This is a genomic window from Methylobacterium sp. Leaf94, from assembly GCF_001426045.1.
Taxonomy (GTDB): Bacteria; Pseudomonadota; Alphaproteobacteria; order Rhizobiales; family Beijerinckiaceae; genus Methylobacterium.
On sequence record NZ_LMRM01000004.1, the window covers coordinates 55442 to 110700 of the forward strand.

Annotated in this window: 54 protein-coding genes and 1 riboswitch (2 of these 55 running past the window's edge); of the genes, 19 read left to right on the top strand and 35 right to left on the bottom strand. The window is 72.1% G+C overall.

Annotated features, from left to right (window positions below; all coding sequences use genetic code 11):
* On the bottom strand, nucleotides 1–521 hold the 5' portion of the coding sequence (dusA, locus tag ASG63_RS03770; protein WP_082501535.1) for a tRNA dihydrouridine(20/20a) synthase DusA. The gene continues 508 nt to the left of window position 1, outside the view; only the first 521 of its 1029 coding nucleotides appear in the window; its start codon is at nucleotides 519–521; its stop codon lies off the left edge, out of view.
* Nucleotides 522–572: 51 nt separating this feature from the next.
* Entirely contained in the window at nucleotides 573–1229 is a 657-nt protein-coding gene (locus tag ASG63_RS03775) for an urease accessory protein UreE (protein WP_056212222.1), read from the bottom strand.
* 208 nt (nucleotides 1230–1437) lie between these two features.
* Here ASG63_RS03775 and ASG63_RS03780 point away from each other — a divergent pair, with 208 nt between their 5' ends.
* Nucleotides 1438–1707: a hypothetical protein gene (locus tag ASG63_RS03780; RefSeq protein WP_056212224.1), complete on the top strand. Its 270-nt coding sequence runs from the start codon at nucleotides 1438–1440 to the stop codon at nucleotides 1705–1707.
* Between the two features lie 89 nt (nucleotides 1708–1796).
* On the opposite strand, the gene ASG63_RS03785 is transcribed toward ASG63_RS03780, so the two are convergent.
* Nucleotides 1797–3044 carry a TIGR03862 family flavoprotein gene (locus tag ASG63_RS03785; RefSeq protein ID WP_056212227.1) on the bottom strand — a complete coding sequence of 416 codons (1248 nt, stop codon included), beginning with the start codon at nucleotides 3042–3044 and terminating at the stop codon, nucleotides 1797–1799.
* A gap of 188 nt (nucleotides 3045–3232) precedes the next feature.
* On the opposite strand from ASG63_RS03785, the gene ASG63_RS03790 reads away from it, so the two are divergent.
* Nucleotides 3233–4258, top strand: coding sequence for a TerC family protein (locus ASG63_RS03790; protein WP_056212355.1), 1026 nt, complete (start codon nucleotides 3233–3235; stop codon nucleotides 4256–4258).
* Between the two features lie 168 nt (nucleotides 4259–4426).
* Here ASG63_RS03790 and ASG63_RS03795 read toward each other — a convergent pair whose 3' ends face one another.
* The 3 genes from ASG63_RS03795 to ASG63_RS03805 all read right to left on the bottom strand — a co-directional run bounded on the left by ASG63_RS03795 (nucleotide 4427) and on the right by ASG63_RS03805 (nucleotide 6937).
* Nucleotides 4427–5182, bottom strand: a complete 756-nt coding sequence (locus ASG63_RS03795) for an N-acetylmuramoyl-L-alanine amidase (protein ID WP_056212229.1) — start codon at nucleotides 5180–5182, stop codon at nucleotides 4427–4429.
* Entirely contained in the window at nucleotides 5179–5904 is a 726-nt protein-coding gene (locus tag ASG63_RS03800; RefSeq protein WP_056212231.1) for a molecular chaperone DjiA, read from the bottom strand. The genes ASG63_RS03795 and ASG63_RS03800 overlap by 4 nt, the downstream gene beginning before the upstream one ends.
* 157 nt (nucleotides 5905–6061) lie before the next feature.
* Nucleotides 6062–6937 (bottom strand): collagen-like protein, encoded by an 876-nt coding sequence (locus ASG63_RS03805; protein ID WP_056212233.1) that lies wholly within the window; start codon nucleotides 6935–6937, stop codon nucleotides 6062–6064.
* A gap of 230 nt (nucleotides 6938–7167) precedes the next feature.
* On the opposite strand from ASG63_RS03805, the gene ASG63_RS03810 reads away from it, so the two are divergent.
* Together ASG63_RS03810 and ASG63_RS03815 are read left to right on the top strand one after the other, a co-directional pair.
* The gene (locus ASG63_RS03810) at nucleotides 7168–8010 is read left to right on the top strand and encodes an ImuA family protein (RefSeq protein WP_244479808.1); all 843 of its coding nucleotides are present in this window, start codon (nucleotides 7168–7170) and stop codon (nucleotides 8008–8010) included.
* On the top strand, nucleotides 7907–9487 hold the full coding sequence (locus ASG63_RS03815; protein WP_082559164.1) for a Y-family DNA polymerase: 1581 nt from the start codon (nucleotides 7907–7909) through the stop codon (nucleotides 9485–9487). The genes ASG63_RS03810 and ASG63_RS03815 overlap by 104 nt, the downstream gene beginning before the upstream one ends.
* A 695-nt stretch (nucleotides 9488–10182) precedes the next feature.
* Here the strand turns inward: ASG63_RS03815 and thiC are convergent.
* Entirely contained in the window at nucleotides 10183–12075 is a 1893-nt protein-coding gene (gene thiC / locus ASG63_RS03820; protein WP_056212238.1) for a phosphomethylpyrimidine synthase ThiC, read from the bottom strand.
* A gap of 80 nt (nucleotides 12076–12155) precedes the next feature.
* Nucleotides 12156–12264: riboswitch (TPP riboswitch) on the bottom strand.
* 149 nt (nucleotides 12265–12413) lie between these two features.
* Between thiC and ASG63_RS03825 the strand changes: the two genes are divergently transcribed.
* Nucleotides 12414–13148, top strand: a complete 735-nt coding sequence (locus ASG63_RS03825) for a BA14K family protein (protein ID WP_056212240.1) — start codon at nucleotides 12414–12416, stop codon at nucleotides 13146–13148.
* A gap of 108 nt (nucleotides 13149–13256) precedes the next feature.
* Here ASG63_RS03825 and ASG63_RS03830 read toward each other — a convergent pair whose 3' ends face one another.
* From ASG63_RS03830 to ASG63_RS03840, 3 genes are all read right to left on the bottom strand, one after another.
* Nucleotides 13257–13511, bottom strand: coding sequence for a hypothetical protein (locus ASG63_RS03830; protein ID WP_056212242.1), 255 nt, complete (start codon nucleotides 13509–13511; stop codon nucleotides 13257–13259).
* A gap of 125 nt (nucleotides 13512–13636) precedes the next feature.
* Nucleotides 13637–13858, bottom strand: coding sequence for a hypothetical protein (locus tag ASG63_RS03835; protein WP_056212244.1), 222 nt, complete (start codon nucleotides 13856–13858; stop codon nucleotides 13637–13639).
* A gap of 186 nt (nucleotides 13859–14044) precedes the next feature.
* The gene (locus ASG63_RS03840; protein WP_056212246.1) at nucleotides 14045–14842 is read right to left on the bottom strand and encodes a hypothetical protein; all 798 of its coding nucleotides are present in this window, start codon (nucleotides 14840–14842) and stop codon (nucleotides 14045–14047) included.
* Nucleotides 14843–15106: 264 nt separating this feature from the next.
* Between ASG63_RS03840 and ASG63_RS03845 the strand changes: the two genes are divergently transcribed.
* From ASG63_RS03845 to ASG63_RS03855, 3 genes are all read left to right on the top strand, one after another.
* Nucleotides 15107–15952: an alpha/beta hydrolase gene (locus tag ASG63_RS03845; protein ID WP_056212249.1), complete on the top strand. Its 846-nt coding sequence runs from the start codon at nucleotides 15107–15109 to the stop codon at nucleotides 15950–15952.
* A gap of 25 nt (nucleotides 15953–15977) precedes the next feature.
* On the top strand, nucleotides 15978–16352 hold the full coding sequence (locus tag ASG63_RS03850; protein ID WP_056212251.1) for a hypothetical protein: 375 nt from the start codon (nucleotides 15978–15980) through the stop codon (nucleotides 16350–16352).
* Nucleotides 16353–16560: 208 nt separating this feature from the next.
* Nucleotides 16561–17655 carry an acyltransferase family protein gene (locus ASG63_RS03855; RefSeq protein WP_056212360.1) on the top strand — a complete coding sequence of 365 codons (1095 nt, stop codon included), beginning with the start codon at nucleotides 16561–16563 and terminating at the stop codon, nucleotides 17653–17655.
* A 4-nt stretch (nucleotides 17656–17659) separates the two neighbouring features.
* Here ASG63_RS03855 and ASG63_RS03860 read toward each other — a convergent pair whose 3' ends face one another.
* Nucleotides 17660–18517: a glutamine amidotransferase-related protein gene (locus ASG63_RS03860; protein WP_056212254.1), complete on the bottom strand. Its 858-nt coding sequence runs from the start codon at nucleotides 18515–18517 to the stop codon at nucleotides 17660–17662.
* A gap of 145 nt (nucleotides 18518–18662) precedes the next feature.
* Between ASG63_RS03860 and ASG63_RS03865 the strand changes: the two genes are divergently transcribed.
* A complete protein-coding gene (locus tag ASG63_RS03865; protein WP_056212256.1) occupies nucleotides 18663–18956 on the top strand; it encodes a hypothetical protein in 294 nt (97 codons plus the stop codon).
* Between the two features lie 10 nt (nucleotides 18957–18966).
* Here ASG63_RS03865 and ASG63_RS03870 read toward each other — a convergent pair whose 3' ends face one another.
* Complete coding sequence (locus ASG63_RS03870) at nucleotides 18967–19176, bottom strand: hypothetical protein (RefSeq protein WP_056212257.1); 210 nt, start codon at nucleotides 19174–19176, stop codon at nucleotides 18967–18969.
* 180 nt (nucleotides 19177–19356) lie between these two features.
* Here ASG63_RS03870 and ASG63_RS03875 point away from each other — a divergent pair, with 180 nt between their 5' ends.
* The 3 genes from ASG63_RS03875 to ASG63_RS03885 all read left to right on the top strand — a co-directional run bounded on the left by ASG63_RS03875 (nucleotide 19357) and on the right by ASG63_RS03885 (nucleotide 22619).
* Nucleotides 19357–19680 (top strand): hypothetical protein, encoded by a 324-nt coding sequence (locus ASG63_RS03875; RefSeq protein WP_056212260.1) that lies wholly within the window; start codon nucleotides 19357–19359, stop codon nucleotides 19678–19680.
* A 60-nt stretch (nucleotides 19681–19740) separates the two neighbouring features.
* Complete coding sequence (locus ASG63_RS03880) at nucleotides 19741–20190, top strand: GNAT family N-acetyltransferase (protein ID WP_056212262.1); 450 nt, start codon at nucleotides 19741–19743, stop codon at nucleotides 20188–20190.
* Between the two features lie 227 nt (nucleotides 20191–20417).
* Nucleotides 20418–22619 (top strand): transglycosylase domain-containing protein, encoded by a 2202-nt coding sequence (locus ASG63_RS03885; RefSeq protein WP_056212264.1) that lies wholly within the window; start codon nucleotides 20418–20420, stop codon nucleotides 22617–22619.
* A 113-nt stretch (nucleotides 22620–22732) separates the two neighbouring features.
* On the opposite strand, the gene ASG63_RS03890 is transcribed toward ASG63_RS03885, so the two are convergent.
* The 3 genes from ASG63_RS03890 to ASG63_RS03900 all read right to left on the bottom strand — a co-directional run bounded on the left by ASG63_RS03890 (nucleotide 22733) and on the right by ASG63_RS03900 (nucleotide 26566).
* Entirely contained in the window at nucleotides 22733–24250 is a 1518-nt protein-coding gene (locus ASG63_RS03890; RefSeq protein WP_056212265.1) for an FAD-dependent monooxygenase, read from the bottom strand.
* A gap of 115 nt (nucleotides 24251–24365) precedes the next feature.
* Nucleotides 24366–25643: an OprO/OprP family phosphate-selective porin gene (locus ASG63_RS03895; RefSeq protein ID WP_082559165.1), complete on the bottom strand. Its 1278-nt coding sequence runs from the start codon at nucleotides 25641–25643 to the stop codon at nucleotides 24366–24368.
* Nucleotides 25644–25726: 83 nt separating this feature from the next.
* Nucleotides 25727–26566, bottom strand: a complete 840-nt coding sequence (locus tag ASG63_RS03900; protein WP_056212268.1) for an aldo/keto reductase — start codon at nucleotides 26564–26566, stop codon at nucleotides 25727–25729.
* Between the two features lie 273 nt (nucleotides 26567–26839).
* Here ASG63_RS03900 and ASG63_RS03905 point away from each other — a divergent pair, with 273 nt between their 5' ends.
* Nucleotides 26840–27907 carry an adenylate/guanylate cyclase domain-containing protein gene (locus ASG63_RS03905; protein WP_056212270.1) on the top strand — a complete coding sequence of 356 codons (1068 nt, stop codon included), beginning with the start codon at nucleotides 26840–26842 and terminating at the stop codon, nucleotides 27905–27907.
* Nucleotides 27904–28386 carry a YaiI/YqxD family protein gene (locus ASG63_RS03910; protein WP_056212272.1) on the top strand — a complete coding sequence of 161 codons (483 nt, stop codon included), beginning with the start codon at nucleotides 27904–27906 and terminating at the stop codon, nucleotides 28384–28386. Before ASG63_RS03905 ends, ASG63_RS03910 begins: the two co-directional genes overlap by 4 nt.
* 89 nt (nucleotides 28387–28475) lie before the next feature.
* On the opposite strand, the gene ASG63_RS03915 is transcribed toward ASG63_RS03910, so the two are convergent.
* The 9 genes from ASG63_RS03915 to ASG63_RS03955 all read right to left on the bottom strand — a co-directional run bounded on the left by ASG63_RS03915 (nucleotide 28476) and on the right by ASG63_RS03955 (nucleotide 37728).
* The gene (locus ASG63_RS03915) at nucleotides 28476–28751 is read right to left on the bottom strand and encodes a BrnA antitoxin family protein (protein WP_056212274.1); all 276 of its coding nucleotides are present in this window, start codon (nucleotides 28749–28751) and stop codon (nucleotides 28476–28478) included.
* Nucleotides 28752–28774: 23 nt separating this feature from the next.
* Nucleotides 28775–28999, bottom strand: a complete 225-nt coding sequence (locus ASG63_RS03920) for a hypothetical protein (protein WP_055956977.1) — start codon at nucleotides 28997–28999, stop codon at nucleotides 28775–28777.
* A 304-nt stretch (nucleotides 29000–29303) separates the two neighbouring features.
* Nucleotides 29304–30233: a DMT family transporter gene (locus ASG63_RS03925; RefSeq protein ID WP_056212277.1), complete on the bottom strand. Its 930-nt coding sequence runs from the start codon at nucleotides 30231–30233 to the stop codon at nucleotides 29304–29306.
* A gap of 57 nt (nucleotides 30234–30290) precedes the next feature.
* Nucleotides 30291–31559: an arsenic transporter gene (locus ASG63_RS03930; protein ID WP_056212278.1), complete on the bottom strand. Its 1269-nt coding sequence runs from the start codon at nucleotides 31557–31559 to the stop codon at nucleotides 30291–30293.
* 50 nt (nucleotides 31560–31609) lie between these two features.
* Complete coding sequence (locus tag ASG63_RS03935; protein ID WP_056212280.1) at nucleotides 31610–32725, bottom strand: metallophosphoesterase; 1116 nt, start codon at nucleotides 32723–32725, stop codon at nucleotides 31610–31612.
* A gap of 5 nt (nucleotides 32726–32730) precedes the next feature.
* A complete protein-coding gene (locus ASG63_RS03940) occupies nucleotides 32731–34056 on the bottom strand; it encodes an MFS transporter (RefSeq protein WP_056212282.1) in 1326 nt (441 codons plus the stop codon).
* A 158-nt stretch (nucleotides 34057–34214) separates the two neighbouring features.
* Nucleotides 34215–35756, bottom strand: a complete 1542-nt coding sequence (locus tag ASG63_RS03945) for a glucosamine inositolphosphorylceramide transferase family protein (protein WP_056212283.1) — start codon at nucleotides 35754–35756, stop codon at nucleotides 34215–34217.
* A gap of 67 nt (nucleotides 35757–35823) precedes the next feature.
* Nucleotides 35824–37131 carry an NAD(P)/FAD-dependent oxidoreductase gene (locus ASG63_RS03950; RefSeq protein ID WP_056212286.1) on the bottom strand — a complete coding sequence of 436 codons (1308 nt, stop codon included), beginning with the start codon at nucleotides 37129–37131 and terminating at the stop codon, nucleotides 35824–35826.
* Nucleotides 37132–37248: 117 nt separating this feature from the next.
* On the bottom strand, nucleotides 37249–37728 hold the full coding sequence (locus ASG63_RS03955; RefSeq protein WP_056212365.1) for a DUF2721 domain-containing protein: 480 nt from the start codon (nucleotides 37726–37728) through the stop codon (nucleotides 37249–37251).
* Nucleotides 37729–37936: 208 nt separating this feature from the next.
* Here ASG63_RS03955 and ASG63_RS03960 point away from each other — a divergent pair, with 208 nt between their 5' ends.
* Complete coding sequence (locus tag ASG63_RS03960; protein WP_056212289.1) at nucleotides 37937–38137, top strand: hypothetical protein; 201 nt, start codon at nucleotides 37937–37939, stop codon at nucleotides 38135–38137.
* Nucleotides 38138–38253: 116 nt separating this feature from the next.
* On the opposite strand, the gene ASG63_RS03965 is transcribed toward ASG63_RS03960, so the two are convergent.
* From ASG63_RS03965 to ASG63_RS24950, 3 genes are all read right to left on the bottom strand, one after another.
* Entirely contained in the window at nucleotides 38254–39483 is a 1230-nt protein-coding gene (locus tag ASG63_RS03965; RefSeq protein ID WP_056212291.1) for an adenylate/guanylate cyclase domain-containing protein, read from the bottom strand.
* Between the two features lie 141 nt (nucleotides 39484–39624).
* On the bottom strand, nucleotides 39625–40644 hold the full coding sequence (locus tag ASG63_RS26330; protein ID WP_056212293.1) for a helix-turn-helix domain-containing protein: 1020 nt from the start codon (nucleotides 40642–40644) through the stop codon (nucleotides 39625–39627).
* Nucleotides 40645–40755: 111 nt separating this feature from the next.
* Nucleotides 40756–41688, bottom strand: a complete 933-nt coding sequence (locus ASG63_RS24950; RefSeq protein ID WP_200957525.1) for a helix-turn-helix domain-containing protein — start codon at nucleotides 41686–41688, stop codon at nucleotides 40756–40758.
* A gap of 69 nt (nucleotides 41689–41757) precedes the next feature.
* Here ASG63_RS24950 and ASG63_RS03980 point away from each other — a divergent pair, with 69 nt between their 5' ends.
* The 4 genes from ASG63_RS03980 (at nucleotide 41758) to ASG63_RS03995 (ending at nucleotide 45537) form a co-directional block, all read left to right on the top strand.
* Nucleotides 41758–43311: a sensor histidine kinase gene (locus ASG63_RS03980; RefSeq protein ID WP_056212297.1), complete on the top strand. Its 1554-nt coding sequence runs from the start codon at nucleotides 41758–41760 to the stop codon at nucleotides 43309–43311.
* Nucleotides 43304–43726, top strand: a complete 423-nt coding sequence (locus tag ASG63_RS03985; RefSeq protein ID WP_056212298.1) for a response regulator — start codon at nucleotides 43304–43306, stop codon at nucleotides 43724–43726. The genes ASG63_RS03980 and ASG63_RS03985 overlap by 8 nt, the downstream gene beginning before the upstream one ends.
* 85 nt (nucleotides 43727–43811) lie before the next feature.
* The gene (locus ASG63_RS03990; RefSeq protein ID WP_056212301.1) at nucleotides 43812–44435 is read left to right on the top strand and encodes a response regulator transcription factor; all 624 of its coding nucleotides are present in this window, start codon (nucleotides 43812–43814) and stop codon (nucleotides 44433–44435) included.
* 163 nt (nucleotides 44436–44598) lie between these two features.
* Complete coding sequence (locus ASG63_RS03995) at nucleotides 44599–45537, top strand: pirin family protein (RefSeq protein WP_056212303.1); 939 nt, start codon at nucleotides 44599–44601, stop codon at nucleotides 45535–45537.
* 202 nt (nucleotides 45538–45739) lie between these two features.
* Here ASG63_RS03995 and ggt read toward each other — a convergent pair whose 3' ends face one another.
* From ggt to ASG63_RS04035, 8 genes are all read right to left on the bottom strand, one after another.
* Nucleotides 45740–47317 carry a gamma-glutamyltransferase gene (gene ggt, locus ASG63_RS04000; protein ID WP_056212304.1) on the bottom strand — a complete coding sequence of 526 codons (1578 nt, stop codon included), beginning with the start codon at nucleotides 47315–47317 and terminating at the stop codon, nucleotides 45740–45742.
* A 19-nt stretch (nucleotides 47318–47336) separates the two neighbouring features.
* Nucleotides 47337–48266, bottom strand: a complete 930-nt coding sequence (locus tag ASG63_RS04005; RefSeq protein WP_056212306.1) for an ABC transporter ATP-binding protein — start codon at nucleotides 48264–48266, stop codon at nucleotides 47337–47339.
* A complete protein-coding gene (locus ASG63_RS04010; protein ID WP_056212308.1) occupies nucleotides 48263–49294 on the bottom strand; it encodes an ABC transporter ATP-binding protein in 1032 nt (343 codons plus the stop codon). Before ASG63_RS04010 ends, ASG63_RS04005 begins: the two co-directional genes overlap by 4 nt.
* 2 nt (nucleotides 49295–49296) lie before the next feature.
* Nucleotides 49297–50205, bottom strand: a complete 909-nt coding sequence (locus ASG63_RS04015) for an ABC transporter permease (RefSeq protein ID WP_082559167.1) — start codon at nucleotides 50203–50205, stop codon at nucleotides 49297–49299.
* A 199-nt stretch (nucleotides 50206–50404) separates the two neighbouring features.
* Nucleotides 50405–51349: an ABC transporter permease gene (locus tag ASG63_RS04020; RefSeq protein ID WP_056212310.1), complete on the bottom strand. Its 945-nt coding sequence runs from the start codon at nucleotides 51347–51349 to the stop codon at nucleotides 50405–50407.
* 16 nt (nucleotides 51350–51365) lie between these two features.
* Nucleotides 51366–52871, bottom strand: coding sequence for an ABC transporter substrate-binding protein (locus ASG63_RS04025; protein ID WP_056212312.1), 1506 nt, complete (start codon nucleotides 52869–52871; stop codon nucleotides 51366–51368).
* A 135-nt stretch (nucleotides 52872–53006) separates the two neighbouring features.
* The gene (locus ASG63_RS04030; protein ID WP_056212314.1) at nucleotides 53007–54626 is read right to left on the bottom strand and encodes a gamma-glutamyltransferase family protein; all 1620 of its coding nucleotides are present in this window, start codon (nucleotides 54624–54626) and stop codon (nucleotides 53007–53009) included.
* Between the two features lie 95 nt (nucleotides 54627–54721).
* Nucleotides 54722–55259: the 3' portion of an SDR family oxidoreductase gene (locus ASG63_RS04035; RefSeq protein WP_056212316.1), read on the bottom strand. Its footprint extends 527 nt past the window's final position; 538 of the gene's 1065 nt are visible here — the last part of the coding sequence; its start codon lies beyond the right edge, outside the window; its stop codon occupies nucleotides 54722–54724.

Here is a 55259-nt window from a genome sequence, read left to right on the forward strand (position 1 = left end):
CCCTGGAGCCAAGCTTTGCGGGCATGCACCACGAGGCCGTCGACGCCGGCCGCGACCACGGCGTCCGCGAGGGCGTCGAGGGCCCGCTCTGGGTCCTGGTCGTCGACGCCGATGCGGCACTTCACCGTGATCGGCACCGACACGGCCGCCTTCATGGCGGCGACGCAGTCGGCCACCACGGCGGGCTCGCGCATCAGGCAGGCGCCGAAGCGCCCGTCCTGAACCCGGTCGGACGGGCAGCCGACGTTGAGGTTGACCTCGTCGTAGCCGAAATCCTCGGCGATGCGGGCGGCGTGCGCGAGGTCGGCCGGATCTGAGCCGCCGAGTTGCACCGCCACCGGGTGCTCCAGCGCGTCGAAGCCGAGCAGCCGGTCGCGCGGGCCGTGGATGACCGCCCCGGTGGTCACCATCTCGGTGTAGAGGCGGGCGTGCCGCGACAGGGTGCGGTGGAAGGCCCGACAGTAACGGTCGGTCCAGTCCATCATGGGGGCGACGGAGAAGCGGAGGTCGCGGGCGATCATCCGGCGGACATAACGGTCCGCGCCGCCGGCTTCAACGCGGGGCGGCTCCGCTCAGTGGTCGTGATTGCAGTCCGGCCCGTGCACGTGGCCGTGCGCGCCGTGCTCTTTGGCAGGGTCTTTGGCATGATCGTGCGCGTGGGCATGATCGTGCCCATGGGAATGGGTGTGCGCGTGATCATGGCCGTGATCATGGTCATGCCCCGCATGGGTATGGCCGTGGTCGTGATCCGCGTGGTCGTGCGCGTGGTGCCCGTGATCGTGATGATCGTGGCCGCACTGGCTGTGGTCGTGGGCGGCGCGCTCGGGCTTGAAGGCGCGGGTGACCGGCGTGGCGGCGCAGCCCTGGCCGCGCACCAACTCGGCGGCGCTGCGGGGCACGTAGAGCACCTCGGCGGCGATCTCGGCCGGCACGTGGCTGCCGCCGAGCTGCCAGGCGAGGCGCAGGAGCCGGGCCGGGTTCTCGGCGCGGACCTCGAGGAGCGGCTCGCCGGCGGCGCGGATCGCGACGAGGCGCCCATCCTCCAGGCGCAGGGCATCGCCGTCCTCGAAGGCCGCCGCCTTGGCGAGCGCGAGGGTCAGGCTCAGCCCGCCTTCCCCGGTCAGGCTGTCCGGGGGGGCCTGCCGGGCGGCATGGTCGAGCACGATCGTGTCGACGATCGCATCGGCGCGGACGGCGACCTTGCGGACGATGGCGGTGGCGCGCTGCATGGAGTCCTCGCGGCGGGATGGGCGGACGGCGCCGCCCGGATGGGCCCTGATCGGCGCATCACTAGAGGGTTTTTCGACGAAACGGAAAGGCGGGACGGAACCTGAGCCGTTTCGCGTGCATTTCTCGCGCGGAATGCTTAAGCTCGGGCGGCACGAACATCACGGCCGAAGGCCGGGTCACGACGACGCACAAGGGAGTCTCGGAACCATGAAGAAGCTCATTGCCGCCACCCTCGCGGGTGCTCTCGCCCTCTCGGTCGGCGCCTGCAACACGCCGCAGGACCGCGCCCTCGGCGGCGCCGGCCTCGGCGCCCTCGCGGGTGCCGCCATCGGCGGAGCCGCCACCGGTCGCGCCGGCGGCGCGCTCGCGGGTGCCGCCATCGGCGGTGCCGGCGGTGCCATCGTCGGCGCCTCCACCGCCCCGCGCTGCCCCTACGGCACCTACCGCGACGCCTACGGCGACGTGTACTGCCGCTGAGACCCGGCAGCGCGCGGCCCGGAACGGCCGCGCCGGACCATCAGGCTCCCTCTCCCCCGAGAGGGAGCCTTTTTCGTGAGACGGCGTAATCACGCGCCTCGGGCGGCCTCCCGCTCCATCCAGGCCAGCATGCCCGCCGCAGCCGCGCGGCCCGAGGCGAAGGCCCCCTGGAGGAGGTAGCCCCCCGTCGGGGCCTCCCAGTCCAGCATCTCGCCGGCCACGAAGGTGCCGGGCCGCCGGACGAGCATGAAGCCGGCATCGACGTCGCCGAAGCGGACCCCGCCCGCCGTGGAGATCGCCCGGTCGAGGCCGCGCGGCGCCAGGAGACGGAGCGGTACCGCCTTGATCAGGGCCGCCAGGGCCTCGGCGGCCACGGGCAGCGGGTGGGCCGCCTCGCGCAGGAGGCCAATCCCAACGGGCGTCAGTGCGGCGGCCTTGCGCAGGCGGTTGGCGAGGGAGAGCCCGGGTTTCGGATCGCGGAGCGCCCGTGCCAGCGTGGCCTCCTCCACGTCCGGCCGGAGATCGATCTCCAGCTGGGCCTCGCCGCGTTCGGTGGCGGCCCGGATTCGATGTGCGAGGGCGTAGATCGCCCCGCCCTCGATCCCGTCGGCGCTGATCACGGCCTCGCCGCGCACGCGGATCCCGTCGAGGCTGAGGGCGATCCGCTTCAGGGGCGTGCCGGCGAAGCGCGCGGCGAAGACCGGCGACCAGGCCACGGTGAACCCGACATTGGCGGGCTTGAGCGGCGCCACCGCGATGCCGTCCCGTTCGAGCAGGGGCACCCAGGCGCCATCGGAGCCGAGGCGGGGCCAGCTCGCGCCGCCGAGAGCCAGGAGGACCGGGCAATGCGCGGCCTCGACCCGTCCGTCCGGGGTCTCGAAGACCGGGCCGCCCGCGTCCGACCAGCCGGTGAAGCGGTGACGGGTGCGGATGCGGACGCCCAGCCCGTCGAGGCGCTGGAGCCAGGCCCGGAGCAGCGGCGAGGCCTTGAAGGCCTCGGGAAAGACGCGGCCGCTCGACCCGACGAAGGTCGGCTGGCCGAGGTCGTCGCACCAGGCGCGCAGGGCGCTCGGCGGAAACGCCGCGATCGCCCCGGCGAGGGCGTCCTCAGCCGGCTGGTAGCGCGCCAGGAAGGCCGGTAGCGGCTCGGAATGCGTGAGGTTGAGCCCGCCGCGTCCCGCGATGAGGAATTTTCGCCCCACGCTCGGCATCCGGTCGTAGAGGGTCACGGCGTGGCCGGCCTGCGCCAGCACCTCCGCCGCCGCGAGGCCGGCCGGGCCGCCCCCGATCACCGCGGGGCCGCGAGCCTCGCGGCCGTTGCGTTCGCTGTCAGTCATGCGCTTTGGGAAGCCGCCGGGGGCCGGCCCTGTCAAGCGTGACGGCCCGATGCCCTTGATTCGCCCGGTTCAGAGTCCCAACTGCGCCTCATCGGCTGCGGGCCCCTCTGGCGGGATGCTGCATGATGCGTTCCGTGATGTCGGAGCCGATGCTTTCTCTCCTCAAGAAGCATCGACGGTCCTGCGTCATGGTTGATTTTCTGTATTACGAGTGGCTCGGCAAGCCCGTGTGGATGTGGCTCGGGTTCCACGCCCTCGTGGCCGGGTTGCTGGCCTTCGATCTCGGACTCCTGCATCGCGACAAGAATCACGAGATCGGCGTGAAGGAGAGCCTGCTCCTCACGCTGTTCTACTTCACCCTGGGCATGATCTTCGGCGGCTGGGTCTGGTGGTATCTCGGGCCCCAGGCGGGCCAGGAATACGTCGCCGGCCTCGTGGTCGAGAAGTCGCTGTCGATGGACAACGTCTTCGTGATCGCCGTCATCCTCACGGCGCTCGGCATCCCCCGCGCCGCCCAGCACCGGGTCCTGGTCTGGGGCATCCTCGCGGCCGTCCTGCTGCGTGGGCTGATGATCGGCCTCGGCGCGGCCCTCGTGCACCAGGCCGCCTGGGTGCTGTCGATCTTCGCCGCCTTCCTGATCTTCGCCGGCCTCAAGATGCTGCTCTCGAAGGACGAGGAGCCGGGCGACATCCGCGAGAACCGGGCCGTCCGGTTCCTGCAGCGGGTCCTGCGCATCACGCCCGAGCTGCACGGGCAGCACTTCGTCGTGCGCAAGCCCGACCCGAAGACCGGCAAGACCGCCCTCTGGCTGACGCCCCTGGCCCTGGCGCTCATTCTCGTGAACGGCGCCGACGTGATCTTCGCCGTCGACAGCGTGCCGGCGATCTTCGCCATCACCACCGACACCTTCGTGGTCTACACCTCGAACATCTTCGCGATCCTCGGCCTGCGCGCGCTCTACTTCGCCCTGGCCGCGATGGTAGACCGCTTCGCCTATCTCAAGACGGCGCTGGCCTTCATCCTGATCTTCATCGGCGGCAAGATCGTGGTCGCCGACACCTTCGACCTCGTCCACGTGCCGCCGTGGGTCTCCCTCGCGGTCACCGTCGTGTTCCTCATCGCGGGCATCGCCTACAGCCTGTGGCGCACCCGCGGCTCGGTGACGGAAGAGGCGCACGGGCATGGCGGCGGGGCGGTACAGCACCGGGCCTGAGCCGGCTCCCAGAGGTGAGCCGGGATCTCCCGGCTTACCCGAGCGGGATCGCAGGCCGCACGCCCGCGAAGTGCCCGTCGGCCCTGGCGCAGGCGCCTTCCTCTCCCGGGGCTCCGCGCCCACCCTCTTCCGCAGGAGGACGCGAGCGGAAGCGCGCCCTCTCGTCCCCTACCGTCCCGGCAGCGCCGCGATCAGGTCCCGCAGGGTCGTGATCGTCGAGGCGTCGGCGACACCATCGATGCGGGCCGGACGGAAGTGGCGCTGGAACGCCGTCACCACCGCGCCCATGCGGGCATCGAAGGTGGCGCTCACCGGCAGGTCGTAGCCGTAGAGGGCGAACATCGCCTGCAGCGCCTCGATCGGCGGCCCGGCATCGCCCTGCGCGAAGAAGCGGCCGTCGCGGATCGGGGCCGGCGGCACCCAGTGGCCGATGCCGGCGCGGGCGAGGGTCTCCCAGGGGAAGTGCTCGCCCGGGTCCTCCTTGCGCTCGGGGGCGATGTCGGAATGGGCGAGGATCCGGTGCGGAGCGAGGCTCCAGCGCTTGGCGAGATCGCCGCACAGGGCGATCACGGCCTCGATCTGTGCCGGGGGGTAGGCCGGCAGGCCGCCCGCATGGCCACCATTGACGATCTCGACGCCGAGGGAGCGCGAATTCACGTCGCTGAGCCCGGCCCAGGAGCCCTGGCCCGCGTGCCAGGCCCGGCGCCCCTCGGGCACCATCTGCACCACGCGGCCGTCCTCCAGCACCACGTAATGGGCCGAGACCTCCGCCACGGGGTTGGCAAGGCGCTGCAGGGCGACGGCCGCGCTCTCCATGCCGGTGTAGTGCAGGATGAGGAGATCCACCGGGCCGGACCGCCGCTCGCCGTGATTTGGCGACGGGTGGACGCTGGTGGCGACGGCGCTCTCGGGCGTCGGTTTCACGTGAGGCCCCGTTCGGCGCTGATCCGGTCATAGGCGGCGTTGATGGCCGCGAGCCGGCGGGTGGCGATGGCCACCGCCTCCGGCGGCAGGCCGCGCGCGATGGCCCGGTCGGGATGGTTCTCCCGCACCAGGGCCCGGTGGGCGGCCTTCAGCCCGGCATCGTCGACGTCGTGGTCGAGGCCGAGGACGAGGTAGGGATCGTCGGAGAGCCGGACGTGGCGGGCGGCGATGCGGCGGAACGCGGCCTCGTCGTAGCCGAAGGTCTCCGCCACCGCCCGCAGGTAGCGCTCCTCCGCCTCGTGGATGGCGCCGTCGGCCTTGGCGATGTGGAACAGGCCGTCGAGGACGTCCTCCAGCAGGGCCGGCTCATCGTGGAAGGTGGTGGCCAATTGCCGGGCATAGGCCTCGAAGCCGTTCGCGGTGCCCTTGGCGAGGTCGAACAGGCGCTGCACGCCGGGCCGGGCGCGCTCGTCCACCTGCACCACCTTGGCGAAGGCCTCCACCTCGGCCTGCGTCACCACGCCGTCGGATTTGGCCATCTTGGCGGCCAGGGCCACGAGGCCGGTGGTGAAGACCACGTCGCGCGGCGTGGTGCCGAACAGCGCGCCCTCGCGGTCGACCAGGAAGTGCCCGGCCACCCCACCGACGAGGCCGCCGAGGGGACCGCCGATGGCGAGGCCGAGGCCGGCCCCGCCGAGCTTGCCCCAGATGCCCAGGGTCATCGGACGACCCCGCGGGTGCAGGGAACGGGGCTGGCAGGGGCAAGGAGCATGGACGGTATCGACACGGGTGGGATCGACTTCGGCGCGAAACGAAGCGCGTCCTTACACCGGACGGCTCCGTTTCGGCGAGGGGCGATCGCCCGGGTCGTTCGTCCCCTCAGCGCCGGGCGCAGAGGCCGACGAGGCCCTGGCTCTCAGTGGGGCAGGCCGCGCTCAAGGTTCCGTCGGCGCCCGCCGTCACGATGGCGCTGCCGCCCTTCAGGCAGAGGGCCGAGGCGAGGATCTCGGTGCCCTCGCAGGTGATCGCGCAGCCCGAGGCCGGGCAGGTGTCCTGGCGCACCACACGGAACGGGGATGCGGGTGCGGCGGCCGCCAGGGCGGCCTGACCGGGCTCGCCCTTCTGACCCGCCGGGCCGCGCTCGCCGGCCGGCCCCTTCGCGCCCGTCTCGCCCTTCGGTCCGGCGTCCCCCTTCGGACCCGTCTCTCCCTTGGGGCCGGGTTCCCCCTTCGGTCCGGCCTGGCCCTTGGCACCCGGCTCGCCCTTGGCACCCGGCTCGCCCTTGGGCCCCTGGGGACCGGGCAAGCCGGCGACGCCCTGCGGGCCGGCGGGGCCGGTCTCGCCCTTGTCACCCGTGTCGCCCTTCTGCCCCGTCTCGCCCTTCGGGCCGGGCTGGCCGGCGGGGCCGCAATTGGCGATGACCGCCTCGCGCTCGTCCTCGCCCGCCTTCAGGGTGGCGATGCAGTTGGTGGGCACGTAAGGCAGGCGGAAGACGAAGCGGCCCCGGCTGTCGGCGATGATCGAGATGTCCTCGTCGAGCACCACCACGGTGCCGGGCTTGCGCACGCTGCCGGAGATGCGCAGGTCCCCGTTCTCGAAGCGGGCATCGTAGACCTGGATCGGCTGCGACACGACCTGGGGCCGGCGCGCCTTGGCCTCGCCCCGGGGCTGGGCCGCCGTCTGCGCGGCGGCGGGGAGGCCGCCCGCGACGGTGATCAGGCCCGACAGGACCACGAGGGCACGAGCGAAACGCATGGAGTTCTCCCGGCTGATCCGCGTCTTGTGCGCGGCGGTGAGGAGTGCTGCCCTGCCCTCGCTATAGGGTCAAGCGCGGCGGATCGGCCGGCCCGGAAACCATCGTCCACAAGCGTCCACAGCCGTCCACAGGCCAAGTCCCTGTGGGCAGGCGAAATTCCGAATCCCCCCGGAAACCGATTGAGTGTGTTCCTGTTTTGTTCTTAGCGTAGCGGGATGGAGCGGAGCCGATGAGACAGAGCCCTGAAGACCCTCCCGATGCCGAGACCGAGACTTTGCCGGCGGATCCGCCAAATCCGGATGCCGCGAATCCGGGTGCGCCCCCGGATCTGGCGGCCCTGCGCGCCCTCGTGGCCGATCGCGGAGGCGCATCCGTCCTCAGGGGCGCCCTGCCCCTCGGCATCCACGACGTCGATACGCGCCTCGCACAGGGCGGCCTCGCCCTCGGTCAGTTGCACGAGATCGCCCCGGCGCAGGCGGGCGACGAGCCGGCGGCGCTGGGCTTCGCCCTTGCGCTGGTGGCGCGCCACCTCGCCCGGGTGCGCGGCGAGGCCCTGCTCGTGGCTGGCCGGGGGCATCCCCTCCCCTACGGGCACGGGCTGGCCGGGCTCGGCCTCGATCCCGGCCGCCTGCTGCTGTTCGAGGTGGCGAGCGACGGGGACGCCTACCGGGCCCTGGAGGAATCCCTGCGCGCGCAGGGGCTGGCGGCCGTGGCGGGCCTCATCGATGCCGCCCTGCCCCTCGCCCAGAGCCGCCGGCTCCACCTCGCGGCGGCCCGGACCGACCTGCTCCTCCTTGTCCTGAGGCCGCCGGAGGCGGAGAGCCCCAACGTGGCGGCGACACGCTGGCGGGTCGCCGCCGGCAAGGCCCTGCGCGACCGCTTCGGCTGCATCGAGCGGCCGTGCTGGCAGGTGACCCTCGACCGGAGCCGCAATGGGCGGACCGGACATTGGCTTCTGGAGTGGGATCATGCCGCGCATCGTTTCGGTCTGGCTGGAGCACTGGCCGGTCACGCGGCTGAGGCGGACGCAGGCGCCGTCCGTCCCGAGCGGCGCGCCCAGCGCTCGGGCTGACGGCGACCGCGACAGCGGCCCGATGGTCGTGGCCGCCATGGAGACCAACGGCCTGCGCCTGGTGGCGGTGGATTCCGCCGCCCGCGCCCTCGGCCTCGTGCCCGGTGAAACCCTGGCCCGGGCCCGCGCCCGGATCGGGACGCCGGTCGCCGTCCATCCGGCCGATCCGGAGGCCGACGCCGCCGCCTTGCACCGCCTCTGCCTGTGGGCCAAGCGCTACACGCCCGTCGTCGCTCCCTACGGCCCGGCGGAGGGCGGCGACGGGTTCTTCCTCGACATCGCGGGGGCGAGCCACCTGTTCGGCGGCGAGGCCGCGCTGCTGGAAGACCTCGCCCGGCGGCTGTCGACCCGCGACATGCCGGCCCGGATCGCCCTCGCCGACACGCCGGCCTGCGCCTACGCCCTGGCGCGCCACGGCGGGGGCGGCCTCGTGGCCCCGGGCTGCAACGCGGAGGCCCTGCACGCCCTGCCCGTCTCGGCCCTGCGCCTCGATGGGGCCACGGCGCAGGCCCTGGCCCGCCTCGGCCTGCACCGGATCGGCGACCTCGCCACGGCGCCCCGGGCGCCGCTGGCCCGGCGCTTCGGCGAAACCCTGCTGCTGCGCCTCGACCAGGCCCTCGGATACCGGCCCGAACCCCTGGTCACGGCCGAGGACCCGCGCGAATTCCAGGCGGCGCGCGGCTTCCTCGAACCGATCGGGCAGCCGGAAACCATCGTGGCCACCGCCATGGGTCTGATGGAGGGCATCGCCCCCCGGCTGGAAGCGGCCGGCCTCGGCGCCCGGGCCGTACGGCTGACCCTGACCCGCGTCGATGGGATCCTGCGCAGCCTCGACCTCGGCCTGAGCCTGCCGACCCGCTGCCCGGCCCAGATCGGACGCCTGCTCGCCCTGCGCCTCGACCGCCTCGGCCCGGCCCTCGATGCCGGCTTCGGCTTCGAGACGGTGGGCCTCGAGGTCACCGCCACGGGCCCGATCGCGGCACGCCAGACGGCCCTGATGGAGGCCCCCGGCGGGGGCGAAGGCACCGAGCATCTGGGCGATGCCCTGCGCCAGCGCCTCGGCCGGCGGATGATGCGCCTCGGGTTTCGCCAGACCCACCTGCCCGAGCGGGCCGAGGCCGTGGAGCCGTGGCGCGCGAGCCTCCCCGCCCAGGCGGGCCGACCCGATCCGGGAGCCCGCGCGCGCCTGCCGCCGCGCCCGCTGGTGCTGCTCAGCCGGGGCGAAGCGGCCGAGGACGTCATCGCGCTGGCCCCCGACGGGCCGCCGCACCGCTTCCGCTGGCGCCGGCGCCTGCACCACGTCGCCCATGCGGACGGACCCGAGCGCATCGCCGACGAGTGGTGGCGAGCGCCGGGTCCGCTGCGGGACTACTACGTGGTCGAAGACGAGGCCGGCCGCCGCCTCTGGGTCTATCGCGAGGGCTTCCCCACGATGGAGGCGCCCGCGCGCTGGTTCGTGCACGGGCTGTTCGCGTGACGCGACGGGGGAGAACCGCGCCGGGGCGATGCCGCGCCCCGCAACCTGTGATAGCACTCCGCGCGATCGGGCACGCCGGCCCGGGGCGGAAACGCAGGGCCATCGGAATGATCCCCACCGGACGGGCGTGGAATCGGGTGCGGCCGTTCGCGGCGGCGCTGCCGGGGATCGTCCACGTCCCGACCTCGGACGCCGCGTCGGACGCTCGCGGCCGCGCCGCCTTCGTCGCGGCTCATCGCTGCGAAGTGGTCGCGCGGCTGAGCAGCATCCACCTGCACGGCCCGCGCAGCACGTCCCGGGATCGGTTCCTCACCGTGAGCATCGTCCGGACGGATCAGCGCTACGTGCAGTGCATCTTCTTCGACGAGGATACGCGGATGGGCTGCGAAGCCGCGTCGGGCGGGTGTGCGCAGGGGCCGGAGGCGTCTGGCGATGTCCTGCCCGACTCCACGAAGGCGGCCCTTCACCGGCTGGGCTTCGTGCAGCTCCGGCGGAACGAGAACTATGAGCGGGAGATTTCGCTGGGCACGCCGCCCGACTTCGATGCCGCGGCCGATCTCATGATCGGCACGCTCTACGATGCCTACGACGCGCGCGCACACGCCTCTGGAATTCCACGCACCGCGGGCGGTCCTTCCCCGCGATGCCTGTCCCGGGCCGGTCAGCGAAAACCAGCCGGCCCGGGACGCGGGGGCCTACTCCGCCGCGTCGACGTAGAGCTTGCCACCCTCGGCCTGGAACTCGGCCGATTTCGCCGCCATGCCGGCCTCGCGCTCGGCCGCGCTCAAGGGCGCGGCCTCGCCCAGCACCTGGCCGGCCGCCTCCATCGCCAGCACCTCGGCGCGCAGGTCCTGCGTGATCTTCATCGAGCAGAACTTCGGGCCGCACATCGAGCAGAAATGGGCGACCTTGTGGGCGTCCTTCGGAAGGGTCTCGTCGTGGTAGGCGCGGGCGGTGTCGGGATCGAGGGAGAGGTTGAACTGGTCCTCCCAGCGGAAGTCGAACCGGGCCCGCGACAGGGCGTCGTCGCGCAGCTGCGCCGCCGGATGGCCCTTGGCGAGGTCGGCGGCATGGGCCGCGATCTTGTAGGTGATTACGCCTTCCTTGACGTCGTCGCGGTTGGGCAGGCCGAGATGCTCCTTCGGGGTGACGTAGCAGAGCATGGCGCAGCCGAACCAGCCGATCATGGCGGCGCCGATGCCCGACGTGATGTGGTCGTAGCCGGGGGCGATGTCGGTGGTCAGCGGGCCGAGGGTGTAGAACGGCGCCTCGCCGCACTCCACGAGCTGCTTCTCCATGTTCACCTTGATCTTGTGCATCGGCACGTGGCCGGGGCCCTCGATCATGGTCTGGCAGCCCTTGTCCCAGGCGATCTTGGTCAGTTCGCCCAGGGTCTCCAGCTCGGCGAACTGGGCCGCGTCGTTGGCATCGGCGATGGAGCCGGGGCGCAGGCCGTCGCCGAGCGAGAACGACACGTCGTAGGCCCGCATGATGTCGCAGATCTCGTCGAAGCGCTCGTAGAGGAACGATTCGCGGTGCCCGGCCAGGCACCAGCGCGCCATGATCGAACCGCCGCGGCTGACGATGCCGGTGACGCGGCGGGCGGTGAGCGGCACGTGGGCGAGGCGCACGCCGGCATGGATGGTGAAGTAGTCGATGCCCTGCTCGGCCTGCTCGATCAGGGTGTCCTTGAAGACCTCCCAGTCGAGCTTCAGCGGGTCGCCGCCGACCTTCTCCAGGGCCTGGTAGATCGGCACCGTGCCGATCGGCACGGGCGAGTTGCGCACGATCCACGAGCGGATGTTGTGGATGTTGCGGCCCGTCGAGAGGTCCATCACCGTGTCGGCGCCCCAGCGGGTCGCCCAGACCAGCTTCTCGACCTCCTCGGCGGCGGACGAGGTCACGGCCGAGTTGCCGATGTTGGCGTTGATCTTCACGAGGAAGTTGCGGCCGATCGCCATCGGCTCCACCTCGGGGTGGTTGATGTTGGCCGGGATGATGGCGCGGCCCCGGGCCACCTCGTCGCGCACGAATTCCGGCGTGATGAAGGCCGGCAGGGCGGCGCCGAAGCTGTTGCCGTCGGCCAGGGCCGCCTGGGCGCCCTCCAGCATCGTCTCGCGCGCCAGGTTCTCGCGGTGCGCGACGTAGATCATCTCCTCGGTGATGATCCCGGCGCGGGCGAACTCGTACTGCGTCACCATCTGGCCGGGCGCGGCCTTGCGGATCTCGCGGGTGGCCGGACACGGGGCCACGAGCTTGTCCTCGGGCACGAAGCCGTTGTCCTCGGGCTTGACCGCGCGCGGGGTCACGGTGGCGTAGCCGCGCCGGGCGATCCAGGGCTCGCGCACCAGCGGAAGGCCGGCCCCGAGGTCGATCCCCGCATCCGTCTCCGTGTAGGGACCCGACGGATCGTAGACCCGCACCGGCGCCTCCTTCGGATCGCTCAAGGTGATCTCGCGGAACGGTACCCGGATGTCGTCGTGCCCGGCCACCGCCGCGTAGACCTTGCGCGAGCCCATGATCGGGCCGGTGGTCACCGTGGGCGCCTGCCCCTGCGGCAGATCCTTCGGAAGAACGGGTGCATTCATCGGGTTCGCTCCTGGCGTGGGAGACGATCCGGACTCGCGAACGGCGGTGTCGGATGGGACGACGCCTGAACATGCGCGCCGCGTCTTGGAATTCCCGTCCCTCCGCCGGTACGAACCGGATCAGGTTCAAGGGTCAGGGCGTCGCGCCCAATCTCAGCCCCCGCACTCGGAGCTCCCCTCGGAATGCTTCCAGATTCGAGGTCTGCGGCCGTTTTGTCAATCGCCGGCCCGACGAACTGAGACGGAATAGGGCCTGAAACGAACTTTATCGTCAGGCCCCGCGTTCCTTTACCAGAAGTTCGATCCTCGGGATCGGCATGCGAACGACAGGTTCTCCCATGAAGCGCATACTCCTGGCATCGGCCGCCCTGGTCGGGGCCCTCTCGATGATTCCCGCCTCCGCGGACGCACGTCCGGGCGGCGGCGGTGGTTTCCGTGGCGGTGGCGGCGGCTTCCACGGCGGCGGCCTGGGTGGCGGCGGATTCCGCGGCGGCAACTTCGGCGGCGGTGGCTTCCGCGGTGGTCTCGCCCAGGGCGGCGGGTTCCGCGGCGGCAATCTTGGGGGCAACTTCGGCGGCGGCGGGTTCCGCGGCGGCCTCGCGCAGGGTGGCTTCAACCGCGGCGGGACCATCGGCGTGGGCGCCGGTGCCGTCGGTGCCGGGGCGGGCCTCGCTGCTGGCAACGGCTTCCGGGGTGATCGCGGCGGCTTCAACCGCGGTGGGTTCAACCGGGGTGGCGCCTATGCCGGGCGCGGCTACGGCTACCGTCGCGGCTATGGCGGCCTCGGCCTCGGGCTCGGCCTGGGTCTCGCCGGCGCCGGGATCGGATACGGCCTCGGCAGCGCCTATGGCGGCTACTACGGCGACGACTATTACGCCGGCGGCTATGCGCCGGCCTATTACGGCGGTTACGCGCCCTATGGTGGCGGCTATGCCGCGACGGGCTACGAGGCCACCCCGGAGGTCGCGACCAGCGGCGAGGACGTCGCTTACTGCGTCCAGCGCTTCCGGTCCTACGACCGCCGCACCGGGACCTATCTCGGCAATGACGGTCAGCGCCACGCCTGCCCGTAACGGCTGACAGGCTCCGGGACGATCAGAAGGGGCTCCGCCGCGCGGCGGGGCCCTTTCGCGTCCGCGGGGCACTTTGATCGGGGGTGCGGAGGCCGGACGCGTCGGGCCTCACGAGCCCTGCAGGCTCTCGGCGAAGTCGTCCGGCACCTCGCCGAAGCTGCCGAGGATCGTGGCACTCTCCAGTTCCCCCGTCTCGTCGTCGGCCACGACCTTGATCGCCGCCGTCCCGGGAAAGCGGGCGGCCATCGCCTCGGCCTTCTTCAGGGCCCCGCTCTCCGTCACCGCCACATCACGGTCGCCCGGCGAGAGCCGCTTGCGCTTGAGCACGAAGGTCTGCACCAGGAACGTCGTCTTGAGGGCCATCGCAGGGTCTCTCCACCGGGCCGCGCCGGATCGCGTCGGATCCGGATACCGAGCGCATCTAGCACGAAAGCCCGGTTCCCACGCGACCCGAACGCCGCGGACAGGACCGGGCCGCGCTCCTCCGCTCAGGCTATCGGTTCGTGTGGTGCCTCGAGCCGCTGGATCAGGCGCCCCCCGTCCCAGAGCTCGACCGAACGGCCGTCCATGAAGGCCCGTGCCCGCTCCAGCGCCTCCGCCTCGGTGCAGCCCGCGAGGGACTTGGTGTGAAGGACGCGGCCGGCATTGTTCAGCAGCAGCACGCGGTAGGCCGACGGCGGCGTCCCCTGCCCCGGCGCATCGTCCCGCATGCCCCCCTCCCGCCTCGACGATCGCGACGGGCCGGTGCGTCGCCCCGAATTCAAGACGAACCGCGCACCGGCTCCGCATGGGTCGCAAGAGTACGGCTCGGCTCGTTAACGTACACACCGCATCGGCAAATCATTCCACGATGGGTTCAAGTCTTCCGTTCGCGGTGGTCGCGCCGCACGAGCGGATCACCACAGGCGCACCAGCCGGAAACCTGCGATCACATCTGCGAGATCGATGCCGAGCAGGTCCGTCAACAGCAGGCTGGCGCGGAACAGCGGCCGGGTGAAGGCGGCGGAGACGAGGAAAAGACCCAGCAGCACCAGCCCCGAATGCCGGGCCATCCGGTCCGCGAAGGCCCAGGGCGGGGATGGCGGCGAAGCCGGCGGGCCGGAGAGCCAGGGTCGGACGATGCCGTAGCCGTCGAGCCCTGGGATCGGCATCAGACCGAGCACCAGGGCTGTGCCCTGGAACAGCACCGAGACGGCGAGCACCGCACGCAGCGTCTCGGCCCCCGGACTGGCCAGGGCATAGAGCAGCGCGAGAACGACGAGGAAGAGGACGCTCATCGCCGGGCCGGCGGCGGCCACCGCCGATTGCCGTCCCCGGCTCAACCCGGCCTCGGGCGGACCGCCGACGCGGCCTGGCAATCCCACGCCCCCCGGAAATCCCACGCCCCCCATGACGGTGAAGAGCGCCGGCAGCAGCATGGTCACCACGGGGTTGGGGGCCCGCAGGGGATCGAGGCTGAGCGCGCCGGTCGGGGGCAGGCCCCAGGACAGAGCGGCCCGGGCATGGCCGTATTCGTGCAGGCACAGGCCCAGCACCCAGCCGGACATCAGGAACACGAAGGCGGCGCCCGAGCCCGCGAGCGCCCCGGCGCCGATGCCCAAGCCAACCCCGCAGAAGATCAGCCCGATGAGGAGCGCGTTCGGGCTCAGGCCGGGACCGCCCATGCCCTCCGCGCGGCCGGACGCGTCCCTCATGCCGCGCCGCGCCGGACCGGTGCGGGCGAGGTGGACCGGTGACGCGTCGTCAGGAGGCGGCTTTGGGGCCGGAGGCCGCTTCGGGGAGGGACGGGCGCGGGAGCATTCACGCGACGCAACATCGCTGGTGACACGCCAAAGTCCAGCCCTACCTCTCGGGGACGCCCCAGTGTCCCCTCCATCCCCAGGGTCCGGCGCGGTTCGGCGCCCCGCCACGACGGTCCGGGGTCGTCGCTCGGTCGCGGCCTCCCCTTCATCGAGCGCATGCGCCTTCTCGCTTCCCTCGTGGCCACCGCCATCCTCGGTCTCTCCGTCCTGGCCGTGACCCTGCTGACCGTCTTCCAGCGGCACCTGATCTATCCGGGCGCCTTCCGCAGCCGAGCGCCCGCCCCCGCCCGGCCGGCGCCCCCGGGCACGGAGGCGATCAGCCTGCCCACGGCCGACGGCGAGCGGCTGTTCGGGTTCTGGCGCGCGCCGGAGCCGGGCTGTCCCGTGGTGCTCAGCTTCCACGGCAACGGCTCGCGGCCGGAGCCCGGAGCGGCGCGCTTTGCCGGCGCTCCCTGGCGCGGGGCGGGCTGGGGCGTCCTCGCCATCGCCTATCGCGGCTATCCCGGCTCGACCGGGAGTCCGAGCGAGGCGGGGCTGATCGCCGACGGACAGGCGGCCTACGCGATGGTCCAGGCGCGGGTCCCCGGAACCCCGGTGCTGCTACACGGCCACTCCCTCGGGGCCGCGGTGGCGGTGGCCCTGGCCGAGGCCCGGCCGCATCTCGGCCTCTATCTCGAGGCGCCCTTCGACTCCCTCTCCGCCATCGTCGCCGGGCGCTTCCCCTTCCTGCCGACCAGCCTGCTCCTTCGGGACACCTTCCGGTCCGATGCGCGCATCGCCGCCGAGGGCGGTCCGATCGTCATCGTCCACGGCCGGGACGACCCGGTGGTGCCCCTCGCGCATGCCGAGCGGCTGGCGGCGCAGGCCGGTCCGCGCACGCGCCTGACGGTCATCGCCGGCGACCACGTCTCCATTCTCGGGACCCAGGACCGCGAGGCCGCGGCCGTGTTCCAACCGAACGACCCCGCCCAGCGCCGGCCTGTTCCGGCAGCGGTCCACTGACGCACGCATCCGACGGGAGACACCCTTGGGACGACGAGCCCGACTCTGGCGCGACGACGACCCGGCGACGCACGGTCCGCAGGCCAAGCCTCCGGTGATCTGCCCGCTCTGCGAGCGGCCGATCCCGCCCCATGCCAAATCGAGCCTGCACCACCTGACCCCGAAGCTGAAGGGCGGGGCGCGGGCCGGCACCGTGCGCCTGCACCAGATCTGCCATTCGGCGATCCACGCCCGCTTCAGCGAGGCCGAGATCGCCCGGCGCCTCGCCGACGTCGATGCCCTGCGGGCGGCGCCCGAGATGGCGGAGTTCCTGGCCTGGGTCCGCACCAAGCCGGACGACTTTCACGCCGCGACCCGCATGACCCGCGACCGCCGGGGCGCCAAGCGCGACCCGCATTGAGGGCGGCGAGAGGTGGCCGCACGCGGGCAAGGCGTGGCCCAAACCGGAGCCGGTGACGGCCCGGCCTTTACCCTCCGTTCGGCATGATCCGCGGGCGGTCCTCGCCGTATCGCCATCCTTAAGACCTGGCGCCGAAGGATCGCGGTCCTGTGGGCAGGAGCGGATCATGGCGGCGGTCGCGGTGGGGCAAGGCACGGCGGAAGGAACGATGGACGGAACGGGGCAGCGCGCAGCGGGATCCCCGCGGGATGCCGCCCGGCTCGCCTGGGTGGATGTCGCCAAGGGCCTGTGCATCATCCTCGTGGTCATGATGCATGCGACGCTCGGCACCGGGATCGCGATGGAAGGCGAGGGCTTCCTGCACACCGTGGTGGCCTTCGCGCGCCCGTTCCGCATCCCGGACTTCTTCCTGCTGTCGGGCCTGTTCCTCGGCCGGGTCATCGACCGCGACTGGCGCCTGTTCCTCGACCGGCGCCTCGTGCACTTCGTCTACTTCTACGTCCTCTGGGTGCTGATCCAGTCAACCTTCAAGTACGGCCCGATCACCGACGGAGCCGGGCCGGGCGCCTTCGTCGCCCACCTCGCCCTGGCGGTGGTCGAACCCTACTCGACCCTGTGGTTCATCTACCTGCTGGCGGTGTTCTCGGTGCTGACCAAGGCGCTGCGGCCGGTGCCGACGGCCTGGCTCCTCGGCGGGGCGGCACTGCTGCAGGTCCTGCCGATCCATACCGGTTTCGAACTGATCGACGAGTTCTGCGACCGCTACGTCTGGTTCCTGGTCGGCTACCTCTTCGCCGCGCGCATCTTCACCTTCGCCGATCTCGTGCAACGCCACGCCCGCGCCGCGCTGCTCGGCCTGGCGCTCTGGGCCGTGGTCAACGCCGCGATGGTCTTCGTCCCCACGGGCTTCCCAGCCGTGCCGGTCCTGGCGAACCTCCCGGGCCTCGCCCTCGTCCTGAGCGGCGCCGGCGCCCTCGCGATCGTCGCCATCGGGGCCCTGATGTCACGGGCCGGCGGGCCGGTGACGGCGGCGCTGCGGGCCTGCGGCCAGCGCTCGATCGTGATCTACCTCGCGTTCTTCCTGCCGATGGCCCTCACCCGCACGCTGATCGTGCGGTCGGGGGCGATCACCGACATCGGTTGGGCGAGCCTCGTCGTCACGGTGGTGGCGATCCTGGTTCCGCTGGGCTTCGATCGGATGATCCGTCACACGCGCCTGTCGTTCCTGTTCGTGCGACCGCGGGCCTTCCACATCGTCGGCGCCCGCCCGCGGCCGGGCGCTCCCGCCCTGCGCGCGGTCTGAGCCCTCAGGCCGCGGCCTCGACCCGCGGCCGGACGAGACGGTCGAGGAAGTTCCCGATCTCCGCCCGCCGGCGGGCCGGCTCCAGCAGGTCGGGGCCGAGCCGGTGGCGGGCGATCCGGTCCCGGTGTCCCTCCGGGTCAGCATGGATGCGGCAGAGGTCCGCCGCATAGGCCTCCACCGCCGCGCGGTCGGGCAGCGCGCCCGCCTCCACCACGTCCTCGGCGCTGAGGCGCAGCATCGCGGCCAGGGCGTCGAGATCGAGTTCTGGGTGGTACTGCGTGCCCCAGAACACGCCGGCCCCGTGCCGGATCTCGATCGCCTGGACCGACAGGACCGCGTTGCCCGCCAGCACCGTGGCGTGGGCCGGCGGCGTGATGACGGCGTCGAGATGCATGGCGGGGGCATCGAAGCGCTCGCCCCGCCCGGCGAGGAGCGGGTGCGCCCGCCCGGCCTCGGTGCGCACGAGATCGCGCGAGAATCCGTATTCCGGACCCTTCGGGGCGCGGGCCGCATGGCCGCCGGCCACCACCGCGGCGACCTGGACGCCCCAGCACGAGCCGAAGACCGGAAGCCCGGCGCCGAGGGCTTCGCGCACGAGGTCGATCTGGCGCCGCACGGCGTCGGACGCGTCGCAGACGTGGAGCGTCGATCCCGTGAGGAAGAGGGCGTCGAAGCCGGCGAGCCGCGTCCCGGGGGACAAAGCCGCATCGGCGTCGGCCGGGGTGATCAGGGTGCAGTCGACCCCGGGTGAGATCTGGCGCAGGACCTCCGCATAGGCTTCCGCCGAGGTGACGCCGGTGGCTGAGACGTGATCGGCCCGTCCGGACCGGTCGTTCCCATCGGCCACGAGGAGGTGCAGCATGGATGCGGTCCCATCCGGCCCCGGGGGCCGGCCAAAGGGACGGGGAACGATCCCTGACTGCCCTCGTTCCCGTCAGGCCGGACGCCGGATCGCCGCATGGCGGTCGGCGGCGATTCGCACCGAGAGCCCACGATCGGAGGCTTCGATGGCCACGCCACGTCCCGCGACCGCCCCGCTCGGTCGCGCCCGCCCTCGGTGGGCATCCCTGGGTCTCGCCCTCGCCGGTCTGGTGCCCGGCCTCGCTCCGGCGCCCGCCGCGGCGCAGTACATGGCCCTGACCGCCCCCGCGCCGAAACCGGCCGCGCCCGAGCCGCCGAAGCCGGTTCCGCCGCCGACCCGCGCGGCGGAGCAGGCCTTCGACGGACACCTGCCGAACCAGCGCACGGGACACGGGCGCGAGCGCGTGGTGCGCGACATCTGCATCGGCTGCGACCGCTGACCCCGATCGATCAGGTGTCCGCGCGGGCGCCTCGCGTGATCGCCTCCACCATGCCCTGCGACAGCCGCACGAACTGGCCGGTGCCATGCCCGCGCGCATCGAGGAGTTCGGCGAAGACCGGCTTGGCCGGCTCGTAGGCCAGGGCGTCGCGGGACCGCGGCCTTCGGCGCTTCTCCCGGAGGCGGTCGGCAAGGGCGGCAGGAACGAACGGATCGCGCAAGTCCGGCAGGCTCCTCGTCATGGCCCGCGCGGGTGGGAACCCGCCGGGCGAGGCCCGGGCTTAGGTCCAGGGTGGTTGCGGGAAGCTTAAGGCCGGGCCGCCCGTCACGCTCAGAACCCGCGATCACGGAACCGTATTCCCGCGGCCGTGGTTGGGTCTGCCGAACAGGGAGAAAACTTGATGTCTGACAGCGTGTTGGCGACCGTGACCGTTCCGTCTCTCAGGGCCGCCCGCGTGGCACGGGATCGTCTGTCGCGCGCCGGCTTCGCCCGCAACAGCATCGAGATCGACCGCGTGGACGACGACGCCTTCGAAGTGTCGATCGCGACCCGGCCGGAGAACCATGCCCGGGCCGAGCGCATCCTCAGCGGCTCGCCCCTGGGCAACGACCTGCGGGCCGCAGGACAGGCCGCGGCGAGCCGGTTCCAGGACAATCGCGGTCTCGCCCTCGGTCTCGCGGCCCTGGCGGGCTTCGCCCTGTTCGGCCTGATGCGCCGGGACTAGAACCACCCGCAAGACCCTCGCTCCGCCGGCTCCGGCCGGGGGAGCCGACCGGAGCGATGCGTGGCGAGCCGTTACGGGCTGGAGATCCGGGCGGCGAACGGCAGCGACGCGGCGGGCCTCGCCGAACTCCTGCGCGGCTCCGGCCACCCCGCCGCGAGCGAGACCCTGGCCGAGCGGATCGAGGCCCTGCGGCACGGCTCGGGCGCGGCCCTCGTCGCGGTCGACTGGGGTCCGCCGAGCGGCCTCGTCGTCCTGCACTGGTATCCCTCCCTCACGGCCAGCCTGCCCACGGCGCAGATCACCACCCTGCTGGTCGATCCCGAGGCCCGACGGCGCGGTATCGGCCGCCTTCTCCTCAAGGCGGCCTCGCAGGCGGCGCGCTCGGCCGGATGCGGCGAGATCCAGTTGCTGGCCCGCCACGACCAGGCGGATCTGCAGGCCTTCGGCGCCGCCACCGGATTCAGCGATCACGGCTCCGTCTCGGTCCGGCCCCTGCGCAAGAAGGCGTGAGCAGGCCCACCGGGTTGCGGGGGTCGAGCGGGCGCCCGCGCGGTCGCTCCCGCCGCCCCGGTCGCCCCCTGAACATCCGGTGTACGAACCGCGCGGGCCGTCGAATTTCCCCTTGTTTTTCAACGCTTTGAAAAATCAGCCGGTTAACACCCCTTAAACCCGCCGCAATTACCGTGCGCAAGCAGGGTCGCTCGAATCGCGAACGAACCTTGGGGCAGACGGGACGCATGGCGAAGGGACGTGGAGGCGCGGGCAGGGGGGAGCCGAACTTCGACGTGCCCGAGGGCCGTGTCGGGGACCCGGCCGATCTCGATCTGCGGCTCTCGCGCGCCGATCGCGCGGGAGGCGGCGTGGCACGAGGCGAGTCAGGTTCACGGGGCGGCCGCGGCGCGAAGAGCCGTGCCCCCGCCCCATCACGGGCGCTGCGCAAGGCGCCGCGCCGGGCCCGCCGCTCGATCCTCGGCCGGCTCGTCTACGGCGTCCTCGTCCTCGGCCTCTGGGGCGTGATCGGCATCGCGGGGCTCGTGGCCTACCACGCGTCGCAGCTGCCGCCGATCGACCAGCTCGCGGTCCCCAAGCGCCCGCCCAACATCGCCATCCTGGCGAGCGACGGCTCGCTCCTGGCCAATCGCGGCGAGACCGGCGGCCGGGTGGTCGGCATCAAGGAACTGCCGCCCTACCTGCCGCGTGCCTTCGTGGCCATCGAGGACCGGCGCTTCTACAGCCATTTCGGCGTCGATCCCGTCGGCATCGCCCGCGCGGTCGCCCAGAACGTGACCCGCCGCGGCGTGTCGCAGGGCGGCTCGACCCTGACGCAGCAGCTCGCCAAGAACCTGTTCCTCACCCCGGAACGCTCCGCATCGCGAAAGATCCAGGAGGCGATCCTGGCCCTCTGGCTGGAGCACAAGTACAGCAAGGACGAGATCCTCGAGCTCTACCTCAACCGCGTCTATTTCGGCGCCGGCGCCTACGGCGTGGAGGCCGCGGCCCAGCGCTATTTCGGCAAGCCCGCCAAGGCCGTGACGCTGGCGGAGGCGGCCATGCTCGGCGGCCTCGTGCAGGCGCCGTCGCGCCTGGCGCCGAACCGCAACCTGCCCGCCGCCCAGGCCCGTGCCGCCCAGGTGCTCGCCGCCATGGAGGAGCTGGGCTTCGCAAAGCCCGCCGACGTCAAGCTGGCGCTCGCGACCCCGGCCCGGCCCGCCGGCGTACGCGGCGGCGGCTCGGCCAACTACGTCGCCGACCTCGTCATGGATGTCCTCGACGACTTCGTGCCGAAGTTCGAGAGCGACATCGTCATCGCCACCACCGTCGAGACCGGCCTTCAGGCCGCCGGCGAGAAGGCGCTGGTGGACGAGCTGAACCAGAAGGGCGGCCGCTACAACGTCGCACAGGGCGCCCTCGTCTCGATGAAGCCGGACGGGGCGATCCGCGCCCTGGTGGGCGGGCGCGACTATGCCCAGAGCCAGTTCAACCGCGCCACCACGGCCAAGCGCCAGCCCGGCTCGTCGTTCAAGCCCTTCGTCTACCTCGCGGCGGTCGAGCACGGCCTGACCCCCGATTCCGTGCGGGAGGACGCCCCGATCAGCATCAGGGGCTGGAGCCCGGAGAACTATTCCCGCGATTACCGGGGCGCGGTGACCCTGCGCGACGCCCTCGCGCTCTCCCTCAACACCGTGGCGGTCCGCCTCGGCCAGGAGGTCGGGCCCAAGACCGTGGTGCAGACGGCCCAGCGCCTCGGCATCTCCTCCCCACTGCAGGCCAACGGCTCGATCGCGCTCGGCACCTCGGAGGTGACGCCCCTGGAGATGGTGGGCGCCTACGCCGCCTTCGCCAATGGCGGCACGGGGGTGATCCCCTACGTCATCGCCAGCGTGAAGAGTGCCGACGGCAAGGTGCTCTACCGGCGCAAGGACGGCGGCCTCGGCCGCGTCATCGACGCCAACGCGGTCTCGATGATGAACGCCATGATGCACGAAACCTTCGTGAGCGGCACCGCCAGGAAGGCGGAGGTTCCGGGCTGGGATCTCGCCGGCAAGACCGGCACCAGCCAGGACTTCCGCGATGCCTGGTTCATCGGCTACTCGGCCACCCTGGTGACCGGCGTCTGGCTCGGCAACGACGACGGSGAGCCGACGAAGAAGGTCTCGGGCGGCAACCTGCCGGGCGAGATCTGGAAGGCCTACATGACCGTGGCGCTGAAGGGCCAGAGCCCGGTGATGCTCCCCGGCGCCAATCGCTGGCGCAACCGCGGCCCGTCGTCCGAGCCCGCCGTCACCAACAGCACCCCGGGCGGCCTGATCGGCGCCCTCCTGGGCGAGCCGCAGGCCGCCGCCCCGCCGCGCCCGGCCGCCCGCCACGCGGATGCGAGCCGCGGCCCGAGCCAGGACGACCGCAACTTCCTCGAGAAGCTGTTCGGGGTCGGCGAGTAGCGCCGGCTCCGGATCCCCTCCAATCGTTGCTGCGGGGTGACGGGTCCGCGCTTCGCCCAGGCGCAGCGCGAGCCGGCGGATACGGTCCTGGCTCCGGTCCAGCCGGACCAATGTCAGTCGTCCGCTCCCCAGGTCAGCCCGTGCTGCGCCTGGAAGGCGGCCAGCGTCGAGACGGAGGCTTGCCCATCGGCGAGGGCCACGTAGCCGTCGGGCCGCACGAGGTAGAGGGCGTCCCGGGCAAGGCCGACGCGCTCGGCCTCGGGGCTCCAGGCGCAGACGTGCAGGCGCAGACCCTGCTGACCGCACCAGCGCGCCAGGTCCGGCGCCGCCGCCCCGTGGACCTGCACCCGCCATTCCGGGTCGTCCACGTCCGCGCCCGGCACCCAAGGCAGCCGGTCCCCGCCATGGACCCGGCCCGCCCGGCCGGCGCTGAGCGCGCTGTGCCGGTAGGCCAGGGCGATCTGCGCGATCGTTCGAAACAGGTAGCGCCGGAGGGCCGGGGAACCGGCGACGAGCCGTGCCAGCAGGGGCGCGAGGGTGGTCCGCCCGAGCTGCGCCAGCGGGGTCTCCGACGTCGCTAAGGTAAACACCCGGTCCGTCGTCGCGACGAGCCGGCGGGCAAAGCCGATCCGCTCGGTCTCGTAGGTGTCGAGCAAAGCGTCGTCGGCCCGCCCCCGGAGACAGGCGGCGAGCTTCCAGCCGAGATTCATCGCGTCGCCGATGCCGGTGTTCATGCCCTGCCCGCCGGCCGGGCTGTGAATGTGTCCCGCATCCCCGAGCAGGAAGGCGCGCCCGTCGCGAAAGCGGTCGGCGACCCGGTGATGCACCCGGTAGGTCGAGAACCAATTCACGGTCCGCGGCGCGATCCGCAGCCGCTCCAGCGCCGTGACGGCGATCTCGTCGAAGGTCAGGCGCTCGCCGCGACCGGCCTGATCGTCGCGCATCGTTCCGACGAGGCGCGCCCGCCCGCGCTCCGCCAGGGGAAACACGGCGAGGAAATCGGCGGCCCCGTCGAGGTTGAGATGGATCTCGCCGTCGATGGCCGGGCCGTCCGCGGCGAGATCGGCGACGTAGAAGAAGCGATCGTAGGTGCCGCCCGGGAACCCGATGCCCAGGGTCTCGCGCACCGTCGAGCGGGCGCCGTCGCACCCGGCCAGATAGGCGGCCGCCACCTGGGCCGGCGCTCCCTCGGCCGTGCGCAGGGTGGCGACGACGCGCGCCCTGTCCTGCGTGAACCCGATGAGTTCGGTGCCTCGCTCAACCCGGATCCCGGCCGCGGCGAGACGATCGATCAGGAGCCGCTCGTGCGCGTCCTGTGGGTAGATCAGCAGGAAAGGATAGGGCGTCGGGTTCCGCGGGTCGGCCGCGAAGGCCACGCGGGCGCGCCGGGTGCCGGCGGTCCAGACGTTGACGGCCGGCACCCGGTGCCCCGCGGCGGCGACCGCCTCGGCGAGGCCGAGGAGGCGGTAGAGTTCGAGGGTGCGCGCCTGGATTCCGAGCGCCCGGGAGGCGGTGCCGGGCCCCGCTGTCCGGTCGATGATCCGGACGCGGATGCCGAGCCGTGTCAGCCACAGGGCGAGGACCAGGCCCGTGGGCCCGGCGCCGACGATCAGGACTTCCGTGCGTTCCATGGATCGTCATGCCGACCCGGATCGCCGGGCGCGGCCCGGCCTGCCGACGCATCGTAGCATCGCCCCTGGGGCCGGCCGCAAGCCTGCCCAACGGGCTTAGGCCATCCCGAACCGCCTACCAGTAGAGCTGAAACCGCCCGATGAAGCTGTCCGCGTCGATGGTGCGGCCGCCCTGCACCGCCGACGGGCTGGTATGCGAGCGGACGTAGTCGGCGACCACGCGGATGTTGCGGTCGGGGTACCAGTTCAGTCCGACCGTGACGTCGCGCTCGATGCCGCCGCGAATGCCGGCATCGTCGAGGTCGATGGCGCTGAAGCGGGTGCCGAGTTCGAAGACGCCGATCCCGCCCCGCGAGACACGGTCGGCCTCCGCCACCTGCACGCCGGAGAAGATCGCGTAGGTGGCACCGTAATCGGGGGCGAGCTTGTAGGCGCGGCCCTTGCCGTTGAGGATGAGGCTGGCCTGGACATAGCCGCCCTGGAAGCCGACCGTGCGGGCGCCCCCGAAGCGCTCCACCTCCGTGCGGATGTACTCGGCCTGGACCAGGAACGGGCCGTCGCGATAGGCCGCCTCGAGGCCGATGCGGCGGACGCCCGCCGCGTCGCGGATGGCGCCGGTGTCGACGAAGTCGCGCTGGTACAGGAACGCCTCCGACCGGCTCGACAGCGACAGCCCCTGCCCGTCGCGGGGCAGATCGCGAAAGCTTCCGGCGAGGCCGAGATGCAGCACCCGGTCGTCCTCGTGGATCGGCGCGTAGGTGGCGCGCCCCGTGGCGGCGACGCCCTCGCTGCCGACCCCGGTATTGGCGTTGCCGCCGAAGACGCTGGCGACCACCGTCCAGTCCTCTCCGTGGCGGCCGAGCGCGAAACCGAAATTGCGGGCCGGCGCGAAGCCGTCGGCGAGCGAGCGCTCGGTGAACAGGGTGTTGTTGTCGCCGGTCAGCTGGTCGAGGCTGAAGGGCTCCTTCATGTTGCCTACCGTCAGGAGGGTGTTCGCGAAGCCCGTATAGGCGGCGGCCGCGTCGTTGATCGGCCGCATCGGGTCGGCGAAATCGTACTGGAGGGCGAGCTCCAGGCTCTTGCCGAGGGTGAGATAGCTCTCGATCCAGGCTCGGCGCACCGCGAAATTCTCCGGGAAGGGCTCGGGAAAGCCGGGCTGCCGGATGGCCGCCGCCCCGTAATCGAGCTGCAGCTTGCCGCCGATGCGCAGCTTGGCGACATCGGGGAAGCGCAGGGTGATGCCCTTCTCGTCGATCGTCAGGGTCTCGCCGTTGGGCTGGTCGGGATTGCGCGTGTCGGGCCGGCTATTGTCGGTCTTGACGTCCTCGGACAGCGCAGGGGTGCCGGCGAGGCAGCACAGGCCGAGGACGACCGGATCCAGCCATCGCACCATCGCACGCATTCCTCAAAGGGGCCCGGCGCGGACCGTCCGCGCCGGATCGTCCCCGGCCATTGGCCACAACTTCGCCCCGGCCGCTACAGCATCGGCAGGCTGCGCGGGCGCGGACCGCGCGGGAAGGCCGCCTCGAGGGCGGCGCGATCCTCCGGCGTCAGGCCGATCGACCCCGCCGCCGCGTTCGCCCGGGCCCGCTCGGGCCGCGCCGTCTTCGGAATGGTGAAGGTGCCCTCCTCCCGTGTCAGGAACGCGACGGCGATGGCCCGCGCCGTGGTGCCGTGCGCCTCCGCCAGGCGGGCGAGCACCCGGCCTCCGGCGCTTCCGGCCTCGGGGAAGTCACCGCTCCCGAAGGGCGAATAGCCGACCAGGGCGACGCCGTTGCGTCGGCACCAGGGCAGCACCGCGTGCTCGATGGCGCGCTCCTTCAGATGGTAGAGCACCTGATTGCAGGCGATCTGGCCCGGCCCCGCGATCGCCAGGGCCTCGTCGAGATCGGCGACGTCGAAGTTGCTCACCCCCCAGGACCGGATCTTGCCCGCCTGCTTGAGGGCGGAGAAGCCCGCGATGGTGTCCTCCAGCGGGTAACGGCCCGGCCAGTGCAGCAGGTAGGCGTCGAGATGGTCGGTGCCGAGGCGCTTCAGCGAGCGCTCGCAGGCGGCGACCACCCCCGCCCGGCTGGCATTGCCGGGCACCACCTTCGACACCAGGAACACCTCCGCGCGCCGGCCCGCGATGGCCTCGCCCACCAGGGGCTCGGCCTCGCCGTACATCTCGGCGGTGTCGATATGCGTCAGGCCGGCGTCGAGGCCCGCCCGCAGAGTCGCGACCGCGGCGGCGCGGTCCGCCTGGTCGAGGTGCCACGTGCCCTGTCCGATGACGGGCACCGCCGGCCCCGCCGTCCCGAAGGTTCTACTCCGCATCCGCCTCGCGCTCCCAGAATGGTGATCTCCTCTGGCAACGCATGGCGGCCACACCGGTCCCCGATCCGCGGGCCTGCGTCACCTTGGCCTTACTCGCGCCATCATGGGGCGATGATCAGGACGGGGTTCGAAGCTCGGCGCGCCAAGGGGCGCCGCCGCCTCCGGACCCATCCCCGAAGGGGTCCATCCGTTGCGCAGCGCTGCACCCTCCCCCATCCTGGCCGGATCGCCGCGGCCGGCCCCCGCCGGGGCACCGCACGAGGGACGCCGCTGATGCTGCCGCAGCACCGCTGGTTCTGGCTCCTCATCCTCTTCGCCTGCGGCGGCGCGGGCCTCCTCTACAACGTGCTGTTCGCCGGCGGCGCGACGCCCCTCGCCGGCCTGACCTACGGCCTGGCCGTGGGCGGCACGACGCTCGCCTTCGACCGGGGCATGATCCTGGGCGGCCTGCAGGCGCGGATGCGCCGGATGCCGGCGAAGCTCTACGTGCCGGCGGCCGAGCTCGCCTACGTGCTGATGATCGCCGCCGGGATCGCGCTGGGCGGGTTGCTGGTCTGGGCTCTGGGACTCACCGACGACGACCTCAGCCACGCCGTGCGGATCACCCCGCGGGTGCTGGCCTACTGCCTCGCGGTCTCGGCGATGCTCGTCTTCGTCATCCGCATGCGCGATCTCATCGGCGGCGAGGTGTTCGTGAACTTCCTCGTGGGGCGCTACCACCAGCCCGTGCGGGAGGAACGGATCTTCCTGTTCCTCGACGTCGTCGGATCGACCGCCTTCGCCGAAACCCACGGCGACCTGAAGGCCCAGGCCTATCTCGGCGCGGTCTTCGCAGCCCTCGCCGAGCCCGTCCGGCGCAACGCCGGCTCCATCGACGACTATATCGGCGACATGGCGATGATCACCTGGCCGATGGCCCGCGGCCTGAAGGATGCGCGCTGCGTCGCCTGCGTGTTCGACGTGATGGACCGCCTGGACGCGGAATCCGAGGCCTGGATGGCGCGGTTCGGCACCGTGCCGCGCCTGCGCGCGGCCCTGCACGGCGGCTCGATCGTCACGGCGGAAGTCGGAGTCGACCGGCACAAGATCGCGTATTTCGGCGATGCGGTGAACGTCACCGCGCGCATCGAATCCCTGTGCCGGCCCCTCGGCACCGAGATCCTCGTCTCGGACGACCTGCTGGCCCGGATCGCGCGCCTGCCCGCGGGCATCCGCGCCCGAGCCCTCGGCGCCCACGCCCTGCGGGGGCGCGGCCAGCCCCTCAGCGTCTCGACCCTGGAGCGCGTCGGGACGGAGACGGTGGAGTCCGGCGTACCGCCGCACGCGGTCGCCGCGCAGTGAGCGGGACCGAGCCGACCCGGTCCATCGTCGTCTACATCGACGCGGATGCCTGCCCGGTGAAGGACGAGACCTACCGGGTCGCCGGCCGATACGGGCTGCACGTCTGTGTCGTCGCCAACAGTTTCCTGGCGCTGCCGCGGGAGCCGTGGATCGAACGGGTGGTGGTCAGCGACGGGTTCGACGCCGCCGATGACTGGATCGCCGAGCGAGCCCGGCCCGGTGCCATCGTCGTCACCGCCGATGTGCCCCTGGCCAGCCGCTGCGTGAAGGCGGGCGCCGACGTGCTCGCCCCCACCGGCAAGCCCTTCAGCGAGAGCGGCATCGGCATGGCGCTGGCCACGCGCAACCTGATGCAGGACCTGCGCGAGGCCGGCGCGATCACCGGCGGGCCGAAGCCGTTCTCGGCCCGCGACCGTTCGGCCTTCCTCGGCGCCCTCGACCGCACCGTGATGCGGCTGAAGCGGGGCGGCTTCGGCTAGGCTTCCGAATCCGAACCGTCGACCGGTGCGGCAGAGCCGATGCCCCCACGACCAGGCCTCGCGGCGGCGTTGCGCCGTGCGGCCCCGGCCTAGAGCCCGGCGGCGGCCTTGAGCGCCGCGTTGATGCGATCCTGCCAGCCCGGACCGTCCTTCTGGAAATGCTCGAGCACGGCGCGGTCGAGGCGCAGGCTGACCATCTCGCGGGCGCCGGGCACGACCGAGGCCGGGGCGGCCGGCGTGGCCGAGATCGTCTTGGCCGTTCCGATGGGCTTGGCGGTCTCGACGGGTTTGGTGGTGGCGGCCTTGAAGGCCGCCTCGGCGGCCTGTCGCGGGTCGCTCGGTCGACGGGAGCGGTCGAATGCCATGGCTTCTACTCCGCCGGGCCGTCTCAGGACCGCTTGCGCTTGGGCGCGGGCGGCGGGGCGGCGGCCTTCGCCTCGGCGTCGGCGGCCTCCTTGGCCAAGCGCAGGGCCCGCAGCTTCACCGTCCGCTCGTCCACGGCCTTCACCGAGGCGAGATGCTCGGCCATGGCCTGGGCGCCTTCCTTGGCCATCCGCTCGGCCCGCTCGGCGCGCTCCTCGGATCGGGTCCGGGCGTCGGTCTCGTCGCTCATCGCATTCCTGTCCTTGAACCCTCCCGCACGCGCTCGGCGCGGCGTCGCAAATGCCCGTCGGCGCGGCCGCGTGGGCGGTCCGGGCGCCGGATTTCGGTGACCGATCAGGTCGTGACGCGCGCCGGACTCGGCCGGGAGACGGCAATCGGGCGGCACGAGAGGCTGTCCACACACCCTTGACGCGGATCGGCTCCGGGCGGGATCGTCGGAGGTTTAGCACGCCGGGCGCCGAAAAGGCCAACGTTTCCCGGCGGCTGCAACCGCTTGTCCTCAAGCTTCGCGTTTTCGAATACGCAGGGGCCGCTCAAAACACCGAGATCAGCACGATGCCGGCGACCATCAGGGCCGCACCGCCGAGCCGGGCGGGCCCGGCCTTGACCTGCTTCATGCCGACCCAGCCGAAATGGTCGAGGGCCACCGAGGTCAGGAGGTTGGCGGTGATGAGGAGGCCGTTGAAGGCACCCGCCCCCACCTTGTCGACGAAGAGCAGGCCGCCGAACACTGCCACCGCCCCGGTGATGCCGGCGAGCGGCATCCACCAGCGCACGCCGGACACGTCCTGCCGGGTGGGCAGCGGGGTCGGGCGCACGAGGAAGACCAGCACGAACACGAACACGACGGGCAGGAAGGAGACGGTGGCGGCGAGCCAAGGGTTCACCAGGGCGCCGCGCAGCTGCGAATTCCAGACGACGCCGACGGCCTGCAGGATGCCCGCGACCACGATGAAGGGGTAGAGCAGCTTCGGGTTGAGCCCATGCCCGCCGTCCTTGTCCCCGCCCGTGTCGGCGGTGGTGCGGGCGATGAAGAACACGCCGACCGCCATCAGCAGACCGCCGAGCCAGGGCATCAGCTTGAAGCCGCCGCCCCGGAGCCCGAACAGGCCGAAGGAATCCATGGCGAGCGAGGCCAGGATGTTGGCCGTCAGGGTCAGGCCGTTGAAGGGCCCGGCCCCGACCTTGTCGATGAAGGCGAGCCCGCCGAACACCGCCACCGCGCCGGCCACACCGCCCAGCGGCGCGTACCAGGGCATCTTGCCGAGGGTCTCCAGGGTGGGGAGCGGTGTCGGCATGACGAGGAACAGCGTGGCGAACACGAACACGATGGGCAGGAACGAGACCGAGGCGGCGAGCCAGGGGTTCACGAGCCGGCCGCGCAGCTGCGCGTTCATCGAATTGCCCAGCGCCTGTAGGACGCCCGCGACGAGGATGAAGGGATAGAGCAGTGCGGCGTTCACGGGGGACCTTGGGCTAGGGACTTTGGACCGGAGACTTCGGGCTGAGACGCAAGGGAGCTAGACGAGGAGCAGGCCGGCGAGCGCCAGCAGCAGCGCGGGCGGCATGACGAGCAGGCCGAGCTTGAGGAAGCGCCAGAAGCCGACGTCCTGGCCCTCGCGGCGGATCGCGGTCAGCCACAGGATGGTGGCCAGCGACCCCGTCACCGAGAGGTTCGGACCGATGTCGACCCCGATCAGCACCGCGCCCGCGACCGTGTCGGGCACGTGGGCGGTCTGCACCGCGGCACCCGCGATGAGGCCGGCGGGGAGGTTGTTGACGAGGTTGCAGAGCACCGCGATCAGGGTGCCGGCGCCCCAGGCGGTCTCGACGGGCGAGGCGGCCGCCGCCTGCTTCAGCGCATCGGCGATCATCCGCAGAACGCCGGTCTTCTCCAGTGCCTCGACCAGCACGAACAGGCCGGCGACCAGGGGCAGCACGCTCCAGGACACGTCCTTGGCGACCTCGACGAGGCCGCCGCGCTTCATCAGGAGGACGGCCGCCGTGGTGAGGCCGCCGGCCACGAAGGTCGGCAGGCCGAGATCGAGCCCCAGGGCGGAGGCGCCGATGAGCACGCCGCCGGTGGTTACGATGCCGAGGCCGGCGACGAGTCCGGTCCGCGACAGGTGCACGGCCTCGACATCGGTGGCGACCTGCTGGTCGCGCAGCACGGAATTCTGCGTCAGGCGCAGGATGGCGTAGGTGGCGACGATGGCCAGCACCGAGGGCAGCGCGAACATCGCCAGCCACTGCGTCAGCGGCGGCATGTGCTCGGCGAAGACCACGAGGTTGGCCGGGTTCGAGATCGGCAGCACGAAGCTCGCCGCATTGGCGATGAAGGCGCAGATCAGGAGGTAGGGCAGCGGGTTCTCGACCTTGGCGGCCTTGGTGGCGGCGTAGACGGCCGGGGTCAGCACCACCGCGCAGGCATCGTTGGAGAGGAAGACCGTCACCACGGTGCCGACGACGTAGATCAGGGTGAACAGGCGGGTGGCCGAGCCCTTGGCCGCCCGCACCGCGATGCCGGCGAGCCAGTCGAACAGGCCCTCCTTCCGCGCCACTTCCGACATCAGCATCATGCCGACGAGGAAGAGGTAGACGTCCGTACCCTTGAGAACGCCCTCCCAGGCGGTCCCGGCCGGCATCAGGCCGAACACCACGAGGGCGGCAGCGCCCAGCACCGCCCAGATCGCCTCCGGCCAGGAGAAGGGACGGGTGATCACCCCCAGGGTGGCCACGGCGGCGATCGCCCATGTGACGAGGTTCGGGGTCAGCGTCAGCGCACCCATCGGGTTCGGAATCCTTGGTCGGAAAGAAAGTCGGGCAGGGCGGATGCGCCCTACCAGTGGCGCCCGTTGCGGTTCGGGCCGAGCTGGGTGCCGAGGATGCCCCGGTCCGGCCAGGCGCCGACGGAATCCGCGTCGCTGCCGAGGCCCTTGGAGCGGACGAGGGCGCCGACGTCGCCGGCCGGCTCGATCTGGTCCTGGCCGACACCGCCCTCGGAATCCTGGGCGCGGACGGTGAGGCGTCCCGCGCCGGGGGGCCAGTCGACCGTGGCGCGGAAGCGGCGATCGCCCTCGGCGCGCCGCATCGGGCGCCAGGGACCGCCGTCGATGTTGAACTCGCAGACCGCCGTCCGGCCGGCACCGAGCACCAGGGCGCGGATCTCGGTGGTGCCCGAGACGATGTGGTCCTCGGCATGGGCGAGGCGGCGGTCGGCCGGCGCGGTGATCACCACGAAGGGCCAGCCCTGCGCCAGTTCCTTGAAGCGCCAGCTCACCACGCCCCGGTCGATCGCCGCGATGGTGTACCCGACCGGCCCCTCCTCGATCTGGCCCGTCGAGCGGGTCGCCGCGTAGATGGTCCGGCCGTCATTGGCGAGTTCGTTGTAGTGGGTGTGCCCCATCTCGACGAGGCGGATGCGCGAGCCGTGCACGAGTTCTGCGACCGTCGCAGCCTCGCCCTCCCCCGTCAGGTCGGCGGGGTAGCTGTGCATGAACAGGGCGCAGTCGTGCCCTTCCGCCTCGGCGGCGCCCGCCTCCCGCCGGAGCCAGGCGACCTGCCCGTCGCCGAGGCGAAAATCCGGTCCGCCGGAGCCCGGCCCGCACATGTCGAGGAACAGGCAGCGGGTGCCCGACACCGTCACCGCGTAGGGTAGCCGCGGCACGCCGAGGCCGGCATAGAACGCCGCGAGGCTCCCGCTTTCCATGTCGTGGTCGCCGGTGATGACGTGGAAAGGCCGGCGCAGGCGGTCGAGTTCGGCGCGCACCAGGGCGTACTGCGCGGGCGTGCCGTTGTCGGCGTTGTCGCCGGGCAGATAGACGAAGTCGACCCCGTCCACGGCGTTGATCTGGTCCACGATGGCGTGGAGGTCGCGGGCGTTGTCGGCGTCCGCATCGGTGAGGTGCAGGTCGCCGATATGGGCGAAGGCGAGGATGTCGTCGGTGGCGGCCATGGGGGTCAGGCCGCCGGCGCGGGGACGGGCGTCAGGCCGCCACCGTCGGCACCGGAGCGGCCGGGCTCGTAGCCGCGCGTCTCCGGCATCGCGAAGAGGTAGAGGGCGAAGCCCAGGCCCGCGATGGCGGCCAGGGACAGGAACGCGGTCGAGTAGCCCGCCGACACGATGATCAGGCCGGCGAGGGTCGCGCTCAGCGCCGCGCCCAGGCTCTGGGCCGTGGCGACGGCCCCCTGGGAGACGTTGAACCGGCCCGTGCCCCGGGTCAGGTCGGCGACGATGACGGGGAAGAGGGCGCCGTAGATGCCGGCGCCGACGCCGTCGAGGAGCTGGACGCCCACGAGATAGAACGGGTTGTCCGACAGGGTGTAGAGCACGCCCCGGATCGCCAGGACGCCGAAGGCCGCGAGGAAGATCGGCTTTCGCCCGATCGCATCGGCCTTGGCGCCGACGAACACCGCCACCGGCACCATCACCAGCTGCGCGGCCACGATGCAGATCGCGATCAGCGAGGTGGCGTTGTCCTTGCCGGAAAGCTTCGTGAGCAGCTGCCCCACCGAGGTGAGCATCGCGGCGTTCGAGAGGTGGAACAGCGCGGCCAGCACCGCGAAGAGCAGCAGGTACTTGTTCTTCAGGAGCGCGGTGAGGCCCGAGGGTTCCTCCTCGCCCTCGGTCCGGGCCTGCGTCTCGGTCTGGTCGAGACCGCGGGCGAGATCGTCGTCGATGGAATCGGAGGGCACCATCAGCATGGCGCCGATGCTGCACACGGCGAGCAGCGCCATCAGCCAGAACACCACGATCGGTCCGAAGAAGTAGGCGGTGCCGCCGGCGATCGCCGCCGAAGCGGCGTTGCCCGCATGGTTGAAGCCCTCGTTGCGGCCGATGCGCTTGGCGAACAGCTTCGGGCCGACGACGCCGAGGGTGATGGCGGCCAGCGCCGGCGGGAAGATCGCCCCGGCGATGCCGGCCACCGATTGCGTGGCGGCCACCACGTAGAAGTTCGTGATGAAGGGCAGGACGAGGCAGCTCAGCGTGACCGCGACGGCCGCCGCGATGACGATGGCGCGCTTGTGATTGGTCCGGTCGATCAGCGCCCCGGCTGGCGTCTGGGCGATGAGACCGGCGATGCCCGCGATGGTCATGACGAGGCCAGTGGTTGCCTCGTTCCAGCCCTGGTCCGGCCCCCGCACGGCGATCAGGTAGATCGCCAGGTAGGGACCGAGCCCATCGCGGACGTCGGCGAGGAAGAAGTTGAGCGCATCGAGCCCCCGCAGGACACGGGCCGACGGGTTTCGCATCGGAGCGGTGCGGGAGGAGAGCGGCTCGGCCATGAGGGGCCCTTCCGGACGTTCGAGCAGGACGATGTGAGATCGGGCTCGCAGGGGACCGGATTCCTTGCCCCCACCAGCGGTGGCACAAGCGTGCGCGCCGATGATTGTTCCTGGGGCGGGATTAAAATGTCCGTGATGACGTAAGTGGCTGCGAAACGTCAGGTTTCGCAGGCGCCGCCCGCCCCGCCGCGGAAGCGCCGGCGGACGCGTCCGGCCCCGTCGATGAATTCGAAATGCGGCGTCCGGTTGAGGGTGTGCAGGCCCGTGCCCGGGAAGCGCGGCCCCGCACGCAGGATCATCTCCACGCTCTGGGCGTAGCCCGCCGCGTCGAGGCGCCGGATCCGCGCGAGGCCGAGCGCCCCGCCATAGCCGTCGCGGCAATCCTGCACCGGCCGGAACAGGGCACCGTCCCGGGCGACGATGCGGCCGCCGGACCGGGCGGCGGCGATGTCGATCAGCACCGGATTTCCGGGATGCGCGGTCCACGGCCCGCGGAAATCCGGCGCGGACCAGAGGTGCAGGCTGTCGGAATACGATCCCCAGGCGGCGAAGGGGCCGTCATGCTCGCCGTCGTCGCGCACCGTCGCGAACAGCCACCAGCGGCCGTCGTGCCGGAGAAGAGTCGGATCGCTGGCATTCAGGCCGGAGATCAGGGTCGCCTCCTTGACCCAGCCGCCGGGGAAGGCGGTGGCGCGGTAGAGATCGAGGGTTCCGGTGGCGCCGCTCTCGGGCACCATCCAGTAGGCACCGCCCTCCGCGAAGACGAACGGATAGGAGAGGTGGTGGGCGGCCTCCAGCACCGGCACCGGTGTCCCGAGGGGGCCGTCGGCGCCGAAGCGCACGGCCGAGATCACGCCCTTCTGCAGGACGTGGCTGTAATCCTCCACGAACAGCACCGTGCCGGCGGCATCGGCGATCGGGAACGGATCGGCGTAGAAGCGGCGCCCGTCGTCCGGAAGCGTGTGCCAGCCGGTCTCCGGATGGGCCTGGAGGTCGATGAGGTCGGGACCGGCGAGCCGGCGCCAGCCGACCCGCCAATGGGGCGCCCAGGTGCAGAGGGCGTAGAGCCGGCGGGCGGCCATCCGGGCACAGGTGCGGGCGGCCCGGGCCGTTAGGGCGGCCGCCGTGAAGCCCGTCGGCGCCGGGCCCGGGATCGGGACACCCTCGGGCGCGAGCCGCGGCCCCGCTCCGCCGAGGGCGGCCAGGATCAGGCTCGCGGTCCGAACGAGAGCATCCTCGAAGGCGGTGAGCATGATGCCCCGCGCCTCGGTTCCGACCCGGCCGGAGGCGACGATCCGCCCGTCCTCGGTCAGGCTGACCACGGGCGGGCGCCCGGCCAGCAGCGAGGCGAGCAGGGCCGCCTCTCCGCAGGCCCCGTCGAAGGCGAGGCGCCAGACCGGCACGCCCGGCGGACCCGCCGCGTCGCCGCAGAGGTCGAGGACGAGGTCGGGCATTCCGTCGGCCGGGGCGGCACCGGCCAGGAGATCCGCGCGTTCGACCCGCAGGGCCGGCCCGGTGCGCGGCAGCCGGCGCAGCATCGCCTCGAGCCGGAACAGCAGCGCGGCGTTGGGCGGCAGCGCGCCCGGTCCCGGCGACAGGTCGAGGGACACCGACAGCCCGGGGCGGCGCAGGAGGCGTTCGATCAGCCGGAGGTGCCAACGGCGGCACATGCCCCCGTCGAGGCGAACGCTCAGGCGCATGGAGACGGATGTCCTCGGACGAGGGAGTGGTGCGGCCCCCCCGGCATGGCGCCTCCGGCGGGAGGCGTCAATCCGCGCGTTCGCGCGCCCGAACCGGGTTCCACCGCGGCCAGCCGAGGAGGCGCTGTGGCGCGAAGGGCGCCACCGGAACGGCGGGCGCGGCGCCGGTGGCGAGATCGGCCACCAGGCGCCCCGTGATCGGCCCCGTGGACAGGCCGATATGGCCGTGGCCGAACGCGAAGATCAGGCCGCGATGCCGGGGTGCCGGGCCGATCACCGGCAGGCCGTCCGGGGTCGAGGGGCGCGCGCCCATCCAGGGGCGGTTGTCGAGGCTCGCGCCCAGGCGCAGCGTTCCGCCCGCCTCCTGCGCGGCGGCCTCGATCTGGACGTAGTCGGGGGGAGCCTCGCGGGCATTGAGTTCGACGCCGGAGAGGACGCGCACGCGCCCCTCCCCCATCGGGGCGATGATCGAGCCGGCGCCGGTGTCGAGCACCGGGCGGGTCAGCGGCGGGCTGTCGGGATGCAGGGCGTAGTGGGCGTGGTAGCCGCGCTCCGCCGCGAAGGCGAAGCGGTAGCCGAGGCCGCGGGCGATCTCGCCGGAGGCGGCGCCCGCGGCCAGGACGACCTGGCGGGCCCGCACAGTGCCGCCGTCGTGGCGGATGCACCAGCCCTCCCCCTCGGGCTCGAGGTGCGTCGTAACCATTCGGAGCGTTCGTCCGCCGAGCCCGAGATAGAGGTGTTGATAGGCTTCCAGCAGCCCGCCCGGATCGCTCACGGCGCCGGTCTCCGGCAGGAGCATGCCGTGGGCGTAGGCCCGGATCAGGGCCGGCTCCGCGGCGCGGATGTCGTCCGGGTCGAGGATCTCGAAGGAGACGCCGTGCCGGCCCAGGATCGCCCGCTCCAGGGCCGCGCCGGCGAAGGCGGCGTGCGTCCGGTAGAGCTTGATCCAGCCGCAGCGGCGCAACAGGTGGCCGGCGCCCGCCCGCTCGGCCAGGGCGAGATGCGCGGGCAGCGCCGCGCTGGTCAGGGGCAGCAGGGACGCGGCGGCCCGCTCCCAGGCGGAGGTTCGGGCGGAGGCCAGGAAATGCGCCGTCCAGGGCAGCACGCGGGCGACGTGGGTGTGGCGCAGGCGCAGGCCCCGGTCGGCGTTGCGCAGGTAGGTCGGCAGCTTGGCCCAGAGGGCCGGGCTCGACATCGGAAAGATCGAGCCCCGGCTGATCACGCCAGCATTGCCGTAGGAGGTCCGGGCACGCGCCTCCCCGGGATCGCAGAGCAGGACGTCGAGGCCCCGGTCCCGCAGGGCGATCGCCGAGGCGAGCCCGACCATGCCGCCGCCGATGACGACCACATCCGCCTTCATTGTCTCGACGCTCATCGGACCTCGTCCCATCCCTGCCGGCGGACTGGCGCGTATCAGGGTGCGGCCCGTTGATCGAGACCGCCCGCACGCACGCCAGCCCCTCGTCCCCCGCGAGGCCGGCCCGCGCGCGGCTCAGGATGCGCCGCGTTCCCCCGCATGCTCCTGCTGGCGGTCGACCTCGTCCCGGATGCCGCGCCCGGCCATCAGGATCTCGACCAGGAAGGCGCAGACCGCGACCACGGTGCAGACCAGCGCCACGCCGAAGCAGGCGAACAGGATCGAGGCGGTCGCGGCATCGCGCAGGGCCCCGACGAACAGGGTGAGCACGGCGATACCGGTCATGACCGCGCCGGTGGAGGCCAGGACCACGGCGCCGTCCAGCACGAAGGAGCGCCGCCGCAGATACGACAATTGCCGGGAGAGGCGGACGGCCTCGTGCGGGTCGGCGGTCCGCAGACCGGCAGCCGCCGCATCGACCTTGTCGGCGACGCGGCCGAGGCGCGTCGAGAAGACGTTGAGCAGGGTCGCGAGCGCCGTCAGCAGGAACGCGGGCGCGAGGGCGATCTGGATGACGTGGGCGATGTCGTCGGGTGCGACGGGCGTGGGGGACATGAAGGCCTGATAGGCCAAAGCGCGACCGGCCGGAATACGCTCCGGTGCCACCGAGGCGAGGGGGGCAGCGTGTCCCAAGGCTCCGATCCCCGATCCTGCGACGCGACCGGGGAACCGCCCCCCGACAAGACGGTTGACGCTTACATTGGATCTGTTCTAATTCGTAAGTAGCAGCGGCGGCACGCCGCGCAGGATGGAGATCACCGACATGGCGAACGCGAAGTGCGAGAGCTGCAAGTTCTTCGACGAGCACAAGGTCAACGGCGCCGCCGCGGCGGCCGACGAGGGCCTGTGCCGGTTCAATCCGCCGGTGAGCCAGCCGGGTCCGTCGGATCACGGCCTGTGGCCGGTGGTCGGCTCGGCCGACTGGTGCGGCCACTTCGCGCCCGAGATGTCCGCCGCGGAGTAAGCGACGGCGTCGATCCCGCTTCGACCATCCCGAAGGCCAGCCGCGAGGCTGGCCTTTCCCGTTCCGGGGTCCTGCGGTTTCGGATAGCGCCTCGGTTCAGCGCGCCGGCCGCGGCGTCACGCACCGGCCTCGGCGTCGTCCGGGAAGGCCAGCACCTCCAGGGGATCGCCGACGCCGCGCAGGGGAAAGGTCCCGAGGGGCACGAGCTGGTGTCCGTCGCTGGAGCGGGCCGCGAAGGCGCCCGAGAACAGCACGCTGACGTCGAGGACCTTGGTCAGGCTCTCCAGCCGGGCCGCCACGTTCACGGCGGGCCCGATGATCGTGAAGTCCAGGCGCGAGCGCGAGCCGATGTTGCCGTACATCACCGCGCCGACATTGACGCCGATGCCGTAGCCGAGGCGCGGCTGCCCGCGCTCGGCCCGCGCCGCGTTCAGCGCTCGCATGGCGGCGCGCGCCTCCAGGGCGGCGGATTGCGCGGCGGTGCAGGCGGCCGGCGTGTCGAGGTGGAAGATCGCCAGCAGGCCGTCGCCCATGAATTTCAGGATCTCGCCCCCGTGCCGCTCGATCGGCAGGGAGATCGCGTCGAAGTAGTCGTTCAGCAGGGCGATGACGTCGTCGCGCGGCCACAGCTCGGAGATCTCGGTGAAGCCGCGCAGGTCGATCACCATGATGGCGGCCTCCACGGTGACGCCGCTGCCGCGCCGGGTCGCCCCGTTGAGGATCATCTCGCTGGCATGCGGTCCGACATAGGTGTCGAGGAGCAGGCGGGTCAGGCGGTTCTTGTGCCGGACCTCCGTGACCACCGACAGGGCCGGCAGGAGCGAGGCCAGGAGATCGAGGTCGTCGGGCGCGAACCCGCCGGGCCGATCGGCCGAGAAGGTGACGATGTGGCTCTTGCCGAGGGTGTAGTGCAGCGGCCAGGCGACGTAGTCGGTCAGGCCCTCCGCGCGCAGGTCACGGTAGATCCCGTAATCCGTCGCCGGCTGCGCCGGCTCTTCCAGGCGCTTCCGGACCCGCTCCGCGCCGTTGAAGATCTCGGCGGCCGGGCTGAGCTTGAACTGGTCGGTCTCGACGATGCCGTACTCGAAGTTCTGCAACGCGGCCGCCTCAAGGCCGGTCCGCCAGAGGATGCGGGTTCCGAGCCACAGGGGATGATGCGTCCGCAGGTGGATCGTGCCCCGCGCCACCGGGATCCCGGCCTCGCGCAGGCGCCGGCAGAATGCCACGAAGATATCGTCGAGGAAGCGCTCCCCCCGGGTTCCCGCCAGGAGCCAATCGAGCATCTCCCCGCGCAGCTGGGCCCGTGCGAAGCGACGGGTCTCGTCCTGGTGCAGGGGACTGTTCATGGCCGCGCCTCGCTGCCTGCCGTCGCCGTCCGAGCCGGGTACGGCGTGCCGGGACCGGCCGGTGATTCCGCGATCATGGAGCCGTCGGCCCGCGCGCACCAGGGCGCCTCGACATTAAGGCGCGGTCACGCCGATGCCCTGTCACGCCGAGATCTTTCGGGGATCCACGCCCGGCTCCTCCGGCTCGACCATCCGGCGCCAGCGCCCGGGGCTCACACCCGCCTCGCGGGCGAAGACGCGGGTGAAATGGCTCTGGTCGGCGAACCCGCAGGCGAGCGCGATCTCGGCCAGCGACGGGCCGGGCCCCCGCATCAGGGTCTTGGCCCGGGCGATGCGCTGACGGACGAGCCAGACATGGGGCGAAACCCCGAGGGACTGGCGGAACGCCCGGGCGAAGTGGCTCACGGAGAGGCCGCACGCCACCGCGATCGCCTGCAGGCTCGGCGTGTCGCCCAGCCCTGCGCGCAGGCGGTCCTGGGCGCGGCGCAGCTGCCAGGGGGCGAGCCCGCCCCGGGCCGGCTCCGCGGCGAGGCCCGGATCGGCATGGAGGCCGATCAGATGCGCCCCGATGGCCCGGCCGATCTGCAGGCGAAACACGGCCGCGCCGCGATCCGGCCGATCGAGCGTAGCGGCGGCGCTGGCGGCGAGGTCATGGATCGTCGGGTCGACCAGGACCCTGCCGTCGACCGGCTTCAGAGCCTCGAGCGGATCGATGTCCCCGAGGCCCATGCTCGCGGCCACCTCGACGAGGATCCGGCGCGACAGCCAGATCTGCACCGCGACGCCCCGATAGCTGGCCGGGGGCCTGATGCGGCGATCGAGGAGCGTGACGGCGCTGGCGCAGATGCGCTCGGGGGCGGGTCGGAGGGGACCGCCCGCCGGCCAGCCCCCGTCATCGGCCCGCTGCACGCGGATCAGCAGCCCCTCGCCGTAGGTCTGCGGCTGCGGTGCCGTCGTTCGCCCGACGGCGGGGAGCTCCGAGACCACGATGCCGTCCGTCTCCGCATCCGGCGACCGGGTCGTGCGAACGGGTTCGGGACCGGGCTCCCGCGGGGGTTCGACCGTGCGCGGGCGCTGGCCGGGCTCCAGGGCTGGCCGCCGGCGGCGCGGCAGCGGCGGAATCGCGAGCCGGGCCGCAGGGGTGTCGGCTGACCGATGCATCCTCGTCTCCACAGCAGACCTTCGGGTGAGGACACCCTGCCGGCGGGACGGGGCAACGGTCTTTCGCAGACTTGCTCGGCCGTTACGCGATCCTGCTCTTTGCCGGGCGCCTCAGGGCGCAAGCTGCCGGTATTCCCCCGGCGTGCAGCCCGTCACCCGCTTGAAGGCGGTGCTGAAGGCGGCCTGGCTCGAGAAACCGGACGAAAGGGCGACATCCACCAGCGGCAGCTTGCGCTCGGCCAGGAGCCGGCGGGCGCGCGCCAGCCGCTCGGCGCTGACGAAGCCGTAGGGCGTCTTGCCGGTGACGCGCTCGAACAGGCGCGCGAAGTGGAACGGGCTGAGGCAGGCGGCGGCGGCGAGTTCGGTCACGCCGAGGTCGCGATCGAGGTTGTCGCGGATGAAGGCGATCGCCCGCTGGATGCGCTCGGGACAATCGTGGTCGCCGCAGACCGGATCGGCCCGGTCCGGACGGTCGTGGCCGTAGGCCTGCGCCACCCGGGCCGTGAGGGCGAGGGCCGCAGCCTCCACCATCATCCGGCCCGCCGAGGATTCCCGGACGAGTTCGCTGAGGATCGACAGCCCGATCTGGCGGATCAGTGGATCCGGCACATCGGCGAGGTAGCGCACGGTGTCGGCGCGGATGCGGGCATCGCCGTAGAGGTTCGCCAGGGCCGCGAAGCGCTCGGCCGGCAGGTAGATGTGCAGGATCTCGGTCAACGGGGCCGAAATGTTGATGTCGTCCTCCCCGACGCCGACGGGGCAGAGCCAGATCGTGCCCGCCTCGACCGCCGTCCGCTGGCGGAGACCGGCGCCCTTGCGGCTGACATGCGCCCCCGGAACGCGGCGCGTCGCCAGGGTGATCTCCATCTGGGTCGGTACGATCGCCGGCAGATCGCCGGCCGGATGCGAGCGCAGCTCCGCCGCGACCCCCTGCCACTGCCGGCCCCGGGAGGTCGCAAGCAGGCCGGCCTTGGGAAACTTGTGGGCGCTGTGCCGGTGCAGATCCATGCCCGCACCGTGCAATCCTTGCGTCGGGCGCGCCATTATACAGGTGTATCGGAGACCCCCCGGGCGCGGTCCCGCTATCCTGTCGGACCCCGGTGGATGAGGTGCATGCGGCACGGTTTCTCGCGGCAACGGTTTGCACGCCCGACGGACTCGCGACAGGCGCTGCCGCGCCAGGTCTTCTCCCGCTGGCCCAGCCGCGCCTCCGCCTCGGCCCATGACGGTCCCATCGGCATCGACGATCTTCCGGCCTGGATGCTGGCCGCGCCGCCGGGGCGGCGCCGGGCCCGGGCGACGGCCATCGGCACGGCGGCCCTGCTGATCCTGCCATCCATGGGCCTCGCCGGCCTCGCGGGCTGGGCCGCCGCGGCCCGGGGCGGGGCGCCCGCCCTCGTCCTCGGCGCACTCGCCCTCGCCGCCGGGGGCGCGGCCCTCGCCGTGGCGGCCCGACAGGCGCAGCGGTACCGGATCGGCGAGACGCGCCTGGAGGCCATCTTCGAGCGGTCCGGCATCTCGATGTGGCGCGAGGACTGGACGGCGGCGGGCGAAGCGGTGATGGCCCTGCGCCGGGCCGGCACGGTGGACATCGAATCCCACTTCGCGAGCCGGCCGGAGGCGCTTCGCGCCCTGCGACGGCAGGTCATCGTCACCGACGTGAACGGCTTCACGGTCGAGGAGACGGGCGCCTCCGGCAAGGACGCCTATCTGGGTCCCCTGGACCGTCTCCTGCCGGACACCGACCAGACCTTCGTGCAGTGGCTGGTGGCCTTCGGCCGGGGCGACCGCTTCTTCCGCTCGGAAGCCCACGTGGTGCGCGCCGACGGCAGCGAGATCGACATGCTGTTCACCGCCATGCTGCCCCGGGACCTGGCGGGCTTCTCCGAGATCGTCGTGACGGCCCTCGACGTGACAGCCTTCAAGCAGGCCCAGAAGCGCTTCGCCCGGGCCGACACCGAACTCGCGCGCGCCTCCCGCATCACCACCGTGGGGGCGCTCAGCGCCTCCATCGCCCACGAGGTCAATTCCCCCCTGGCGGCCATCCTGGCCAACGCACAGGCCGCCACCCGCTGGCTGCGGCGCCCGGTGCCGGATATCGGCGAGGCCGCGGCGGCCCTCGACGACGTCGTCACCGAGGCGACCCGCGCCCGCGACGTGATCGCCCGGACCCGGTCCTATCTCGGCAACGCCCCGCGCGCCTCCGCCCCCGTGGACCTCCTCCAAGCGGCCCGCGACGCGAACCTGCTTGTCGAGGGCGAACTGCGCCTGCACCGGGCCGCCGTCCACATCGCGGCCGAGGGCGCGATTCCCTGGATCGACGCCGATGCGATCGGCCTGCAGCAGGTCTTCGTGAACCTGCTCCTGAACGCCGCCCAGGCGATGGCGGAGGGGGACGGACCGCGCGACGTCACCGTGACGATCCGGGCCACGGGCGAGGCGGTGACGGTCGACGTCACCGATACCGGCCCCGGCATCGCGCCCGAGCGGCGCGCCCACATCTTCGAGCCGTTCCACTCGACCCGGGCGGGCGGGATGGGCATGGGCCTCGCCATCTGCCGCAACCTCATCGATGCCCATGGCGGCGACATCTGGGCCGATGCCGCGCCCGGGGGCGGGGCCGCCTTCCACTTCACCCTCCCGGTCGCCGGACCCGCCCATGGCTGAGCCCGCCGCCGGAGATTCCGCCACCCGGAACGCGGCCCCGCGGGCGCCCGTCGTCGCCATCGTGGACGACGACCCGGCGATCCGCTCGGCCCTGTCGCGGCTCGCCCGCTCCCTCGGCTACGCCCCCGCCTCCTTCGCCGGGGCCGAGCCGCTCCTGAACGCGGCGGACGATGCGGGGATCGCCGTCGTCGTCACGGACGTGCAGATGCCGGGCCTGAACGGTCTCGACCTCCTGCGGCTCCTGCGCCTGCGCCGACCGACGCTGCCGGTCATCGTGATGACGGCCTATCCGAGCGAGTCGAGCCGTGCGCGGGCGCTGGCCTCCGGCGCCTTCGCCTACCTTGCCAAGCCCTTCGACGCCGAGCAGTTCGAACACTGCCTGGGCAGCGTCCTCGGCATCACGCGCCACCCGTGATACGCAGGTGCCTCATCCGCAGAAGATGCACCTGGCCGGCGCGTATCTTGTAAGCTTGCCCAGTGTATTCGCTTTCCTTGGAAAGATGTCCGAAGCGACCGTCCACATCGTCGACGATGATCCGGCCCTGCGTTGCGCGCTGATGCGTCTGTGCCGGTCGAGCGGATTGCTTGCGGTCGGTCACGGAGACGCTGCCGCACTCGCCGCGACACGGGTCCGGACGGCACCGGAATGCATCCTCCTCGACGTTCGTCTTGCCGGGGAGAACGGCCTCTCGGTCCAGGAAGCCCTGCGTTCGGCCGGCAGCACCGTGCCGATCATTTTCCTGACCGGCTTCGGCACCATCCCGATGACGGTGCGGGCGATGCGCGGCGGCGCGGTGGAGTTCCTGACGAAGCCGGTGGTGGCCGAGGTCCTGCTCGATGCCGTGCACCGGGCCCTCGAAGCCGATGCGGCGGCCCTGGAGGCCCGCCGCGCCCGGGAGGCTTTGGCCGAGCGTCTGCAGGCCCTGACCCCGCGCGAGCTGGACGTGATGCGCTGCGCCATCGGCGGCCTGATGAACAAGCAGATCGCCGCCGAACTCGGGATCACCGAGATCACCGCCAAGGTCCACAAGCGGCGGGTGATGGAGAAGATGCAGGCCCGATCCCTGGCCGACCTCGTGCGCATGGCCGACCAGATCGGCGTGGCGGCGACCCGCCAGCGCTGAGGCACGGCGCGAAGGTGCAAAGCGAAGCCGGATTCGACAATCCCATCCCCTCCCCCGGCCTCCAGATGCGAGCGGGCCGGCACCCGGGCCGGCGCCGCCTGCCGGGCGAGGCGGTCGGCACGGGACGATCCGGCTTGGCGGCCATGACACGGGAGGACATCGAATGAGCTGGCACAGTGCGGAGGACCCGATCCCGGGCGACCGCTTCACCTGCGACGCGATCAAGACCCTGATCGTGCCGCGCTCGCGGGACCTCGGCTCCTTCGCGGTCCGGCGTGCCCTGCCGTCGACCGAGTGCCGGATGGTCGGCCCGTTCATCTTCTTCGACCAGATGGGCCCGTCCGAGTTCCTGCTCGGCCAGGGCATGGACGTGCGGCCCCACCCGCATATCGGCCTGTCGACGGTGACCTACCTGTTCGAGGGGGAGATCCTGCACCGGGACAGCCTGGGCACCGCGCTGCCGATCCGGCCGGGCGCGCTGAACTGGATGACGGCCGGGCGGGGCATCACCCATTCCGAGCGCACCGGGGCGGACCTGCGCCGGACCGGCTCGACCCTGTTCGGCCTTCAGAGCTGGGTGGCGCTGAGCCGCCAGGACGAGGAGACCGCGCCGGCCTTCGAGCATTACGAAGCCGAGGCGCTGCCGATCCTCGGCGGCGAGGGCAAGACCGTCCGGTTGATCGCCGGCGAGGCCTTCGGGGCGTCATCGCCGGTGCGGACCTCGAGCCCGATGGTCTATGCCGACGTGAGGCTCGAGGCCGGCGCGGTGCTGCCCCTCGACCCGACCTACGACGAGCGTGCCATCTACACGGTCTCGGGCGCCATCGACATCGCCGGGGACGGGTTCGGCCCGGGCCAGCTCCTCGTCTTCCGGCCGGGCGACCGGATCAGCGTGCGGGCGACCGAGACCGCCCGCTTCATGGTCCTGGGCGGCGAGCCGATGGACGGCCCGCGCCACCTCTGGTGGAACTTCGTCTCCTCCCGGCCCGAGCGGATCGAGCAGGCCAAGGAGGATTGGCGCCAGGCCCGCTTCGACACCGTGCCGGGGGAAACCGAGTTCATCCCCCTGCCCGAGCAGCCGGCCCCGGTGCGCTACTCGTGAGCCGGATGCCCGCGCCTCAGACCCTCTCCGGTCGATTCCTCCGGCGCCCTTCGCGCACGGATCCCCTCTCCTGGAAGGAGAGGGACAGGGCGAGGTGTGTGACTTCCGCGGATGGGGTACGGCGCTCACCCCGACCCTCTCCCCATGGGAGAGGGGGCCTGTCCCGACCGGTCCAATCGACGCGATCGACGGGAAAGAACGTTCAGTAGCCGAGGGCGCAGCCGTCCTTGCGCGGATCGGATCCGGCGGCGCGCATGCCCGTCGCCGGGTCGATCCAGATGATCTGGCCGCCGCCGATCGGGACCGGGGCCGGCACCGTGACGTGCCCGCGCGCGGCCAGCCCCTCGGCGAGCCCGGCGCCGAAGCCGCCTTCCACCTCGATGCCGCCGCCATAGGCGAAGCTGCGCGGCGCATCGAGGGCCTCCTGCACGTCGAGGCCCCGGTCGATGATGCCGGTGAGCAGCTCGACATGGCCCATGGCCTGGTAGTGCCCGCCCATCACGCCGAAGGGCGCCACCACGGCGCCGTCGCGCATCAGCATGCCGGGGATGATGGTGTGCATCGGGCGCTTCGAGGGCGCGATGGTGTTGGGATGGCCGGGCTCGACCCGGAACGAGAAGCCGCGGTTGTGCAGCAGCACGCCGCTCTCCGGCGCGGTGATGCCGCTGCCGAAGCCCTGGAAGATCGAGTTGATCAGCGAGATCGCGTTGCCGTCGCGGTCGACCACGCAGAGGTAGACCGTGTCGGTGTGCCGGATCTCCGGCCACAGCACCGGCGTCTGCGCGTGGGCCATGTCGATGGCGCCGTGCGCCCGCGCCTGCCAGGCCTGGGAGAGCAGGTGCTCCACCGGCACGGCGTTCACGACCGGATCGGCGAAGAGCGCGTCGCGGTGGTGGTAGGCCTGCTTGCAGGCTTCCGCGAAGAGGTGGACCCGGTCCAGTTCGGACAGCGCGCCGACGTCGTACTGCGACAGCACGTTCAGCATCATCAGGGCGGCGAGGCCCTGGCCGCTCGGGGGACATTCGTAGACGTCGTAACCCCGGTAGCGGGTCGAGATCGGCGTCACGTATTCGGGCGCCGCGTTGGCGAAATCCTCCAGCGTGTGCAGGCCGCCGAGTTCGCGCAAGGTGCGCACCATGTCCTCGGCCACCGGGCCCTCGTAGAAGCCGGGGGCGCCGTGCTCGGCGATGCGCCGCAGGGTGGCGCCGAGCTTCGGGTGGCGCATGATCGTGCCGACCTTCGGCGCCTCGCCGTCGACGAGGTAGGCGGCGGCCGAGCCGGGATCGGCCCGCAGCTTGTCGCGGTTGCGCGCCCAGTCGTAGGCGACGCGCGGCTGCACCGGATAGCCCTCCTCGGCGTAGCGGATCGCCGGCTGCAGCAACTCGCCCAAGGTGCGGGTGCCGTGATCGGCGAGCAGCCGCGCCCAGGCCGCGACGGCGCCCGGAACCGTGACGGCGTGCGGCGAGGTCGCGTCGATCGCCACCTGGTTCTCCACGTACCAGGCGTCGTGCGCGGCGGCCGGGCTGCGGCCGGAGCCGTTCAGCGTGACCGGCACGGCGGCGCCCTTCGGCGCGTAGAGGGCGAAGCAGTCGCCGCCGATGCCGGTCATGGCCGGCTCGACCACGCCCTGCACCGCCACCGCCGCGATGGCGGCGTCGACGGCGTTGCCGCCGGCCTTCAGGACCTCGATGGCGGCCAGCGAAGCGAGGGGATGGGAGGTCGCGACCGCGGCGTTGGCGGCATAGACGGGCGAGCGGCCCGGTTTCGAGAAGTCTCTCACGGCGTCGGGTCCTTGGGGGTCAGGAATAGCGGGTGTCGGCGACCCAGTGGCCGGGAGCGACCTCGACCAGGCCGCCGATGGCATCCGGATCGGCGGGGGGCAGGAGGGAGGCGGCGCGCAGGCGGCCGCGCTCCTCCACGGGGTTGGGCACCGGCACGGCGCTGAGGAGGCGCCGGGTGTAGGGATGGCGCGGATCCTCGTAGAGGGCATCGGCCTCGGCGAGTTCCACCACCCGGCCGTGCCAGAGCACGGCGACGCGCTGGCAGAGGTAGCGCACCATGCGCAGGTCGTGGGAGATGAACAGGTACGAGATGCCGAGCTCGTCCTGCAGGTCCTGCAGCAGGTTGACGACCTGGGCCTGGATCGAGACGTCGAGGGCGGCGATCGGCTCGTCGGCGACGATGAAGCTGGGTTTCAGCGCGATCGCGCGGGCGATGCAGATGCGCTGGCGCTGCCCGCCGGAGAACTGGTGCGGGTAGCGCCGGGCGAAGCGCGGATCGAGTCCGACCCGGGCCAGCAAGCCCTCGACCTCGTCGCGGCGCTCGCCCCGGGCCATGCCGGGCCGGTGCAGCCGGAACGGCTCTGCCACGTAGTCGCCGATGCTCATGCGCGGGTTGAGGGCCGCGTAGGGGTCCTGGAACACCATCTGGATGCGGGCGCGCATCCGGCGCATCTCCCCGGCGGAGAGCTTGGCGAGGTCGGTGCCCTCGAAGGCGACGGTGCCGGCGCTCGGCGGGTTCAGCATGGTGACGGCACGGCCGATGGTGGACTTGCCCGAGCCGGATTCCCCCACGAGGCCCAGCGTTTCGCCCGGCCGGATGTCGAAGCTGACATCCTGGACCGCCCGGAACACCGCGCTTTTGCCGCCCCACCAGCTGCGCAAGGGGTAGTGCTTGCTCAGGTTGCGCACCGAGAGCAGCGGATAGCGGTCGGCGGGCTCAGGCCTCATCGTGCGGCTTCCTCGGCGGCGAGGCGCGCCGGCAGGTCGTACCACGCCGCCACGAGGTGGCCCGGGGCGGCGCCGGGGGCCTGGGCCAGGGGCGGCGCCTCGGTGAGGCAGCGCGACGTCGCGTACGCGTTGCGCGCGGCGAAGGGGTCGCCCGGCGGCGGATGGCGCATGTCCGGGGGAGCGCCCTCGATCTGATGCAGGCGCCGGCGCCCGGCCCGGCCGCGGCTCAGGTCGGGCAGCGAGCGCAGCAGACCGAGGGTGTAGGCGCTGCGCGGATCGCGGAAGAGGTCGTCCACCGGGCCGCGCTCGAGGATGCGGCCGGCATACATGACCTGCACGGTGTCGGCGATGCCCGCCACCACGCCGAGATCGTGGGTGATCCAGATGATCGCCATGCCGATCTCGCGCTTGAGCTCCTGCACCAGACCGATGATCTCCGCCTGCACGGTGACGTCGAGGGCGGTCGTCGCCTCGTCGGCGATGAGAAGCTTGGGGCGGCACGACAACCCGATGGCGATCATCACCCGCTGGCGCTGGCCGCCGGAGAACTCGTGCGGGTACTGGTCGAGGCGGGCGCCGGCGTTCGGGATGCGCACGAGGTCGAGGAGGTCGCGGGCCCGGGCCCGCGCCGCCCGGCCGTCGAGGCCAAGATGGATGCGCAGGGGCTCGATGATCTGCGCGGCCACCGTCATGCCGGGGTTGAGCGAACTCATCGGGTCCTGGAACACGAAGCCGATCTGCCCGCCGCGCACCTTCCGCAGGTCGCGCTCCGGCAGGCGCAAGAGGTCGCGGCCGGCGAACAGCACCTGCCCGCCGGTGATGCGGCCGGGCGGGCGCGGGATCAGCCCCAGCATCGCCAGCACGTGCACGCTCTTGCCCGAGCCGGATTCGCCGACGATGCCGAGGGTCTCGCCCTCCTTGAGCGTATACGACACGCCGTTGACCGCGTGGACCGCGCCGCCCTCGCTGTCGAAGGCGACGCCGAGGTCGCGGACGTCGAGCAGGGGCTTCGGGCTCTCCGGAACCATGGTCAGGTCCTCTGCCGGGGGTCGAGGGCATCGCGCAGGCCGTCACCGAGAAGGTTGAAGGCCAGCACCGCAAGGAAGATCGAGGCCCCGGGCCAGATCGCCATCCAGGGCGCCTGCTCGAGGAAGTTCTTGGCGACGTTGAGCATCGAGCCCCAGGACGGCTCGGGCGGCTGCTGGCCGAGGCCGAGGAAGGACAGGCTGGCCTCGGCGATGATCGCCGCCGCGATGGTCAGGGTCGCCTGGACCAGGATCGCGGGCACGATGTTGGGCACGATGTGGCGGATGGCGATCCGCCAGGGCGGGTTGCCGACGGCGCGGGCAGCCTCCACGAACTCCTCCGCCGCCACCGCCTGCACCTGCGCCCGGGTCAGGCGCACGAAGGTCGAGGTGGCCGAGAGGCCGATCGCCACCATGGCGTTGGTCAGGCTCGGACCGAGGAAGGCGGCGAGCGCGATGGCGAGGATCAGGAACGGAATCGCCAGGAGGGCGTCGGTCAGGCGCATGATCGCCAGGTCGACCATGCCGCCGGCATAGCCGGCCAGCAGGCCGAACGGCAGGCCGAGCGCCACCGCGAGAGCCACCGAGGTCAGGCCGGCGCCGAGGGAGGCCCGCGCCCCGAAGACGATGCGCGACAGCACGTCATGCCCGACCTCGTCGGTGCCGAAGGGATGCGCCCAGCTCGGCGGAGAGCGGATGGCGCCCCAATCGGTTGCGATGGGATCGTAGGGCGCGATCCCGTCGGCGAAGATTGCCATCAAGATCAGCGCCACCACGATGACGAGGCCCACCATGGCGGTGCGGCGCGCTTTCAAGCGCGTCCAGAATTCGCGGATCGGGCTCGGCTCGGCGCGGAGCGCGGGCTCGGCGGCCGACAGGGCGATGCCGGGCGGGGCGATGGCAGCCTTGGTCATCGGGCGCCACTCCCGTCGATCGGTTCCTGCCAGGCGATCACGCGCTTCCCTCCCCCTCGTGGGGAGGGATCGAGGGTGGGGGTGGCGCCGTTAGCCTTCGCATTTGGAGGGTCACCCAGCCTTCTACTCCGCCCCACAAGGGGGAGGAGAGACGCGCTCGATATCCCCGCGATGCGGTGCTCCTGCACAACGCCCATGCTCACGCGCGCCTCAGCTTCGGGTTGACGAAGGCCGCGAGGAGGTCGGCCGCGAGGTTGAGGAGGACGTAGGTGGTGGCGGTGCAGATCACGACGCCCTGCACGGTGGCGTAGTCGCGGTTGAACACCGCATCGACCATCAGCTTGCCGAAGCCCGGCACCGAAAACACCTGCTCGGTGAGCACCGCGCCGGAGAGAAGCTGCCCGAATTCGAGGGCGCCCAGGGTGATGATCGGGATCGCGGCGTTGGGCAGGGCGTGGCGCAGGATCAGGCGCAGGGGCGAGACGCCCTTGGCCCGGGCGGTGCGGACGTAGTCCGAGCCGAGCACGCCCAGCATCGCCGCGCGGGTGTGGCGCATCATCACCGCCGCGATGGCGTTGCCGAGGACGAAGGCCGGCATCGCCATGGAGCGCAGGTTCTCGGACAAGCTCACGAAGGGCGAGACGTAGCCGGACGCCGGGAGCCAGCCGAGCTGCACGGAGAACAGCAGGATCATCAGGATGCCGAGCCAGAAATTCGGTACCGACAGGCCCCAGAGGGCGATGCCGTTGGCCAGGGTGTCGGCAGCCGTTCCGCGCTTGACCGCCGACAGGATCCCCATCGGCACGCCGATGACGAGCGCCACCAGCATGGCGAGGCAGGCGAGTTCGAGGGTGACCGGCAGCTTCTCGATGACGAGGTCGAGGACCGGCTTCTGCAGGCGGATCGACTCGCCGAGATCGCCCTGCAGCACGCCGCCGGCCCAGAGGGCGTAGCGCACGGGCAGGGGCTGATCGAGGTGGTACTTCTGCCGGATGAAGGCGATGACCTCGGGGTCGCGCTCCTCGCCGGACAGGGCCGTCGCGGTGTCGCCCGGCAGCAATTGCTGCAGGGTGAAGATGATCATCGAGGCGATCACCAGGGTTGGGATCGCGAGCGCCAGGCGCTGGACGAGAAAGCGCAGCATCGGCCGGGCCTCCGCCTCAGTTGAGCGTGAGGCCGGTGAAGCGCACGAGGCCGTCGGGATAGGGCGTGAAGCCGGTGAGCTTGGTGCTGTAGGCCCAGAACAGCTTGCGGTGGAACAGGTAGATCAGCGGCCGGTCGGCCATCACCCGGTCGGCGAGCTGTTTCCAGGCCTCGGCGCGCTGGCCGGGATCGACCGTGGCACGCTCGGCGCCGAGCGCCGCGTCCGCCTCCGGGTTGCAGTAGCGGGCGTAGTTCAGGGGCGTCTTGCAGGCGAGGAAGCTGAAGGTGTTGCCGTCGGGATCGGGCCGGCCGCTCCAGGAATAGAGGTAGGCGTCGAAATTGCCCTTGTCGGCGGCGTCCAGCGCGGTGGTGAAGTCGGTGGCCTGGAGCTTCACATCGAAGCCGGCCTCACGGGTCATCGCCTGGATGACCTGGCCCACCTGGGGCGCCTCGTTGTTGGCGTAGACCGTGAGGGTCACGCTCGGCTTCGGCACCCCGGCCTCCGCCAGCAGGGCCTTGGCCTTGGCCACATCCCGCTTCGGGATCGGATACGCCTGCACGTAGGCCGGGTGCTTGGGCGAGACCCACTGGTTGCCGGGCAGGAACTCGCCGCTGAACACCACCTGGTTGAGGGCGTTGCGGTCGATGGCGAGGTCGAAGGCGGCGCGCACGCGCGGGTCGGCCACCGCCGAGCCCGCCCTGTTCGGGTTGAACACGATGGACTGGAAGCCGAGCTCGATGGTCGAGCCGATCTTGAGCTTCGGGTCGCGGCTCACCTGCGGCAGGTCGGTCGGGGTCAGCCGCTCCAGCAGGTCGAGCTGGCCGGCGCGGAGGTTCGTCAGGCGCACGGTGCCGTCGGGGATCGGCCGGAACTCGATGCGCTGAAGGTGGATCTGGTCCTTGTTCCAGTAATCGTCGAAGCGCTCGACCACGATCCGGTCCTGCGGCACCCGCTCGACGAACTTGAACGGCCCGGCGCAGACGGGAGCGGTGGAGAACTTGTCGCCCAGGCGCTCGGCGGCCTTGGGCGAGACCATCATGCCGGCGCGGTCGGTGAACTGCGCCATCAGGGGGGCGAACGGCGTCTTGAGGAGGATCTTGAAGGTCAGGTCGTCGACGACCTCGACCCGGTCGATCGGTGCGATCTCGCCGCGCCGCTGCGATCCGGGCAGCTTCATGTGCCGCTCGAGGCTGTACTTGGCCGCAGCCGCGTCGAGCTTCTCGCCGTCGTGGAACAGCACGCCGGGCCGCAGGGTCATGGTGAGGGTCTTCTGGTCCTCCGACAGGCTCCAGCCGGTGGCGAGCTGCGGCACCGGCTTCAGGTCGGGGCCGATATCCACGAGCTTGTCGCACAGGGCGGCGAAGACCATGCGGCCGGCGAAGGTGCGGGCCAGCGTCGGGTCGAGGGCGTCCGGGTCCTCCATCAGGCCGAAGCGCAGGGTCTGGGCCTGCGACGCCCCGACGAGAACGGGCGACAGCGCGGCAATGCCCGCGACGAGGCCGACAGCGAACAGACGCAGCATCAAGCTTCCTTCAGAACAGGGATCGGTCCGGATCGCGGATCGGTCGCACCCGAGGGCCGATCGGCACGAGCCGGGAAGACGTTCGAAAGTGCATACATTATCCGTGCCAGCGGATGCTGGCGCAAGCGCGGCCAATTACCAAACCGCCACTTGCCCATCGCGGCGCGGATCGCTGGCGCCGACATAGCCCTCGGTGCCCGCATCCCCCATGCGCCAAATGAACTGGCCGGCGCCGAAATCCTGGTAGCTGTCCTGGATCACGTCGACCCGGTGGCCGCGCTCCACGAGGCCCTGCAGGGTCGCGGCCGGCATCGTCGCCTCGGCGTTGATCTCCAGGCCCGCGTTGAAGCGCCAGCGCGGCGCGTCGCAGGCGGCCTGCGGATTCTGGCCGTGGTCGATCATCCGCACCAGGGTCTGCAGGTGGCCTTGCGGCTGCATGTTGCCGCCCATCACGCCGAAGCTCATCACGGGCGCGCCGCCCTGCGTGAGGAAACCCGGGATGATGGTGTGGAAGGGCCGCTTGCCCGGCGCCACCACGTTCGGACTGCTCGGGTCCAGCACGAAGCCGTAGCCGCGGTTCTGCAGCGACAGGCCCCATTCGGGCACGACCACGCCCGAGCCGAAGCCCATGAAGTTCGACTGGATGAAGCTCACCATCATGCCGGATTCATCGGCCGCCGTGAGGTAGACGGTGCCGCCGCGCACCGGGTTGCCGGCGCCGAAATCCTGCGCCTGGCGCGGGTCGATCAGCTTGGCGCGGTCCGCCAGATAGGCGGGGTCGAGCATCGCCTCCGGGCTGACCTGCATGCTGCGCGCGTCGGCGACGTAGCGGTAGGTGTCGGCGAACGCGAGCTTCATCGCCTCGATCTGCAGGTGCTGCGCCGCCGGCCCGTCGGGGGCCAAGCCCGCGAGGTCGAAGGAGTCGAGGATGCCGAGGGCGATCTGGGCGGCGATGCCCTGCCCGTTCGGCGGGATCTCGTGCAGGGTGTAGCCGCGGTAGTCCTTGGCCGTCGGCGTCACCCATTCGGGCCGGAAGGCGGAAAGGTCCGCCACCGTCATGGCGCCGCCATGGGCCGCGGCGTGGCGGGCCATGGCCTCCGCGATCTCGCCCTCGTAGAAGGCCCGCCCCTTGGTCTCGGCGATGGCCCGCAGCGACCGGGCGATGCCCGGCAGGGTGACGCGCTCGCCCACATGGGGGGCGCGGCCGCGGGGCAGGAAGGTTTCGGCGAAGCCGGGCTGGCTCACGAGATCGGCGACCGTCGCGGCGGCCGCCCATTTCTGCTGCACCACGACCGGCGCGAGGTAGCCGCGCTCGGCGATCTCGATGGCGGGCTGCAGGAGATCGGCGAAGGGCAGCGTCCCGAAGCGCTCACTCAGGGCCACCCAGGCCGCGACGGCGCCCGGCACCGTGACGGAATCCCAGCCCCGCATCGGCGGGCGCTCGGCTGCCCCGTATTTCCGGGCGAAGTAGTCGGGGGTCCAGGCCGCCGGCGCCCCGCCCGAGGCGTTGAGGCCGTGCAGCGCCTTGCCGTCCCACAGGATGCAGAAGGCGTCCGAGCCGAGGCCGTTGCTGCAGGGCTCGGTGATGGTCTTGGCCGCCGCCGTGGCGATGGCGGCATCGACCGCATTGCCGCCCTGCCACAGCATGCGGATGCCGGCCTGGGCCGCGAGGGCGTGCGAGGTCGAGACCATGTTGCGGCCGAAGATCGGCATCCGCACGGTGGGGTAGCCGGTGGTCCAGTCGAACGGCTTCATCGGATCGGGGTCTCGCGCATCGGGGGATCCGGCGATGATGGAGACAAACGCCGGGTCCGCCAAGTCGCGGGCGAAGCCCCGGCCGGTGGCGGATGTCAGGGAATGACCCGCTCCGCCCGCAGGCGGGCGAACAGGTCGAAGAACGCGTCGTCGGTGGCCTGGTAGTCGAGGAAGCCGAGGCGCCGGCTCTTGCTCATGTCGGTGACGACCTCGATGGGGCGGCCGAGATCCGCATCCGTGTGCCAGGCCGAGGCGAGGCGCCCGAGATCGGCCTCCTTGAGGCCGTGCCGGGCGGCGAGTTCGGCCCAGAGCGGGGCGGCGCCGTCCATCTGCTGCTCCAGGGGCAGGACCGTGCCGTCGAAGGGCGCCGGCTGCACGCCGAACCAGTCGGCGATCCGGCCCCACATCCAGCTCCAGCGGAAGACGTCGCCGTCGACGATGTTGAAGGCCTCGTTGCGGGCCGCCGGCGTGGTGGCGGCCCAGGCGAGCTGGCGCGCCAGGATGCGCGCATCCGTCATGTCGGTGAGCCCGTTCCACTGGGCGGCCGAGCCCGGGAAGCGGAACGGCCGACCGGTCTCGCGGCAGAGCGTGGCGTAGACGGCCAGGGTCACGCCCATGTTCATGGCGTTGCCG

Coding starts and splice junctions, on each gene's coding strand:
- ASG63_RS03775 (WP_056212222.1), bottom strand. CDS start 1,229: ATGCAGCGCGCCACCGCCATCGTCCGCAAGGTCGCCGTCCGCGCCGAT.
- ASG63_RS03780 (WP_056212224.1), top strand. CDS start 1,438: ATGAAGAAGCTCATTGCCGCCACCCTCGCGGGTGCTCTCGCCCTCTCG.
- ASG63_RS03785 (WP_056212227.1), bottom strand. CDS start 3,044: ATGACTGACAGCGAACGCAACGGCCGCGAGGCTCGCGGCCCCGCGGTG.
- ASG63_RS03790 (WP_056212355.1), top strand. CDS start 3,233: ATGGTTGATTTTCTGTATTACGAGTGGCTCGGCAAGCCCGTGTGGATG.
- ASG63_RS03800 (WP_056212231.1), bottom strand. CDS start 5,904: ATGACCCTGGGCATCTGGGGCAAGCTCGGCGGGGCCGGCCTCGGCCTC.
- ASG63_RS03805 (WP_056212233.1), bottom strand. CDS start 6,937: ATGCGTTTCGCTCGTGCCCTCGTGGTCCTGTCGGGCCTGATCACCGTC.
- ASG63_RS03810 (WP_244479808.1), top strand. CDS start 7,168: ATGAGACAGAGCCCTGAAGACCCTCCCGATGCCGAGACCGAGACTTTG.
- ASG63_RS03815 (WP_082559164.1), top strand. CDS start 7,907: ATGCCGCGCATCGTTTCGGTCTGGCTGGAGCACTGGCCGGTCACGCGG.
- thiC (WP_056212238.1), bottom strand. CDS start 12,075: ATGAATGCACCCGTTCTTCCGAAGGATCTGCCGCAGGGGCAGGCGCCC.
- ASG63_RS03825 (WP_056212240.1), top strand. CDS start 12,414: ATGAAGCGCATACTCCTGGCATCGGCCGCCCTGGTCGGGGCCCTCTCG.
- ASG63_RS03830 (WP_056212242.1), bottom strand. CDS start 13,511: ATGGCCCTCAAGACGACGTTCCTGGTGCAGACCTTCGTGCTCAAGCGC.
- ASG63_RS03835 (WP_056212244.1), bottom strand. CDS start 13,858: ATGCGGGACGATGCGCCGGGGCAGGGGACGCCGCCGTCGGCCTACCGC.
- ASG63_RS03840 (WP_056212246.1), bottom strand. CDS start 14,842: ATGAGGGACGCGTCCGGCCGCGCGGAGGGCATGGGCGGTCCCGGCCTG.
- ASG63_RS03845 (WP_056212249.1), top strand. CDS start 15,107: ATGCGCCTTCTCGCTTCCCTCGTGGCCACCGCCATCCTCGGTCTCTCC.
- ASG63_RS03855 (WP_056212360.1), top strand. CDS start 16,561: ATGGACGGAACGGGGCAGCGCGCAGCGGGATCCCCGCGGGATGCCGCC.
- ASG63_RS03860 (WP_056212254.1), bottom strand. CDS start 18,517: ATGCTGCACCTCCTCGTGGCCGATGGGAACGACCGGTCCGGACGGGCC.
- ASG63_RS03865 (WP_056212256.1), top strand. CDS start 18,663: ATGGCCACGCCACGTCCCGCGACCGCCCCGCTCGGTCGCGCCCGCCCT.
- ASG63_RS03875 (WP_056212260.1), top strand. CDS start 19,357: ATGTCTGACAGCGTGTTGGCGACCGTGACCGTTCCGTCTCTCAGGGCC.
- ASG63_RS03890 (WP_056212265.1), bottom strand. CDS start 24,250: ATGGAACGCACGGAAGTCCTGATCGTCGGCGCCGGGCCCACGGGCCTG.
- ASG63_RS03895 (WP_082559165.1), bottom strand. CDS start 25,643: ATGGTGCGATGGCTGGATCCGGTCGTCCTCGGCCTGTGCTGCCTCGCC.
- ASG63_RS03900 (WP_056212268.1), bottom strand. CDS start 26,566: ATGCGGAGTAGAACCTTCGGGACGGCGGGGCCGGCGGTGCCCGTCATC.
- ASG63_RS03905 (WP_056212270.1), top strand. CDS start 26,840: ATGCTGCCGCAGCACCGCTGGTTCTGGCTCCTCATCCTCTTCGCCTGC.
- ASG63_RS03915 (WP_056212274.1), bottom strand. CDS start 28,751: ATGGCATTCGACCGCTCCCGTCGACCGAGCGACCCGCGACAGGCCGCC.
- ASG63_RS03920 (WP_055956977.1), bottom strand. CDS start 28,999: ATGAGCGACGAGACCGACGCCCGGACCCGATCCGAGGAGCGCGCCGAG.
- ASG63_RS03930 (WP_056212278.1), bottom strand. CDS start 31,559: ATGGGTGCGCTGACGCTGACCCCGAACCTCGTCACATGGGCGATCGCC.
- ASG63_RS03935 (WP_056212280.1), bottom strand. CDS start 32,725: ATGGCCGCCACCGACGACATCCTCGCCTTCGCCCATATCGGCGACCTG.
- ASG63_RS03940 (WP_056212282.1), bottom strand. CDS start 34,056: ATGGCCGAGCCGCTCTCCTCCCGCACCGCTCCGATGCGAAACCCGTCG.
- ASG63_RS03945 (WP_056212283.1), bottom strand. CDS start 35,756: ATGCGCCTGAGCGTTCGCCTCGACGGGGGCATGTGCCGCCGTTGGCAC.
- ASG63_RS03950 (WP_056212286.1), bottom strand. CDS start 37,131: ATGAGCGTCGAGACAATGAAGGCGGATGTGGTCGTCATCGGCGGCGGC.
- ASG63_RS03955 (WP_056212365.1), bottom strand. CDS start 37,728: ATGTCCCCCACGCCCGTCGCACCCGACGACATCGCCCACGTCATCCAG.
- ASG63_RS03960 (WP_056212289.1), top strand. CDS start 37,937: ATGGCGAACGCGAAGTGCGAGAGCTGCAAGTTCTTCGACGAGCACAAG.
- ASG63_RS03965 (WP_056212291.1), bottom strand. CDS start 39,483: ATGAACAGTCCCCTGCACCAGGACGAGACCCGTCGCTTCGCACGGGCC.
- ASG63_RS26330 (WP_056212293.1), bottom strand. CDS start 40,644: ATGCATCGGTCAGCCGACACCCCTGCGGCCCGGCTCGCGATTCCGCCG.
- ASG63_RS24950 (WP_200957525.1), bottom strand. CDS start 41,688: ATGGCGCGCCCGACGCAAGGATTGCACGGTGCGGGCATGGATCTGCAC.
- ASG63_RS03980 (WP_056212297.1), top strand. CDS start 41,758: ATGCGGCACGGTTTCTCGCGGCAACGGTTTGCACGCCCGACGGACTCG.
- ASG63_RS03985 (WP_056212298.1), top strand. CDS start 43,304: ATGGCTGAGCCCGCCGCCGGAGATTCCGCCACCCGGAACGCGGCCCCG.
- ASG63_RS03990 (WP_056212301.1), top strand. CDS start 43,812: ATGTCCGAAGCGACCGTCCACATCGTCGACGATGATCCGGCCCTGCGT.
- ASG63_RS03995 (WP_056212303.1), top strand. CDS start 44,599: ATGAGCTGGCACAGTGCGGAGGACCCGATCCCGGGCGACCGCTTCACC.
- ASG63_RS04005 (WP_056212306.1), bottom strand. CDS start 48,266: ATGAGGCCTGAGCCCGCCGACCGCTATCCGCTGCTCTCGGTGCGCAAC.
- ASG63_RS04010 (WP_056212308.1), bottom strand. CDS start 49,294: ATGGTTCCGGAGAGCCCGAAGCCCCTGCTCGACGTCCGCGACCTCGGC.
- ASG63_RS04015 (WP_082559167.1), bottom strand. CDS start 50,205: ATGACCAAGGCTGCCATCGCCCCGCCCGGCATCGCCCTGTCGGCCGCC.
- ASG63_RS04020 (WP_056212310.1), bottom strand. CDS start 51,349: ATGCTGCGCTTTCTCGTCCAGCGCCTGGCGCTCGCGATCCCAACCCTG.
- ASG63_RS04025 (WP_056212312.1), bottom strand. CDS start 52,871: ATGCTGCGTCTGTTCGCTGTCGGCCTCGTCGCGGGCATTGCCGCGCTG.
- ASG63_RS04030 (WP_056212314.1), bottom strand. CDS start 54,626: ATGAAGCCGTTCGACTGGACCACCGGCTACCCCACCGTGCGGATGCCG.